Origin of the sequence: Methanobrevibacter sp. (genome assembly GCF_045112895.1) — an archaeon.
In the GTDB taxonomy this organism is placed as follows: Archaea; Methanobacteriota; Methanobacteria; order Methanobacteriales; family Methanobacteriaceae; genus Methanocatella.
Window position 1 is genome coordinate 1 of sequence record NZ_JBGUIH010000019.1, and the last position, 57,671, is coordinate 57,671.

The 57,671-nt window shown below is 34.8% G+C and carries 49 protein-coding genes (1 of these 49 running past the window's edge); 24 read left to right on the forward strand and 25 right to left on the reverse strand.

Annotated features, from left to right (window positions below; translation table 11 throughout):
- Positions 1–449 (forward strand): hypothetical protein (locus tag ACJMLD_RS03940; RefSeq protein ID WP_405268177.1); only part of this gene is annotated, 449 nt, incomplete at its 5' end.
- Between the two features lie 100 nt (positions 450–549).
- On the opposite strand, the gene ACJMLD_RS03945 is transcribed toward ACJMLD_RS03940, so the two are convergent.
- The 3 genes from ACJMLD_RS03945 to ACJMLD_RS03955 are packed head-to-tail and all read right to left on the reverse strand — an operon-like array spanning position 550 to position 3,057.
- Positions 550–1,206, reverse strand: coding sequence for a TfuA-related McrA-glycine thioamidation protein (locus tag ACJMLD_RS03945; RefSeq protein WP_405268179.1), 657 nt, complete (start codon positions 1,204–1,206; stop codon positions 550–552).
- Between the two features lie 5 nt (positions 1,207–1,211).
- Positions 1,212–2,414: a YcaO-related McrA-glycine thioamidation protein gene (locus tag ACJMLD_RS03950; protein WP_405268180.1), complete on the reverse strand. Its 1,203-nt coding sequence runs from the start codon at positions 2,412–2,414 to the stop codon at positions 1,212–1,214.
- Between the two features lies 1 nt (position 2,415).
- Positions 2,416–3,057, reverse strand: a complete 642-nt coding sequence (locus tag ACJMLD_RS03955; protein ID WP_405268182.1) for a site-2 protease family protein — start codon at positions 3,055–3,057, stop codon at positions 2,416–2,418.
- A gap of 49 nt (positions 3,058–3,106) precedes the next feature.
- On the opposite strand from ACJMLD_RS03955, the gene ACJMLD_RS03960 reads away from it, so the two are divergent.
- The 3 genes from ACJMLD_RS03960 to ACJMLD_RS03970 all read left to right on the forward strand — a co-directional run bounded on the left by ACJMLD_RS03960 (position 3,107) and on the right by ACJMLD_RS03970 (position 6,232).
- On the forward strand, positions 3,107–4,123 hold the full coding sequence (locus ACJMLD_RS03960; protein WP_405268184.1) for an aminopeptidase P family protein: 1,017 nt from the start codon (positions 3,107–3,109) through the stop codon (positions 4,121–4,123).
- A gap of 253 nt (positions 4,124–4,376) precedes the next feature.
- On the forward strand, positions 4,377–5,114 hold the full coding sequence (locus ACJMLD_RS03965; protein WP_405268186.1) for a hypothetical protein: 738 nt from the start codon (positions 4,377–4,379) through the stop codon (positions 5,112–5,114).
- A gap of 152 nt (positions 5,115–5,266) precedes the next feature.
- Positions 5,267–6,232 carry a DUF6270 domain-containing protein gene (locus ACJMLD_RS03970; RefSeq protein ID WP_405268188.1) on the forward strand — a complete coding sequence of 322 codons (966 nt, stop codon included), beginning with the start codon at positions 5,267–5,269 and terminating at the stop codon, positions 6,230–6,232.
- A gap of 57 nt (positions 6,233–6,289) precedes the next feature.
- Here the strand turns inward: ACJMLD_RS03970 and ACJMLD_RS03975 are convergent, their stop codons facing one another.
- The 8 genes from ACJMLD_RS03975 to ACJMLD_RS04010 all read right to left on the reverse strand — a co-directional run bounded on the left by ACJMLD_RS03975 (position 6,290) and on the right by ACJMLD_RS04010 (position 22,172).
- A complete protein-coding gene (locus ACJMLD_RS03975; protein WP_405268190.1) occupies positions 6,290–7,132 on the reverse strand; it encodes a DUF2207 family protein in 843 nt (280 codons plus the stop codon).
- The gene (locus ACJMLD_RS03980) at positions 7,125–7,304 is read right to left on the reverse strand and encodes a hypothetical protein (RefSeq protein WP_405268192.1); all 180 of its coding nucleotides are present in this window, start codon (positions 7,302–7,304) and stop codon (positions 7,125–7,127) included. The genes ACJMLD_RS03975 and ACJMLD_RS03980 overlap by 8 nt, the downstream gene beginning before the upstream one ends.
- A 203-nt stretch (positions 7,305–7,507) precedes the next feature.
- Positions 7,508–8,143, reverse strand: a complete 636-nt coding sequence (locus tag ACJMLD_RS03985) for a 4'-phosphopantetheinyl transferase family protein (RefSeq protein ID WP_405268194.1) — start codon at positions 8,141–8,143, stop codon at positions 7,508–7,510.
- A complete protein-coding gene (locus tag ACJMLD_RS03990; RefSeq protein WP_405268196.1) occupies positions 8,140–10,008 on the reverse strand; it encodes a PP2C family protein-serine/threonine phosphatase in 1,869 nt (622 codons plus the stop codon). The genes ACJMLD_RS03985 and ACJMLD_RS03990 overlap by 4 nt, the downstream gene beginning before the upstream one ends.
- Complete coding sequence (locus ACJMLD_RS03995; protein ID WP_405268198.1) at positions 10,005–10,385, reverse strand: ATP-binding protein; 381 nt, start codon at positions 10,383–10,385, stop codon at positions 10,005–10,007. Before ACJMLD_RS03995 ends, ACJMLD_RS03990 begins: the two co-directional genes overlap by 4 nt.
- Positions 10,382–10,681 carry an STAS domain-containing protein gene (locus ACJMLD_RS04000; RefSeq protein ID WP_405268200.1) on the reverse strand — a complete coding sequence of 100 codons (300 nt, stop codon included), beginning with the start codon at positions 10,679–10,681 and terminating at the stop codon, positions 10,382–10,384. The genes ACJMLD_RS03995 and ACJMLD_RS04000 overlap by 4 nt, the downstream gene beginning before the upstream one ends.
- A 221-nt stretch (positions 10,682–10,902) precedes the next feature.
- Positions 10,903–12,645, reverse strand: coding sequence for an MATE family efflux transporter (locus ACJMLD_RS04005; RefSeq protein WP_405268202.1), 1,743 nt, complete (start codon positions 12,643–12,645; stop codon positions 10,903–10,905).
- A gap of 8 nt (positions 12,646–12,653) precedes the next feature.
- A complete protein-coding gene (locus ACJMLD_RS04010) occupies positions 12,654–22,172 on the reverse strand; it encodes an amino acid adenylation domain-containing protein (protein WP_405268204.1) in 9,519 nt (3,172 codons plus the stop codon).
- Positions 22,173–22,653: 481 nt separating this feature from the next.
- Here ACJMLD_RS04010 and ACJMLD_RS04015 point away from each other — a divergent pair, with 481 nt between their 5' ends.
- Positions 22,654–23,508, forward strand: coding sequence for an alpha/beta hydrolase fold domain-containing protein (locus ACJMLD_RS04015; protein WP_405268205.1), 855 nt, complete (start codon positions 22,654–22,656; stop codon positions 23,506–23,508).
- Here ACJMLD_RS04015 and ACJMLD_RS04020 read toward each other — a convergent pair whose 3' ends face one another.
- Entirely contained in the window at positions 23,509–24,552 is a 1,044-nt protein-coding gene (locus ACJMLD_RS04020; RefSeq protein ID WP_405268207.1) for an acyltransferase, read from the reverse strand.
- A 24-nt stretch (positions 24,553–24,576) separates the two neighbouring features.
- On the reverse strand, positions 24,577–25,284 hold the full coding sequence (locus ACJMLD_RS04025; protein ID WP_405268209.1) for a TIGR00266 family protein: 708 nt from the start codon (positions 25,282–25,284) through the stop codon (positions 24,577–24,579).
- Positions 25,285–25,464: 180 nt separating this feature from the next.
- On the opposite strand from ACJMLD_RS04025, the gene ACJMLD_RS04030 reads away from it, so the two are divergent.
- The 3 genes from ACJMLD_RS04030 (at position 25,465) to ACJMLD_RS04040 (ending at position 30,810) form a co-directional block, all read left to right on the forward strand.
- Entirely contained in the window at positions 25,465–26,403 is a 939-nt protein-coding gene (locus ACJMLD_RS04030) for a bile acid:sodium symporter family protein (RefSeq protein ID WP_405268210.1), read from the forward strand.
- A gap of 88 nt (positions 26,404–26,491) precedes the next feature.
- Positions 26,492–27,586: an acyltransferase family protein gene (locus ACJMLD_RS04035; RefSeq protein ID WP_405268212.1), complete on the forward strand. Its 1,095-nt coding sequence runs from the start codon at positions 26,492–26,494 to the stop codon at positions 27,584–27,586.
- A gap of 14 nt (positions 27,587–27,600) precedes the next feature.
- Positions 27,601–30,810: a lectin like domain-containing protein gene (locus ACJMLD_RS04040; RefSeq protein ID WP_405268214.1), complete on the forward strand. Its 3,210-nt coding sequence runs from the start codon at positions 27,601–27,603 to the stop codon at positions 30,808–30,810.
- Positions 30,811–30,838: 28 nt separating this feature from the next.
- Here ACJMLD_RS04040 and ACJMLD_RS04045 read toward each other — a convergent pair whose 3' ends face one another.
- From ACJMLD_RS04045 to ACJMLD_RS04070, 6 genes are all read right to left on the reverse strand, one after another.
- A complete protein-coding gene (locus ACJMLD_RS04045) occupies positions 30,839–32,071 on the reverse strand; it encodes an MFS transporter (protein WP_405268216.1) in 1,233 nt (410 codons plus the stop codon).
- 107 nt (positions 32,072–32,178) lie between these two features.
- The gene (locus ACJMLD_RS04050; RefSeq protein WP_405268218.1) at positions 32,179–33,612 is read right to left on the reverse strand and encodes a TrkH family potassium uptake protein; all 1,434 of its coding nucleotides are present in this window, start codon (positions 33,610–33,612) and stop codon (positions 32,179–32,181) included.
- 166 nt (positions 33,613–33,778) lie between these two features.
- The gene (locus tag ACJMLD_RS04055) at positions 33,779–35,260 is read right to left on the reverse strand and encodes a pectate lyase-like adhesive domain-containing protein (RefSeq protein WP_405268220.1); all 1,482 of its coding nucleotides are present in this window, start codon (positions 35,258–35,260) and stop codon (positions 33,779–33,781) included.
- 55 nt (positions 35,261–35,315) lie between these two features.
- The gene (locus ACJMLD_RS04060; RefSeq protein ID WP_405268222.1) at positions 35,316–37,154 is read right to left on the reverse strand and encodes a YhgE/Pip family protein; all 1,839 of its coding nucleotides are present in this window, start codon (positions 37,152–37,154) and stop codon (positions 35,316–35,318) included.
- Positions 37,155–37,218: 64 nt separating this feature from the next.
- The gene (locus tag ACJMLD_RS04065; RefSeq protein ID WP_405268224.1) at positions 37,219–38,820 is read right to left on the reverse strand and encodes an ABC1 kinase family protein; all 1,602 of its coding nucleotides are present in this window, start codon (positions 38,818–38,820) and stop codon (positions 37,219–37,221) included.
- A 39-nt stretch (positions 38,821–38,859) separates the two neighbouring features.
- Positions 38,860–39,339, reverse strand: a complete 480-nt coding sequence (locus ACJMLD_RS04070) for a DUF308 domain-containing protein (RefSeq protein ID WP_405268226.1) — start codon at positions 39,337–39,339, stop codon at positions 38,860–38,862.
- Positions 39,340–39,715: 376 nt separating this feature from the next.
- Between ACJMLD_RS04070 and ACJMLD_RS04075 the strand changes: the two genes are divergently transcribed.
- Genes ACJMLD_RS04075 through ACJMLD_RS04090 form a run of 4 tightly spaced genes read left to right on the forward strand, consistent with a single transcriptional unit; the run spans position 39,716 to position 43,010 of the window.
- On the forward strand, positions 39,716–40,642 hold the full coding sequence (locus ACJMLD_RS04075) for a type II secretion system F family protein (RefSeq protein ID WP_405268228.1): 927 nt from the start codon (positions 39,716–39,718) through the stop codon (positions 40,640–40,642).
- Positions 40,642–40,824, forward strand: a complete 183-nt coding sequence (locus tag ACJMLD_RS04080) for a class III signal peptide-containing protein (protein ID WP_405268230.1) — start codon at positions 40,642–40,644, stop codon at positions 40,822–40,824. Before ACJMLD_RS04075 ends, ACJMLD_RS04080 begins: the two co-directional genes overlap by 1 nt.
- Positions 40,825–40,859: 35 nt before the next feature.
- On the forward strand, positions 40,860–41,573 hold the full coding sequence (locus tag ACJMLD_RS04085) for a DUF4013 domain-containing protein (protein ID WP_405268232.1): 714 nt from the start codon (positions 40,860–40,862) through the stop codon (positions 41,571–41,573).
- Positions 41,574–41,597: 24 nt separating this feature from the next.
- Entirely contained in the window at positions 41,598–43,010 is a 1,413-nt protein-coding gene (locus tag ACJMLD_RS04090; protein WP_405268234.1) for a lactaldehyde dehydrogenase, read from the forward strand.
- Here the strand turns inward: ACJMLD_RS04090 and ACJMLD_RS04095 are convergent.
- The 3 genes from ACJMLD_RS04095 to ACJMLD_RS04105 form a co-directional block, all read right to left on the reverse strand.
- On the reverse strand, positions 43,002–43,385 hold the full coding sequence (locus ACJMLD_RS04095) for a hypothetical protein (RefSeq protein ID WP_405268236.1): 384 nt from the start codon (positions 43,383–43,385) through the stop codon (positions 43,002–43,004). The genes ACJMLD_RS04090 and ACJMLD_RS04095 overlap by 9 nt on opposite strands.
- Positions 43,386–43,400: 15 nt before the next feature.
- A complete protein-coding gene (locus ACJMLD_RS04100; RefSeq protein WP_405268237.1) occupies positions 43,401–43,793 on the reverse strand; it encodes a hypothetical protein in 393 nt (130 codons plus the stop codon).
- A 199-nt stretch (positions 43,794–43,992) separates the two neighbouring features.
- Positions 43,993–44,715, reverse strand: coding sequence for a tRNA-binding protein (locus tag ACJMLD_RS04105; protein ID WP_405268239.1), 723 nt, complete (start codon positions 44,713–44,715; stop codon positions 43,993–43,995).
- A 173-nt stretch (positions 44,716–44,888) separates the two neighbouring features.
- On the opposite strand from ACJMLD_RS04105, the gene ACJMLD_RS04110 reads away from it, so the two are divergent.
- The 4 genes from ACJMLD_RS04110 to ACJMLD_RS04125 are packed head-to-tail and all read left to right on the forward strand — an operon-like array spanning position 44,889 to position 47,515.
- A complete protein-coding gene (locus tag ACJMLD_RS04110) occupies positions 44,889–45,281 on the forward strand; it encodes a PRC-barrel domain-containing protein (RefSeq protein ID WP_405268241.1) in 393 nt (130 codons plus the stop codon).
- A 58-nt stretch (positions 45,282–45,339) separates the two neighbouring features.
- The gene (locus tag ACJMLD_RS04115) at positions 45,340–46,104 is read left to right on the forward strand and encodes an aspartate dehydrogenase (RefSeq protein WP_405268243.1); all 765 of its coding nucleotides are present in this window, start codon (positions 45,340–45,342) and stop codon (positions 46,102–46,104) included.
- Complete coding sequence (locus tag ACJMLD_RS04120; RefSeq protein WP_405268245.1) at positions 46,104–46,826, forward strand: tRNA(His) guanylyltransferase Thg1 family protein; 723 nt, start codon at positions 46,104–46,106, stop codon at positions 46,824–46,826. Before ACJMLD_RS04115 ends, ACJMLD_RS04120 begins: the two co-directional genes overlap by 1 nt.
- Positions 46,823–47,515, forward strand: coding sequence for a Mov34/MPN/PAD-1 family protein (locus ACJMLD_RS04125; protein ID WP_405268247.1), 693 nt, complete (start codon positions 46,823–46,825; stop codon positions 47,513–47,515). The genes ACJMLD_RS04120 and ACJMLD_RS04125 overlap by 4 nt, the downstream gene beginning before the upstream one ends.
- Positions 47,516–47,576: 61 nt before the next feature.
- On the opposite strand, the gene serA is transcribed toward ACJMLD_RS04125, so the two are convergent.
- Positions 47,577–49,151 carry a phosphoglycerate dehydrogenase gene (gene serA, locus ACJMLD_RS04130; protein WP_405268249.1) on the reverse strand — a complete coding sequence of 525 codons (1,575 nt, stop codon included), beginning with the start codon at positions 49,149–49,151 and terminating at the stop codon, positions 47,577–47,579.
- Positions 49,152–49,353: 202 nt separating this feature from the next.
- Between serA and ACJMLD_RS04135 the strand changes: the two genes are divergently transcribed.
- Both ACJMLD_RS04135 and ACJMLD_RS04140 read left to right on the forward strand, forming a co-directional pair.
- Positions 49,354–49,692: a heavy metal-binding domain-containing protein gene (locus ACJMLD_RS04135; RefSeq protein WP_405268251.1), complete on the forward strand. Its 339-nt coding sequence runs from the start codon at positions 49,354–49,356 to the stop codon at positions 49,690–49,692.
- A gap of 7 nt (positions 49,693–49,699) precedes the next feature.
- Entirely contained in the window at positions 49,700–50,494 is a 795-nt protein-coding gene (locus ACJMLD_RS04140; protein ID WP_405268252.1) for a hypothetical protein, read from the forward strand.
- Here ACJMLD_RS04140 and ACJMLD_RS04145 read toward each other — a convergent pair.
- A complete protein-coding gene (locus ACJMLD_RS04145) occupies positions 50,491–50,877 on the reverse strand; it encodes a hypothetical protein (RefSeq protein WP_405268253.1) in 387 nt (128 codons plus the stop codon). The genes ACJMLD_RS04140 and ACJMLD_RS04145 overlap by 4 nt on opposite strands.
- 9 nt (positions 50,878–50,886) lie before the next feature.
- Positions 50,887–51,819, reverse strand: a complete 933-nt coding sequence (locus ACJMLD_RS04150; protein WP_405268255.1) for a transcriptional regulator — start codon at positions 51,817–51,819, stop codon at positions 50,887–50,889.
- A gap of 61 nt (positions 51,820–51,880) precedes the next feature.
- Here ACJMLD_RS04150 and ACJMLD_RS04155 point away from each other — a divergent pair, with 61 nt between their 5' ends.
- The 6 genes from ACJMLD_RS04155 to ACJMLD_RS04180 all read left to right on the forward strand — a co-directional run.
- Positions 51,881–53,146 carry a DUF1743 domain-containing protein gene (locus tag ACJMLD_RS04155; protein WP_405268257.1) on the forward strand — a complete coding sequence of 422 codons (1,266 nt, stop codon included), beginning with the start codon at positions 51,881–51,883 and terminating at the stop codon, positions 53,144–53,146.
- A 151-nt stretch (positions 53,147–53,297) separates the two neighbouring features.
- Positions 53,298–54,185 (forward strand): DUF3100 domain-containing protein, encoded by an 888-nt coding sequence (locus ACJMLD_RS04160; protein ID WP_405268285.1) that lies wholly within the window; start codon positions 53,298–53,300, stop codon positions 54,183–54,185.
- Complete coding sequence (locus ACJMLD_RS04165; protein WP_405268259.1) at positions 54,185–54,676, forward strand: hypothetical protein; 492 nt, start codon at positions 54,185–54,187, stop codon at positions 54,674–54,676. Before ACJMLD_RS04160 ends, ACJMLD_RS04165 begins: the two co-directional genes overlap by 1 nt.
- A gap of 78 nt (positions 54,677–54,754) precedes the next feature.
- On the forward strand, positions 54,755–56,161 hold the full coding sequence (locus tag ACJMLD_RS04170) for an MmgE/PrpD family protein (RefSeq protein ID WP_405268260.1): 1,407 nt from the start codon (positions 54,755–54,757) through the stop codon (positions 56,159–56,161).
- 5 nt (positions 56,162–56,166) lie between these two features.
- A complete protein-coding gene (locus ACJMLD_RS04175; protein WP_405268262.1) occupies positions 56,167–57,069 on the forward strand; it encodes a peptidase in 903 nt (300 codons plus the stop codon).
- A 4-nt stretch (positions 57,070–57,073) separates the two neighbouring features.
- Positions 57,074–57,671, forward strand: the 5' portion of a protein-coding gene (locus ACJMLD_RS04180) for a fumarate hydratase (RefSeq protein WP_405268264.1). Its footprint extends 275 nt past the window's final position; 598 of the gene's 873 nt are visible here — the first part of the coding sequence; its start codon is at positions 57,074–57,076; its stop codon lies beyond the right edge, outside the window.

Sequence of the window (57,671 nt, forward strand, 5' to 3'; positions counted from 1 at the left end):
GTCCAGTTTTGGTAATTAGACTAGTTGATAATAGTGCTTTAAGTGTTCGTGCAAGATTATATGATGATTTTGCAGAACACGAAATTGTTTTGAACTCAGTTCTTACTTATTGGTGGGCCAATAATATGCCTCCAGCCATTAAATTCTTAGAACTTTTTGATTCAGTCATAAAAAGGACTATTAATGAGATAATGCCTCATAAAACTTTAAATATTCATTATGAGGTCAAGTCAAATGAAATTTTAGAAAAAGCTTCAGAAATTGAAGTTAATTTAATTTCCCTCTCAGCCGATGGTGTTGGTTTTAAAATCGAGAACGGATCCTTTTCTTTAAGCGGTATTCGTAAAGTCGAGCCCGACTTTGAGAGCAAAGAATTTTTAACCACATATACTCACAGTATTGAAACTCCTGATATCATTTTAGAGAAATATAGGGAAATGAAAAAGTGAGTTTCAATATCTTAATCCTTTTTTTTAATTATAGCTTAAATTATTTTAAATTCCAGTCTGGTTAAGTAGATTTTATCAGAAAACAGAATAACCTCAACAATTATTGTTCTAGAATATTTTTAATATGCATGAGTAATTCTTTTGCATCTTCTTTTTTAATATCAGGTGATGTTCGAATAAAATCAATTAGCTTCCCTTTGGTTTCATCATCTAAACTGGATGCGGCTAATGTTTCGGCATAGTTCCTTTTTGGATAGAATGTTCTTTTAGCAATAGTTAATAACTCATCTTTTTCTTCTTCTGAAATGATTTTTTCAGATACTGCATTCGTAAAAACATATTTCATATTGATTAACGGTTCTGAAAGGGCTTCCAAGGTTTCGGAATCAAGCATTACTGCCACATCATCATCAGAGTCAACTTCACCGCTGGCATACTGCTCGTAGACATATCCTATTCCGGTCATTCCCAAAGTGTCAAGTTCGGACGCCCGAAGAGCACCCATACTTGAAGCTCCAAAAACCCGAATTCCTCTTTTCATTACATTAAGTATTTCCTTATGTCCAACAGCAGAGTTTTGATGAAACACCCCATCAATGATTCCAATTATATCTGGATGTTCTTTAATGGCTTGAATCAAATTTCCTCTTTGAATTGGTCTTTTATAGATTATCTCAGCATTTTCAGAGCTGTCTAAAATCTCTTTTGCCTCATCAAAAGGAATTGATAAACCTGCATAGACTATAACTTTAACCATAAAAATCAGACTTTCAAAAATCTATAACCTGCCCTTGATGGATCAAGTGCAAAAAGTTCCATTTCAGGGATAATCACGCGAACAACACTTACATCAAGTTCAGGTCTTGTTAAATCGACATACAATATTTTTTCAATGTCATTGGCCACTAATTCATCTTTGACAATTTCAATGTCTCTTGTTATTGAAGATGTGCTTTTGTTTTCAATATCGCTTAATTTGATTTTTTCATCCTCTTCTCTGAAATAATATTTGTTGATTCTTTTCATTCGCTCATAGCCTGCTTCTCTTGCGAAATCCGCTCTCACAGTATCTTCACGAGCACCATTAATCTGTGTTGCCCTACTTTGAGCTACTTCAGTAAGGGCCCTTAGGATTGCAACTTCAGGGTCTAAATGTGAGCCCATGCCGAGTGTCAAAAGGCCTGCATCCCTTGTAACGGTATCATCAGCGGAAGCAGCTATTGTTGGAATCTTAACGTCGGCTGTAAAATCCATCAATTTGATTTTGATGCCTTCGCTTTCGAATTTTTCAATGATTCCATTAACAAGTTCGCTTTCAATGCTATCCAAATCGATTTGGGCATAATTCTTATGTGTAAGCTCAAAAATGCTCCAGGCGTCCCTTTCAATAACTTCAAGCATTCCATGCAATATAGCTTCTTCCAATATATTTCCAGAAGCAAGGCCATTGGTATTGGATTTAAATAAACTTTGAACTTGATTGTCATGAATGTAGGGATGGAAAATTGCATTGGTAGGAACATAGAAGTCTTCACCGGAAACGATGTCTTTTGCAATGCTCCACTCAAGTTGCATCGTTTCAAGATTCTCTTTTCTGAAATCTTTCGGCAAATTTAAGGAAACGGGGTCTATATACTCTCCTTTTTTAGATATCTCATCTAAATTAGCAACTATCACTTCATCATCATCTTGTTTTTCAGCGGAATACCTCTCAAAACCCTCCATCATCGCAGATGCTTTTGCATGGTCTTTGGTAATTCCTTTGCCTCCATAAATACTGATTGCACCATCTTCTGCAGTTGGCCTAATTGCAGTATAAATTGGAAGTCCAATCCTATCTAAGTCAGTTATGTCTGCAATACGGGTTATTCCAGCTATTTTTAGCTTATCTTCATTAATTTCAATAGTTTTTCTAGGAGCTATTACCCTATGTGTTCCTTTAAAATATGTAATCTCTTCACTCATGTTATATTCCTAAAATTAATCTAACGATATTTTCAACGCCCATTGTCATAGATAATGCAGTCATAATGCCTGCAATAGCTATTGTAACAATCCAAATTCCGATATTCCAAGTTAACACTTTTGATCCATCTAAGTTTCCAATAGGGATTAAGTTAAACACAGCCAAAAAGCTGTTGATTGAAAAACCTAGGGAGCATACGATGAATATCAATGCGGAAGTTCCGGAGTATAATGCAGAGGGATAAATCATTGTCGCTACCGCTAGGAAAACTAATGCAAGAACTATATTGACGATAGGTCCTGCAATGGATATTTTCCCATTGATTTCTTCAGTCATGTAATTTGCATAGGTATAGACTGCACCAGGTGCTGCAAATACGAATCCGAAAAATGATGAAATGAGTGCAAATAACAGTCCTTGAGGCCACAACTTAAATTCCGCCCAGTAGCCATATTTCATTGACACGAATTTGTGTCCAAGTTCGTGTAAGATAAAACCGAGCCCCACACCAACCATAACGATTGGTAACATGGCAACGATTCCTGAAGGATTTCTTCCAGCATATAATATTGCAAAACAAAGTGAAATAACGAAAAATGCAATTATTAAATCTTTTACTTCACTACTTGTAAATTTAAACATGATTTTTAAATATCTAATTTTATATATAAAGTTTTTTCTAATATTAACTATGGACTCACATATCGACAATATTTTAAAAGATTTGGAAAAAGATGATTTTCAAGCTTATTTGCTTACCCAATTTACAAATGTAGAATATATTTCAGGTTATAGGCCTACCAGCTTTGCTTTTTGCATTATAAAAGAGAATCCAATTATCTATGCATCTGGAATGGATATGGAGCTGGCTACTCGCGATTCAACAATAGAAGTTAAGGAATATGAATCATACAAGGTCATGATTGACGAGCTAAAAAAAGAAGGAATCAAAAGTCTTGCAATAGAGCCGAGTCTGCCCTTCAGCACTTATGTAAGATTTAGGGATGATTTTGAAATAGACTCAAAAACCTACATCGACAAACAAAGAATGATTAAAATGCCATCTGAAATTGAAAAGATTGCTGAAGCCACTGAAATCGCTCAAAAGTCATTTTTACAATTGGATATCTTAAATAATTCGGGAACTGAAAAGGAAGTGGCGTTTGATTTGGTTCGTCTGATGATTGAAAATGGCGCTTCAAAGGAATCATTCGACACAATCGTTACAAGCGGTCCCGCTTCAAGCCTCCCTCATGCAATTCCACAGGACAAATCCTTGGACCAGCCAATTCTAATTGATTGGGGTGCAATTTTTGAGGGGTACTGTTCCGACAATACCCGTACAATGGTCTATACGGAGCGCCAACAGGAAATTTGGGATATAGTTGCCGAAGCGCATGACAAGGCGATAAAATCCATCAAACCCGGTTTAAAATGTTGCGAGATTGATAAGGTGGCCCGCGATATAATTGAGGATTATGGGTATGGCGATAAGTTCATTCACTCAACAGGCCATAGTTTAGGACTTGATATCCATGAAACTCCAGGGTTTTCACTCCGTGACGATACGATAATCGAAAAGGGCATGGTAATTACTGTCGAGCCGGGAATATACTTGGAAGGTGAATTCGGAGTTCGCTTGGAAGATACGGTTTCAATTTCTAAAAGTGCAGATGTTATTGGGAATCTGCCGTTGGATATTGTTTAATCTTGACACATATATAAAAAATATTCCATTTCTTTTTTTTCGCATAATTATTTATAGTATTTATAGTTAGAAATATTATTGTCAGAATATTTATTTGAACTTTTTTCAAATTTTAAATATAATATTCTATTTTCAGATAATATGATAAGTTATCTATTAGGCATATTTTGGTTTATAAATCAGGTATGTTTGGTATTGATTTGTTATGGTTCTGAAGTGGATTTTTAAGAAATTTGAGGTGTTTATTTTGATTATGAAGAATAAACTATTATGTGTTCTATTATTATTGGTGTTTGTAGTGTCAATTGGTGCCGTAGTTGCTGAAGATGCTGCAGATGTTTCTGAGGAATTGGCAATTGACAATGGGGATGAAGATATTGCGGTAACTGAAGATCCTGATGATGTTCTCGCAGTAGATGAAGAAGAACAACCTTTGCAAGTTGGTGAAGATGCAGAAACTGCCGGTGCCGCTGCTGATGCAGAAGATTTGACCGACATATCCATAAAAGTCGATGTTCTTGATAAAAATATTAAAGCGGGAGATGAATTTAGAGTTAAAGTTACAGTAACCAACGATGGAAATAATCCTGCTGAGAATGTTGTTGCAGGATTTGCATTCATAGACCTTTTAGAGGATCCGGACCCTAGTTTCCAATTAGTTGATGATAATGGTTATGCTGTATATCCGTATGATGGTGGATTTATAGTTGAATTTGGATTCCTTGATGTTGGTGAATCTCAAGACGTTATTTTAACATTCTTGGCAACAGAGAGCGGTGAAAAGATGATTGTTGCGGGTGTAGGTGCAGATAATAGCGATATTAATTATCCGGGCAGTTATTATAATACCACCATTACTGTTGGAGAAAGTTCAAATCCTTCCAATAATAAAGACAAGGTTAGTTCAGCTAAAACCGCATCCACTGGTAATCCGTTGGCCCTTTTAGGATTAGCATTATGTGGTTTAGTTCCTTACTATCGTAGAGATTAAAGTTTAATTGGGATTGCTTCAATCCCTTTTCTTTCTATTTTTTTTAAAAAAACAAAATCTGCATTTTTTTTGACATTATGCAAAAGTTTAATTTAATAATTCTTTAATAAATTTAATCATCAAATCATTTTTTAATATTCAATGTGGTTTTAATGAAAGCGGAATTTTCGACATTAGGGTCTTGTTCTTCAAGAAACATTTTCAACAGTAATCTGAATAAGAATTATAAAGATTATTTTAATATCAATCATTCTATTGAAAGGGTAAGCATGATTAGCTTAATGTCCAATTCCATTGAATACGATTCTAATTTAATCAATTCTGGCCATGAATATGATAATGTTTGCGTTACTGAAGACTTATCAAAGAGATATCTTCATTCCATTAAAAATGAAAATTTTGACTATATCCTTTTAGACACGTTTTTTGATGTTAACTTCAATGTTATTCAAGTCAATCAGGATTCATACATTACGGAGTCATACAGCTTAAAACACACGGATATGCATGATGAATTCATTGGATGTAAGCGCATCAGCATTTCCGACAACTCTGACGAGTATTTTATATTATGGAAAAAATACTGTGATTTGTTTTTCAGCTATTTGAATGAAAATTCTGAGGATACAAGAATTATCCTAAACTGTTCCAGATCAGTGTATAGGTATCGCGATAATAATTCAATCATCGAAGATTTAAAGTTAAAAAATGAGTCTTTATCATCTAATAGGTATCAAGATATTTTAGATAGTCATATCCTTGAAAATTATGACGTTGAAGTCTTGCCATTCAATTATAATACGTTATTGGATAGAAATCATATTTTTGGCATAGCCCCAACTCATTTTGAATCAGATTATTATAGGCAAAAGACTGTTCAACTGAAGGACATTATCCGAATGAACGAATTATTTGATTATGGTGATGAAGCATATTCTAATTTTAGAAGTTTAAAAAGAGAAAATGCAATACTTAAAATGAAACTATATGATTTGAATGAATTTGAAGTTCATGAATTGAGGGATGAAAATGCAAAGCTGAAAGAGGAAATTGATTCAATTTTAGGGTCAAATAGCTGGAAAATCACCAAGCCGTTAAGAAACTTAAAAAAATTATAAATAGGATTATTAATGAAGTTCTCAACTTAATATCCTATAAATTCAGCTTTTGTTTATTTATCCTCCGCCGGGAATGGTGTATTTGTCATTCACACCATAAAATATTCCAGTTCCTTTGCTTTTTTTGCTGACATTGGATAATGCGTTATCAAATATCAAATTTAGGAGTTTATACCCGTCTTTGTCAATGAAATTGCATACAGTTGAGTTATTATCTCTTAGGCCGGAAGCATCTTTTTCAATGTTAAAACAAGCGGCATAAATTATTTGAGTGGCATTCTCATCAGCAGATTCAGGAGGATACTTTCCAGTCAATTCTTCTGATTTCAGATAGTCCTGGAAACTTTTCCATTGTCTTTTAATGTCCTTTCCTTTATCGCTAAATTTGCCATTAGCCAAAATGTCTTTATAATCTTTAGAATCATAGTTGTTTTCATTTTCAACGGCTTCTTTAAATGAATAAAAATCCTTGTAAAAGTTATTGGCCACTGCAGTGTTTTTGCTTTGTTTGTACATGTCTTTTAAATTGAATTTTTTTGAGTTATTCATTCTTTTTAGCAGATTTATAGCTATTGATTCGGATGTTTTCAACTCGCCCTTATTTGCGATTCTAAGGGTAATGTTCTTCATGACTTCCAGGTCATCTTCATTTGGTTTGCCGTTAATATTATAGGAATTGCCATAGTTGATTTCACATTTAATCTGATTTTCATTAATAAGATTGAGAATTGTGAGTGATAGGCAAGGAATGTCAATTTCACGATTGTTCAATCGCTTATTTCTAAATAATGTTGCGACTATCGGATAGGAATCATCACTAGGTGGATTTTTAATATTTTTATTTTCAGCATTTTTCTTATTCAAACCTAACATCCTAATCTCTCCTTTTGTTTTATTCATTTTTTAAGGATTCTACATATGCCTCATGAATTTCTTCTGCTAATTCATCGTTTCCTTCAATTATTGGGCAGGTATAATCACAATCCTTGCAAACGCATTGGGACCAATTTTGTGGAATAATCCAATCAATATTCCTGGATCCGCATCTTGGACAAATTTTATGCATCTTCATTTTTTATTCTCCAATATTGTTTTCAATGTTTTTTTGATATCACACTTAGTAATTGTCTGTAGAAGATAATATATAAAGTTTTTTGAATGCAAGCACTCACTTTCATCTTAAAATAAGAAATTAAGGTTTAATTAATGTTTTTAATCAAAATTGTTTTCTAACTTTCATTTTTGGCATGTGTTAACATTAAACCAAACGGCATATTAGATGTATAGTTCATTGACATCGTATTCAATCAGCTCGGATATTTCATAGTGGCTTGCAATGCCAATCTTGTAGTTTTCAATATCAAATAAATTAAATATTAAATTTTCATCATCATCCTTAAGCCGGATTTTGTCTTCAAGCAGTATTTCAAAGCTGTCCAATTCCAAATTCATTCCAAGACCAGTGTATTTCATGTAACTTTCCTTCAAAACCCAATATCTGAAAAATTCGTCTGAAGGATTATCGGATTTCATGATGCTTTCATATTCTCTGTTGTAGAAATAATTTTTGGCTATGTTTAAATCGATTTCAGAGTCAATATATTCAACGTCAACTCCAACTTCCATATCAGATATTGCACATAAAACTATTTTGCCGGAATGGCTTAGATTAAAATGGATGTTGTCATGGTTTGAGATGTATGCCTTGCCATATTTTTCAGTTTTAAAAATAGGATTTGTGATATTCTTTTCATCAAGCAGTTTTTTCAAAAGAAGATAGGCTCCAGCACTCAATTTTTTATCCTTTTCAAATCTATAAAAGTCGATTTTTTCCTTGCGGATTTGAGAAACTAAACAGTAAGTTTTTTTTAAATCTAGTTTTTCAACATTACAATAAGCTACTTTAATCATGATTTGTCCTTTAGATAGAGTAGTGTCATGTCATCATATTGATCTGTGCCTTTAGTAAAATCTGAAATATCTTTTAACAGCGGGATAATTGGATCATTATCGCTTTCAAATCCATTAAAGAATTTCACCAATCTGTCTTCACCGTACATTTCATAATTGTCATTATTGGCATCGGTTATTCCATCAGTGTATAACACTAATTCATCTATTAATGTTATTTCTTCTTTTACATAGTCAAAGTCTTCCATAATTCCTATAACGATTCCAGTATCAATGTTTAAGTATTTGAATTTGCCATTGTCTTTCATTAATGGAGGGTTATGTCCAGCATTTGAAAATGTTATCGCTTTTGTTGTCTTATTATAGATTCCTAGCCATAATGTGATAAACATTGATTCAGGATTTTTTTTACTTATTTGGTTATTCAATGAGTATAAAACTTTAGACGGATCTGACTCATGTTTAAGCAATTGTTTGATTATGACTTGAGTAATCATTGCCATAATTGCAGCTGGAATGCCCTTGCCTGATGCGTCACCGATTACAATGGCCAGATTATCATCATCTATCATATAATAATCAAAGAAGTCTCCTCCAACTTCTTTTGCAGGGTGTGAATAACCGTTAACGATAAAATCATCATTATCTATGGGTTCGGTTGGAAGGGCGGACGCTTGAATTCTAGTTGCAATATCAAGTTCAGCATTAACACGCTCCTTTTCGCCTTCAATTTCACGAATGTTTTCAATATAATTGTTGTTATGTTTAATCAGGTCAGTATAGGAGCGAGCAAGGGTTCCGATTTCTGTTTTTTCATTAATGTATTTTGAATAAATGTCTATTAATCCTTCTGCTTCGATTTTTTCGTTTTCATTAATGAATCTTTCAATTTCAGAAAATGACGAAATAGGTTTGATTACTTTTCTTTCAACATATCTTAAACTGATAATGCCTGGAATAAAAAATACGATTAAAAGCACATCAGTTATGATGAGCAAGGGCATCAAGTGCATGTAAACATTATTATTGATATGGATTACAAAATTATAACTTAAAATAGAAATTAATGTTCCGAAAATGGCAATAGCTAATGTTATTGTGAGAAAATTCCGAATAATCTTTTCAGTTATCGTGTTCTCATCAGTTGGTTGGATTTCATATTCAAAGGGTTTTGTCAGATAGCCGAATAATAAGATTCCGACCAAGATTATTTCTCCGATTATAATATTTTTATCTACAGTTGTTATTATGGATAGGGATGTTATTATGGTACTGATGATTAATAAATAAAAAATTATCCGATATAATTTTCTGTTAACTGTCCTTTTTGCTGTTTTAGGGATTTCTATAAAATCAATTCTGTCTGAAAGCCAAATGCTTATTATTCCAAAAATAAATGCAATGTTAATGAAGTTTAAGAGATATGAAATGGAGTAGTAGGTAATTAGTTTCTTGTTAATAAATACTCCTATCAGATTTCCATGGATTACGGAATAAATGAGTCCGCATATGAATATGCTTGATAAAAATAGGCTGAGATGGTAAATATTGTCTAATTTAGGTTTTGTAATTTTTTTGGTTTTAAAACCAGAATACCAGAGTTTATATGCCAAACAGGAAACTCCAAAGCTAAAAATGGCTGAAGGAATTATTTCGATTGGGGTAAATTCATACAACAGATCCAACATTATATTCGCAAGCACTGCACCTAAAGCACCATATGGGCCAAATAATAAACCTAAAACAAATAACAGTCCAACATGAGGACTTTCCAGTCCCAAATCCCAGAAAAATGTTGAAAATAGAATATTAACCACAATCATTAATATGAAGGAGACCAATATTTTTTTTAGTTTAGCATTCATTGTTCCACTTTTTTGATTATCTTTAAGTGATTTTCGCCATTCTCATGTTGGTATTCAAGTTCATCAGCAATTTCTTTTGTTAAAAGGATCCCAAGCCCTCCGATTTGAGCTTCATCAATACTTTCAGGAGTTTTTAAATCTTCCTTTGAAAGGGGATTAAATTGAATTCCATTGTCAATAAATTCCAAAGTCAACGTTTCATTTTCATACTCAACATTAACTGTAATGAAATCTGTTTTCGAATAATCAACAATATTTACAAATATTTCTTCAACGATTAAGTTAACCTGAAGGTTTTCCTGAGGAAGCTTATCTAAGATAAACGCATTCAAGTTGTATAATTCACGTATTTCAGGTTTTAATGTGATTGAATTCATTCTATCTTTAGAATTTTATCAAAACCAGACATTCTAAATATTTCGCCAACTGCATCATTTACATTTCTGATAACAAATGGAACGTCATCTGCTTTTAGTTTCTTTTGAGTTGCAATCAAAACTCTAAGTCCTGCACTTGAAATATATTCTAAATCAGTAAAATCCACAATTAATGAATTGAAATTTCCGAATTCATCATTTATCTCATTTTCCAATTCTTGTGAAGTAATTGTATCAATCCTGCCTTCAACATTTATTGTCAGTTCTTTTTCATCATAATTTTTAGTAATGTTCATGATGTTCCCTTCCAGATATGCTGTTTTTTAATAAAATATTTATTATTTTGCAATAATCTAATATATGAAGGTTATAATAGAAAAGTATTATGATGATTTGATAAATTCTCTTAATTTAAACTGCTTATCCTACACTTCCTCAACACTCAAAGGATACTCTTTTATCATTACTGCATATTTTTTTTGCATAAAAACTGACAGACAAGTCGGTACATTTAGTACTATCTGCCTATGGTTATAACAGTGCTGTTTAGCCCTAAAACACGCGCATAATCTACTTTATCAGCAATTTTATTTAAAATTGCAATATTTGAAAATTCATCGCCCTCATCAATAACTGTTGGATTGAACTCTTTTCCTTCATCTTTTATAGATACGACAACATTATCCTCTGTAATATTAATTATAAAATCAATGCTCTTTAAATCATCATTGTTTTGAATAATATATCCTAACATGTCCTCTATAACCAAGGATAAAAGATTTATTGACCTCTTATCCAAAATGTCCTCAAATGTTTTTGACATATCTTTAACAAATGTTACTACATCGTTGATATTAGCATCCAAACTAAATTCGTATTGGTCTTTTAATGAATTGTCTTTTACTAGCAATAATCCATTATATTCTCCGTTGGTTTTTTTCTCAATGAATTTAACTGTTATCAATATGCAGATTATTGTGATTATTTCTGCTAAAACAAAAGATAACCAAATTGCAGTTGGTCCGAATAGGGTTATCAATGGATAAATGAGTCCGATAGGTAAAATTAAACCTTCAAGAGCGGATATTAATAATGAAAATGACTTTCTTTTAATTGACTGCATATAGAACATCATTAAAAATGTAATTGCATTTCCGACATAACTTAAAGCGTACAGTCTAACGGCAGTCAATACTAAATCCACATCAACGCCTTGTTTTACCGAATACATCAGGACTGCAAGTTGAGGATACGCAACAAAGATTGCTGACATGACAAAACTTGAAATTAAAACTATTTTAAATGATTGTTTCATCAAATGGATCACTGTATTGTAGTCCTCTTCATTATAATAAATTGAAACTATCGGAGACATTGATTGGGCTGTGCCTATCAGGAATATGAATAATATGAATAACAGGTTCCTGCAGATTCCAAATGCTGCAAATCCGGAACTTCCCATCAATGAACCGATGACATTGTTGAATACAAGTAAATTTATGGTTAAAAATAATTGTGAAGAGGAGGATGAAAATCCTAAAACTAATATGTCTTTCAGATGATTGAATAGTGTGGAAATTTTATATTTGGCTAAACCAACAATTTTCATGGTTCTATCATCCATAAAGAAATATCTCATCAAGTATAGGGTACCTACAATAAAACCTGTTGAAGTTGCCAGCCCTGCACCAAAAATGTCCAAATTAAAAACAGAAATATAAACAAAATCAAAAAACAAATTCACAACATTTGCCAATAATAATGCCTTAAATGCCATGTTTGGTTTGCCGTCAACACGAACAAAATATGATAGTCCCATGATGATGAATATAAATGGGATTCCTATAATATACGCTGTGAAATAATCTTTAACAAGAGGTATGATGCTTGCAGTGCCACACAATAAGTTTATTAGGAGGTCCTTGCTTAAAAAACAAATCAAAGCAAATAAAATCCCTAAAATGATAAGGGAAAAGAATGCAATTGTAAAATAAAGATTTCCCTTTTCTTCATCATGATTACTTTTTGCAGTAGAACTTATTAAGCTTCCTCCGAAACCAACCATCCAATATAACAGATTAATGAATGTCAAAACCGGAGCCACAACTTGAATTGCAGAAATATTTATCGCACCAATTAAAAAACTGACAATCAATGAGTCTACAACCATACTTATATTTGTGGACATTGACATTAGCAGTGTTGGAAGGAAAAATTCTTTAAACTTCCTATTTATTAAATCATAATTTCGCCCGTACATCTAATCATCTACTCTAAAAATCCCATTCCCTGAAGATAGTTGATAAAGTTGTGTAGGTACTCATAGGTTGTCAAAGGCCAGTATACGTCTAAATGATTTAGGATATTGATTGTAAATGTATTCGATACATTAACAATGCTCCTATTCTCGGCTTTACCCATGCCCACCTGTGTAACAAGTCCTGAAATACCCTCCTGTTTTGATTCGTCCTTTCTGGCGTCATCTAATAACCGGTTAAATTCATCCATCTCCACTTTGCTTATTTCATAGCCATGAGCTTTAATTGTTTCTAAAACATCTGCATAAGTAATGTAGTGGCTGTTATATGAATTGAACACGGTGTTTTCTTTCGGTGTTTTAGCTAAAGCGATAATGGATTTCGCCACAATATCTATTGGGCTGAATTCGGTTTGTGCAATAAGTAAATCAAATGGCATTGCTTGTAGGGTAACATATGCTTTTATACGGTTGATAAAACCGTTTGATTCGAAGTTGATTTGGAACTCCGCATCAGATTCTCTTGCCATCAGGTTACCTACACGAACTATTTTACCTTCTCCTCCGTCAACAACGTGCTCAAGTACAAGACGTTCCGCTATAAACTTACTGGAGAGGTATTTATTGTCTAATGCTTGACCAACATACAATGTCTGCTCATCGAATATTGTGTCCTTAGGTGGGAAATTATTGACGCTTTCACCAGCAGTACTGGTTGTTGAAACTTGAACGTAACATGCTCCAATGTTTTTAGCAAATTCCAATCCATTTTTTACACCGAAAATATTGACATCCTCAATTTGACTGCCTTCGGCGAAGTGTTTTACATTTGCCGCTGCGTTGATGATTGTGTCAATAGGATAATTTTCCATCTTTTTAAAGTCTTCAATATTTGTGATGTCTCCTTCAACAACAAAGATTTTTTTACCGAATAAGTCCCCATAATCTTCGTTAAAGTAGTAAAAGAGCAGAGATTTCAATCTCTCTTCTCCGCTAAGGCCTCTTCCAGCACGTTGTAAACAATAGATAATTCCATCTTCATTATCAATAAGTTCTTTCAGCATGTGTATTCCTAAAAATCCACTTGCTCCAGTAAGCAACACGTTACCTAAATCTCGCAGGTCCCCATTTAGGAAATTGTCCATGGTGTTTTGAGATAAAAGATCATCAATTCTTGAATAATCATATTGGCTTTCCTCACTTTCAACAATTTCTGAGCCGGAAATAAATTCTGCTAACTCTCTTGGAGTAGGATGATTGAATATGTCTGCATATTGGACTTCATAACCTTCATTTAAAGCCTGAATTGTGAGTTTTGTAACAAGCAGGGATGTTCCTCCAATGTCAAAGAAATTATCTGTAACTCCAACTTTATTCAAACCTAAAATCTCCTCAAATGCGGATGCAAAGAACGCTTCGACATTATTGGTTGGTTTTACATATTCATTGGATATTTCAGGAATAGGCAATTTTTTAACTTCAATTTTTCCATTCAATGTCCAAGGCAATTCTTTAAGCTGGACAAAAACAGATGGAACCATGTATTTTGTCAAAGATTGGGAAATGAAATCCTTCAGCTCATCCTTATCGATTTCTACATCGGAAGTGTAGTATGCACATAAGTGGTCATTTTCATTGATTTTCTTAATTGCACAGACTACCTCTTTTATTTCACCGAATTTCAAAATTGTTTGTTCAACTTCACCCAATTCGATTCTCAAACCGTTAAGCTTAATCTGATTGTCCAATCTTCCGTGAATTACAAACTCTCCTTCAGGGTCAATTGTACCGTAATCCCCGGATTTATAGTAATTAATTCCATTAATTTTAATGAATGATTCTTTGGTACGTTTTTCTTTGTTTAAATAACCTTTTCCTACACCCAATCCTCCGATATATATTTCACCCATCACTCCATCGGGAATCAAGTTACCGTCAATGTCACGTATGTCCATAATCACATTGTAATGGGGTTTACCGGTTGTAATATTTTCTGCACTTGTAAGCAATTTGTGGTTTGTATGAATTGTGGTTTCTGATGGGCCATATCCATTGTATATGTTAACGTCAGGGTTAATAGCTCTCATTCTGGTATATAATTGTGGTTTAAACGGTTCACCTGCAAGGGAAACGGATTTGAGATTTTTGAATGCCTCTTGCATCTCTTCTAAATCCAAATATTGGAACAGTCTGGAAGGGGTTCCCGCCATTGCATCAACTTTTGTACGTTTGATTAATCTTGCAAGGGCAAGCACGTCTTTCGCTTCAACATCGCTTGCAAATACATATGTCAAACCATGTGTCAATGGCACTAAAACATCACAGACTGAAATATCGAATGTCACTGTTTGAATTCCTAAAACACGTTTTCTATTTGTCACCACATCAGTAATGTAGTTGTTTTCAGGTTTCAACAGCAAATAGTTCGTAATGTTTCTGTGGGTAAGCATAACTCCTTTAGGATTGCCGGTTGATCCTGAGGTATAGATTAAAAATGCCAAATTGTCAGGGTCAAGTTCCACAACAGGGTTTGTCTCATTTTCTTCTTTCAATAGGTCAAATACATTCAATGTAGTGCTGTCACTAAAGTCAGAAATTATGTAATCTGCTTCGGAGTCCTTGTAAATGTAAGTAATACGCTCTTCCGGATATTCGGGGTCAACCGGAATGAATGCCGCTCCAGCTTTGATAATACCCCACATGGATGCGGTCAGGTTACTGTCACGTTTAAGTTTAAAGAGAACCTTGTCTCCAGGTTTGACTCCTTTTTTAATTAATGCATTGGCAATACGATTAGCCTTGCGGTTCAGTTCATCATATGTGAATTCACCGTCTTCAGCGATTAAAGCCAATTTATCTTTATTTTCCTCAACAGTCTTGTGGAACACTTCATTCAGGAATGGATTGAATGAATAGTCAAATTCTTCAAGTTCAGGTTCTTCTACAAGGCTAATGTCCTTAACTTTTGTTTCGGATATGTCGCAACTCATGAATTTTTCAAGGATTGTTTTAACCGCATCATTAAACAGGTCCATCATATGGCTTGAATAAAGGGAATCGTCGTATTGATTGATAAGTTTTAACTCGCCTTTCTCTTCCAGAACATTGAATGATATCTTAAACCTTAATGAGTCATAATCGATTCTTTCCCTCTCATAGGTTTTGCCATTCATGTTCAGGTCCTCGATGATTTCCCCTTGATAGACATATAGGAATTCGGGGGCCAAATCATATTTGTTTGCAAGTTTTGTGTATGGATAAAACTCGTAGTTTAAAGTGTTTAACCAGTTTTCATTAACATTATCGAGGAAATCCTTAACCGATTTGTCTGATTTGATGTGGCATGTGAATGGAAGTGTTTTCACAAGCATTCCGATAGTGTTTCTATATTTCGGATTGGTTCTACCGGTGGATATTGTTGAAATCAACAAGTCCCTTGTAAATGTAAACTTGGATATTGCCAAAATTGTGGCGGACAATAACAGGTTATTTTCTGTTATGCCCTCTTTTCTGCAGAAATTATGAATATCACTGGCATTTAATGATAATTCATTAGTGCACAAAACGCCTTCCTCATTTGATTCCAAATCAGGTGTGACAACAGTTGATTCATCAAATTCAGAGATTTCTCTATCAAAGAATGCCTCAGCTTGCTGGTATTTGTTTGACTGTTCCAGTTCCTTTTCAATCAGACTGTATTCAAAGGCATCAACAAGCTCTTCCGGAATCTCATCTGTTTTGCCATCGTAAAATAGTGTGATGTCCCTAAAGAATAGGTTGGCTGATGTCCCATCCAAAATTAAATGGTGGAAATCATTGAGTAAAACAACTTCTGTAGGTGTTTCAATTATGTTAAACCGGAATAGGAAGTCATCATATAATGAAAATGGGCGTATAAACTTATCAATGTCCTCTTGAGTTACTTCCACATCCTGTTTTGTAATTGTTATCAGGTCTGAAACGTCAAGTTCATCATTTCTCTTTTGCAATATCTGGCCGTCCTTTTGGACAAGTTCCATTTTGAGATATGAGTGCAGGTCAATGGCATCGATAATCGCCTTTCTTAATTTGGCCGAATCCACACTTTTGTCAAATCTGATGATTTTCGGCAAGTTGTAACCTATCTTATCAGGATTTTTAATGCAGTCGAAGTATACTCCCAATTGATTGTGTGTTAATGGATAATATTCTTTTTGTTCAACGCTTTCAGTTTCACATACTTCTTCAGCGGCATTTATAAGGTCAACGATTTCCAAGACATTTTTTGACTTCATCATGTCCATTATGCTTACATCAACTTTTAATTCCTCAGAAATCTTTGCAAGCAACTGGATAACTGTTAGGGATGTAAAACCAATGTTAAACAGATTGGTTGTAACACCGAAATCATCCTTAGAAATAATTTCCCTACACATGTCCAATACAAGTTGTTCCAAGTCATTGGAAGCTTCAACAACTTCTGTTATTTCATCTTCAATTGATGGGAGAGGCAATTTTTTCCTATCTAGTTTACCATTAGGATTTAACGGCAATTCATCCAATTGAATAAAGAATGTAGGAATCATGTAATCGGTTAATTCCTGTGAAATGTCTGCTTTTAATTTGTCAACGTCAATTTGTGAATCCGCAACATAATATGCGCATAGATATTCTGTGTCGTTGATGACTTGAACATTAACAAATATCAAGTCAATGTCGCTGTTTTTCAGTATGCAGTTTTCAATTTCGCCGGTTTCTATTCTTAAACCTCTAAGCTTGATTTGTGAGTCTGCTCTTCCAACAACAACCAATTCCCCATCATCACGTTTATAACCTAAATCTCCAGTATTATAATATGGGATGCCATTTCTAGTGTAGAATACATCTTCTGTCAATTCAGGTTTGTTCCAATATCCTGCAGAAACTCCGACACCCCCGATTGCAATATTTCCCACAAGGTTGCTTGGCAGTGGGTTATTGTCAATGTCTACAATGGAATCGATGGTGTTGTGGATAGGTTTTCCTTCAGATACTATGTTGTCCTTCATTAGTTTCGCATGTGACGCAATGGTTACTTCTGTTGGACCATAGGAGTTGTAAATGTCAGCATTTGTATATTTGATTAATGTTGGGTATAACGATTCGATGAATTTTTCACCACCTATAGTGATGACCTTGATGTCATTTAGAACCCTTCTGAAATCATTAATTGTCATGTATTGTTGCAGTCTGGATGGTGTTGCGGACATTCCGTCAATTTCATATTCCTTAATTAAATTTGCTAATTTAATTGGATTCATGGATGTTTCTTCATCTGCAAGCACCATTGGAACCCCATTCATGACAGATGCAAATGCTTCACGTAAAAATGCAATAAATGATGCTGTTGTTATGGATAACATTCTGGAAACGTCATTGGCTATTGCATTTATTGGGGAATTTTCAGGTGTGGCCTTGATATAATTTGTAATGCTGTCCTGTTTTATCATTACTCCTTTTGGAAGACCTGTTGAACCTGATGTGTAAATTAAGAATGCAATGTCATCATTTTTCAAATCCAATTTTGGATTTTGTGAATTTGAGCCTTTAAGCAAATTATCGATGCCAACTTCGCCTGTGGTCGGGTCATCGGATATAATCATCTTGCACCCACTATCCTCCTGGATATGTGTAATTCTCTCTTGAGGATACTTTGGATCTACAGGGATAAATGAAACACCCGCTTTTAGAGAACCGATAAGGGCTATCATTAATTTGGAAGTCCTATTTAACTTTAATATGATTTTATCATTAATTTTAAATCCTCTGTCAATCAATGAATTTGCAAATACGTTTGCTTTTTTGTTAAGTTCATCAAAAGTTAAATTGTTGTCGTTTGCATAAACTGCAATCTCTTCAGCCTTTTTAGATGCAATATATTCAAATTTGTCTTTTAATAATGGTTCTCTGAGGTCTAATGTTAACTCATTTTCTTTTTCAGTTATTTCATTCTCTTCAATGGTGGTTAAAAGTGAAATGTCTGAAGTGTTTTGAGTTAGTGAATTCATGAATTTGCTTAAAACCAAATCGATGCTTTCCACCAATGTTTCCATCAATTCATATGAATATAATTGGTCATTATAGCGAATGATAAGATTGATGTTTTCCAAATCCTCTTCCACATATATGCAAATGTTGAATTTAGGATAATCCAATTCTAATGGCTCCACCTTAACTTTATTTCCATTTTTCAATATTTTCTCGTCAAACAAGCCCACTTGGTATGCATAATAGATTTCCGGAACAAAATTATATTCCTCGAATATTTTGGTAAATGGATATGATTCATTGTCAATTGTATTGACAAAGGTGTCATTCACTGAATTAATGTAATCCAAAACGCTTTGATGGGTGTCAATGGTCATTGCAATTGGAAGGGATCTCACAATCATTGCCAATGTCTTGAAATACTTTGGATTAATCCTTCCATTGGAAATTGTGGTTAAAAGCATATCTTTAGTGTATGAGAATTTTGATAATGTTAAAAGGGATGATGCTAAAAACAGACTATTTGGAGTTATTCCATTCCTTTTGGAGAATTCAAAAATATTTTCCTTGTTAATCTGAACTGAGACCTCTTTAAGAGAACCCAATTCCTTCTTACCGCCGATATCCGGATCGATTGAAGTCACTTCCCCAATATCTGCTAACCTGTCTTCAAAGAACTCTTTGGCTCTGAGGTATTTTTCACTTCCTTCAAGTTCTTTTTCATCTAGAATGAAATCAAATCCGGAACTGACTTCATCCGCATCATTAATGTCATCATATTCATCCAACAGTTCATTAATAAACAGATTAACAGAAGTTCCATCAAACAGTATATGATGAACATCCATAAGCAAAATTGTCTTGTCCTCTGTTGAGTATATTTCAAAACGATACAATGGCCCTTTAAACAGGTCAAATGGGCGTGCAAAACTGTTTTTAATCTCGTCTGTTGCTAAACTGTCATACACATCAACAGCGACGGCCTCATCATCCTTTCTTTTAAGATAGGTCTTGCCGTTTTCTTCAAATAAAACGCTTTTAAGATAAGTATATTTATTCACTAAATTGACAATTGAGCTTCTAAGTTTTTCCACATCAATATTCGCTCCCAAATCAACAGCTGATGTGGTGTTGTAAATTAATTTATCAGGATATTTAATGGATTCAAAGTAAACTCCCAATTGATTTTGGCTTAAAGGATACAGGTCCTGCTTTTCATGGACCACATCTATAAATTCACTTGGAGCATCAATTAATGTTGCTAGGCTTCTGATGTCCTTTGCATCACTAAGTTCCTTAATACTGAGTTGAACTCCCCAATTGGATGCTATTTCATAAGCAATCTTTATTGATGAAAGTGAATTCAAACCTAATTTAATCAAATCAGTAGTGACGCCGAATTTATCAGTTTTCAACACTGGGGATATGATTTCAAATAATTTGATTTCAATATCGGTTTTTGGCTCAACTATTTCTTCAATGGCAAATTCGGGTGTTGGAAGTGCCTTAACGTCCACTTTTCCATTTAGGTTAAGTGGGAACTCATCCATTTTCATATAGAATGAAGGAACCATGTACTGTGTCACTTTACTCTTGATAAAATCATTCAAGCCATCTTCATCAATTTCACCGTCACAGATGTAATAACATACAAGATTATCGTTTCTAAGTTCAACAACAACATTGCTGATTGATGAGGAGTAGCTTAAAACAACATTTTCAATCTCACCAGGTTCAATTCTCAAACCTCTAAGCTTGATTTGCCTATCGATTCTTCCCTTAACCACAAGTTCGCCATCAAAGGTGAAATATCCTTGGTCTCTACTATGGACCATTCTTTCATTTTCCCAACAATCAGAAAATGGATTTTCAACAAAGCTTTCATTGGTCTGTGATTCATTGTTGTGATATCCTTGTGCCAATTTTAAGCCAGATACAACAATTTCGCCCGGAACTCCAATTGGAAGAGGCATATTATTTTTATCTACAATATAAACCCATGTATTTCCTGCAGGATAACCTACTGGAATCTCATCCAATTGTGATGCTTTTTTGACATCCTGATAGGCTATTACTAATGCTTCACTGGAACCATAACAATTAATTAAATCGGTTTTCCGACTTAAGATTGTTTGTGTTGCTTCTTTTAATCTTTCACCAGCTATAATCATATTCTTTGTTTTAATTTCAGTTCTCTCCAGTATGGTTGCCCCAAGAACGGTAGGTAAAATTAAAGCATCAAGAGGGGTTGCCTGTAAAAATTCGATTAATTCCGGAACATTATCTCTTAAATGTTCATTTAATATAATGCAATTAGCTCCCTTAACAAAAGCGGAATATAATACAACTGAAAATGCAAATGTGAAGTTAACGTAACATGCAATGTCCGATCCGGATCTTAAATATTTTGAAGAGTATATTGCCTCAAGTAAAAAAGTGTAATGAGGTACTTTAACACCTTTTGGAGTACCTGTTGAACCTGAAGTGAAATAAATTGCCGCTAAATCTTTAGCCACCACGTTGTTTGGTGATTTTTCATCATTGTCCAAATCAAAATCCTCGATGTATAAAATATTTTTGTCTTTAAATTGTGAAGCGAAATCGACACTTTTGGAGGAAATGATATAATTCATGCCGCTTTCTTCAATGATATAATCAATTCTATCTTTTGGGTAAGTTAAATCAAGCGGAACAAAAACAGAAGCATTTCTTGTAATTCCCATACATGAGACAAGATACATTGGAATTCTTGGAAGCAAAACACCAACACATTCTCCTTTTTCAACGCCTAAACTATGCAATATTGCGGATAACGCGTTAATATATCTGTCAAATTCGCCATAGGTTATTTCAGTTATTGTATCGGAGATGGCTATTTGATCTGGTGTTTTTAAAGCACTATTATGAATATAATCCATTATTGTTTCATTCTCATCGAAATCTAACCTATCGGTTTTTGAAAAACTTTTTAACATTTCCATTTCATTATCAGAAACAATATTTAAATCTTTTAATGGAATATCTGGATTCTCCTCAACACGATTAATTAAGTCATGGATATTGTTAATTAAAGATTCCATCTGGACTTGTGAAAAAATACTGTCATTATAAATGAATTCCACTGAATTTTCATCAAATAAGCAGTTTAAAATAGACTTTTCATGAGGAACAAAGTCCGTATTATTTCCTTTATTAAAAATAGAGTATGCATGCAATAGGTCATTGTCAAAAATATAATTTTCATCAGACATGCGGTTCATTAATTCATCAACTTCTGATAATAATGTTTTGACTGTGCTGTTCTCGTTATAATCGATTTTTAAAGGAATTTCCTTATCATTCCGGTAAATTTTAAAGATGATTCCTCCAGACTGATTAACTCTGGACAGATAAATCCCCATCACTGAAGCAAAAATAGATTCGTCAATTTTCTTTTCAAGGTCCAATGTTTTTTGATCAAATGTTGATTCAATAACATTTGGTATGTTGGTTAGACAATTGTTGTGTTCTGTTAAGTTTTTCAAAATAATCACCAAAAGATTTATAATAATATTATTTTTGTTTAATTACATATTAATTTTAGTGACATTTTAAGGGGCTCTTTCAAAAACTTCGTTGATTTTTAAAATAAAGTTTCGATTTTCATTCCAAATTAGATTTTTGCGATATATTAGATTTAAAATGCCTCAAAATTGTTTTAAAAGTTTGTTTTCTTGAATTTGGAATTTTTTTGGAAAGCATTTTCAATTTTATTGCGCGTTTTTTCAATTTTCTTATCTTATGTGGTGAATGAAGTTAGGTTTTATATATTTATTTTGTTAAACAGGTATTGTGAGTAATATTTTTACTTATCATTTGGTGTTGGTTTATTAAATATCATAGAAAGTGATTAATAAAAGATTATGTATGGGAGAAGACATAAAGTTGATTGTTCAGATATTTTGGGATTAGAAATTACTGTAGTTTAAATAAAAAATTTATTAAAAAAATAGTTTTAGGTGGATTATGTCAAATAAAAAATCATTCATCGCAAAAATAGAGGAAGCCATTTTAAGGTTTACAAAATTGGATTTCATGGATTCTCAAGAAAAAGTTGATGAATTGTTAAAAAACCCATATGGCAATAAGCCTCCAAAAGGCATTTTCAAAAGCATTGACATTGACGGCACTCAAGTTTTCACTTTTGGAGATGAAAATGCCCAAAATACTATTCTATACATACATGGTGGAGCTTACGTTCTTGAGATAGGTTACCAACATCTATTATATTGCTTTTTGCTGTCACGAAAATTGAATGCCTATGTGCTTGCACCAGTTTACCCGCTCGCCCCTTCAAGCAAAGCAAAGCAAACTTATGAAGTGATTACTGATTTGTATAAGAATCTAATTTTGAAAGATAATCTGACATTGATGGGCGACTCTGCAGGTGGAGGATTTGTCCATTCATTTTGCCAATATCTAAGGACAGTTGATTTGCCCCAGCCTGATAGAATCATAACATTTTCGCCTTGGGTGGATGTTTCAATGAGCAATCCTCCATATGACAGTGAAAATGATCCGATTTTAGGTGAAATCGGCCTTAGGGAAATAGGAAAATCCTGGGCTGGAGACTTGGATACCCAAGACTGGAGGGTAAGCCCACTTTTTGACGACAATGTTGGTTTGCCAGATACGCTAATCTTTGCAGGGGAAAATGAAATCTTTTATCAGGACATTGAAAAATATGTTGAAAATCTAAAAAGTGATGGCGTTAATGTAAAATTAGTCACCGGCAGTGGATTGTTTCATATATATCCACTATTCCCAATTCCAGAGGCAATCGGCGCATTTAAAGAAATAAAAAAGGAGATAATTGGCTAATTATCTCATGTAAAGTATAAATTTTCCAAATTTTGGGATTCTATAGATTATTACAGTAGCCAAATAGCTGAAGAATATCAACAGAATCCAAAGAATTATGGCTTTTACAGGTTCTGAATAAGGTAGCTGAACAACTAAAGGCAGCAACGGTAATCTGAATAGGTTATGCACTAAAAATACTGCAAATGAATATTTTGCTAAAAATGTCACTAGTGGGTATGCTCTAACCTTTCCTCTTCTGGAACAAAGCTCAAACAATGCAAAGGATCCTGTTAAAATGAAAGGGAATTCATACCATAAGTTAAAGCCGAATCCTTTGATGAATGCATAATACTGGAACACTACACATATTGCAAATGAAACGATTGCAACTATCCTCAAGTTGTTGGACGAATACTTTTTAAACAATCCTTTTTTAGTCAGATATCCTATGATAATATAGATTCCATATACTCCACCACTGAATCCAAGGCAATATTGGATATTGACATTCTCAATGCCGTGCATTGCCAATACTGTTGTAACGAACGGTAGCAGGAAAGCCAAAAGCGAAAATACTATTGTTGCCTGCCAGATGGTTTCCGGATGGAATTTTTCAAGAGCAGCAGTAACAAACGGCAATGAAAGATACATTCCGATAATCATTGGCATATACCACATGTGGCTGAAGAACAGGTTTCCGGCTTCTGCAAAGTTGACCTGGCCGCTTTCTACAGTAATGAACTGCAGACAAATCGCATAAATTAATGCCCAGATCACAGTAACGATGATTAATCCCTTACAGTTTTTGTTCCAGAACTTCCGCACACGCTCATCGTCATAGGACCTGTCAAGCAGCAGATAACCCGTAATCATCAAAAAGAACGGAACCCCTATACGGCCAATAAATACTGATATGAAATTGAATATCCTTGAATAGATTGTTAAATTCACTATTGCATCAGATGAAATGATGTAGATTCCATCCGCCGCATGAATGTATAATACTGTCAGGATTGCAAGCGCCCGAACAAGGTCAATCCATTCAACTCTTGTTTTTCCCATAGTTTTCTCCTTTTTTTTAATTATTTAATCGAATAGATCGCCCCAATCGGAACCGCTGGAAGAAGTTGGCAAGAAAGGGATTAATGCGGCTGCCAACTTGCTGATTGGCATGGTCTGTATCCATACTTTTCCGGGACCTGTTAGTTTTGCAAAGAATAGTCCTTCTCCGAACAATATGTTTTTCGCACCTTTCACTCTTTCTATGTCAAAATCAATGCTTTCATCCATTGCAGCGATGTGTCCTGGATCTACGAGCAGTTTTTCTCCAGGCTGCAGGCCCTTTTCAATTACTTCTCCGTCAATCTCTAAAAATACCATTCCGTTTCCGGAGAATTTTTGAAGAACAAAACCTTCTCCACCGAATAGGCCAGCTCCAAGTTTCTTTTTAAAGAATATGTCAACGTCAACGCTGTCTTCTGCAGCTAAAAACGCATTTTTCTGACCGATGATTGTGTTGGATCCATTTAATCTTATAGGCATGATTTTTCCAGGTGTGCATGCTGAAAATCCGATTTGCTCGTTGTCGGATTGTGCAGTAAAGAAATTTAAGAATAAGCTATCGCCGGATAGTGCTCTTCCAAGTCCTTTCAATAGGCCTCCACCGGTACTTGTTTCCATTTTCATGTCTGAAGTCATGAAAGCCATTGCTCCGGTTTCGTTTTTCATGGTTTCTCCCTTTTGCAATGTACATATTACAATAGGAAATGTACCTCCTTGTATTTCATATTCCATTCAATATCACCAATAAATAGTTTTTATGTTCTTTTATCTGATTTTTAAGTTATTTATATTTAATTTATGTTTCAATAACATTATTTAATCATTCGAATAGAGAAAATAACTTTAAAAGCACATAATTATTTTTTTAATAAAATGCATATTTTTTTAATAGATTATGCCAAATATTAAAACATGAAACGGATTTTCAAATTCATTGAAAAATATTTTTTTATAATCATACTGCTTGCGGTTGTTGTTTCTTTAATTTATCCAAATGCATTTAATTGGGTTTTAAGTGAATATAATGGCATTAATATATTAAATTTGCTTTTAAGCATCATTCTTTTCACAATGGGAACCACTTTGAAAGCTGAAGACTTTGTCAATGTATTTAAAAATCCAAAAGAAATAGCTGTTGGAATCTCAGCCCAATACATCATAATGCCCCTTATAGCGTTGGCTCTTGCAAATATCTTTTCTCTAAACGCGGCTTTAACAGTTGGGCTTATTCTAGTCGGTACTGTACCTGGAGGAACTGCTTCCGATGTAATCACTTTCCTTGCAAGGGGGGATGTGGCATTGTCAGTTTCCTTGACTGCGGTATCCACTATAATCTCTCCAGTTTTAACTCCGCTGATTACATTATTTTTAATCGGAAACCAGATTAATTTCAATCCGGTGGACATGTTTGTTTCAATCATTGAAATCGTAATCATACCTATCGCTTTGGGTTTGATATTGAATTACAAATTCCCTGATTTCTGTGAAAAATTAAAAGATTATCTGCCGGCCATATCTTCAATTGTGATTTGTTTGATTGTTGCAGGAGTGATTGGTGTCAATAAGCAAGCCATATTAACTTCTTCAGGAATAATAATGCTAGTTATTATTCTACAATATTTCATAGCAATGCTGATTGGATTTGGTGTAGGTTATTTGGTTGGAATGAACAGAAAGCAAATTATTACTGTGGCCATTGAGCTAGCATTCCAGAATTCCGGGTTGTCCACTGGCCTTGCAAAGACTCATTTCCCGAGCCTAACCCAGGCAACAGTTCCCGGAGCTCTTTATTCCGTTTGGCAGAACTTTGCAGGTTCGATTCTTGCATATGTATTTAGAAGATATGCCTAACGGGATTTATGCAAATACAATATTTAACATTCTTACTTTTTTTTAAATTCCTACATAATTAAATATCCTTTTTTATATACAACTTATCATGAATATCTCAAATTTATTTTCAGATGAAAAAGTTAATGTTGGCAGGCAAGTCGAGTTGGACATTGCTAAAGGGCTATCTATAATATTCATGATCTTTCTTCATACTTTTTACATAGCCAGTGCTTTCAATGCGGATTTCAATCCCGCTTACAATTTTCTTATTATGAATGTGCTTGGAAGACCTTACGCCGCAGTCATATTTATGTTCTGTATGGGCGTTGGAGTGGTATATTCCAGGCATAGCCAGTGGGACGTAATGGTGAAAAGAGGTGTAAAGCTATACCTTTTAGGTGTTTTGGTAAATGTATTTGAGTTTTTCATACCTCATTTCGTTTGCGGAACCCTTTTGGGCAAATGGGATATTTTCCCAATAGCTGATGGATTATTGCTCTTCTGTATTGACATCTTGGCATTCGCAGGGTTGGCATTCATTTCAATGGGAATCCTAAAAAAGTTAAATCTTTCAAATAAGAAGATGATTGTCGTTGCAGTTACAATGTCCATAATCGGAACTTTGCTGGTGGGTATTGATTTTGGCAGCCCTGTTTTAAACCTGTTCTTTGCTCACTTCATAGGATGCAAAGGAGGATTTACTGCTTTCCCATTATTCAACTGGTTGATATTCCCAGTTGCCGGATATGTCTGGGGACAGTACTTTATAAAGGCTAAGGATAAATGTGAATTCTTTAAGTTCTGGCCAATTCTATTGATAGTTGCTCTAATTTACTTTTTCATATCTTCAAATCTATGGGGAGGAGTCTTCTCAGAGGATGTTCACTTGTATTACTTCTTAAACATTTTGGATGCAATATTCTGCATAGTCAATGCTCATGCAGTAATCGGCCTTTGCTATTGGATGGCCAAATTCCTGCTGGATTCAATTATCAAGGCATTTTCAATTTTAAGCAGCAACATTACTAACATTTATATTGCACAATGGTTCTTTGTACCTCTGACAATAATATTAATCTCCTACTTCTTCAAAGATTTGGTACTAAATGATTTGGTGACTTCCATAATTGCAATATGCATGATAGTCTTAGCTACAGCAGTTGCACTTGGATATAAAAAAATAAGAACTTCAAAAACTTAATCGGAGGATAACAAATGAAATTTAAATCAAAATATTTTGTATTTGTCATTGTCATCTGTATCCTATTCAGCATATCAACAATTTCGGCAAGCGACAATCAGTCTGATGTTGCTTTAAGTCAGAATCTGATTTCAGATGAGCAAATTGATATCTCCAATGATGGATTAAATGAAAAGCTGGCGGCAGCAACCACCAAATCCTATGATGGATTCTATGAGGATATAAAGGATTATAATGGTACATTTGACATGAAATATGATTATAAATATAGTGAAAGTGATAATAAGCCCCAATTGGTGTTCAATCAGAGTAATGTGGTAATCAATGGTAATAATCATATAATTGACGGTTCTAACGAGGCACATGGATTTATTTTTAAAAATGATAATGCAAATATTACAATAAACGATTTGACTTTTGTCAATTGTAATCAGGCGATAAAAACCCATTCCGGCAAAATCACCTTAAACAACGTTAATTTCACCAAGAATTTCGTGAAAGACACGGCTTTTGGTGAGGAAGAAGGAGTTGTTACCGTTGACGGTGACGGAGACCTAATTTTAAATAATTGTAATTTCAATTCAAATATCAATTCGACCCTTATATCAACAACTTACTTTGATGTGGCAATTTATAACTCTCATTTTTATAATACTCAAAGCGTGATGGCCCCTCTCAATATTAATAGGAGGGGGTTGGTCATTGAAAATTCCACTTTTGAAAACTTAAGCTCTCCATATGGTGGGGCAATCAATTTCAAGGGAGATACATTGTCCGTTAAAAATTCAGTATTCAAGAATTTGCATGTGGGTTATAGTGGAGGTGCAATTCTTGCAAAGTTTTTCCCGATTTTCATTGATTTGTCTGTAAATATGGATTATCGTCCATCAGGAGACATGCTAATCGAGAATTGCGAGTTTTTGAACGTTTCTTCGATTCATAATGGAGGTGTAATTTACATTGATTTGGATTCAGGTTCTGATGGCATTGCGAAAACTTTGAATATTTCTAATTGTAACTTCACTGATTCATCTTCAGGTTTTGGAGGAGTTATTGCAGATCAGGGTGGATTTTTGAACATTATCAACACCAATTTTGTAAATTCCGCAGCCGATAGTCTTGGCGGTGCAATCTATACTTCATGGGCCAATTTAACTCTTACAAATTGTAATGTTATAAACAATAGTGCTGAGTCAAATGCAGGGGCAATCTATTTTGATAAGGGCAGATTGGTCATTGACAAATCTAATTTCACAAATAATAAGGTCAATGCAATTTCTTCCGGAAAGGAAGCTATTATCTATGCAAATGATGTTGATGCCACAATTAAAAAGTCAACCTTCAACAATGGTGGAGTAGCGGTTTATGCAAACTTTGCAAGCAGCTCCAATATCCAGGATGTTGATTCTACAGGTCTGTTTTTGATGAATAATGTTGATTATATAGTTTCAGTTGAAAACAAAGGAATAAAACTTAACTTGACTAAAAATTCCATAGTTGTGGATAAGTTGCCTTCCAGGTTTGACATACGCGATTGGGGATGGGCAAGTCCACTGAAATTTCAGGGAGACAGTCTGGCCTGCTGGGCATTTGCCACTGCGGGAGCATTGGAATGCACACTTCTAAAAGCGACCGGAAATGTATATAATATCTCAGAGGACAATGTTTACAATCTCCAATTGAAATATTATAGTGAAGGGGATACTAGAATTGATAATATTGGCTTTGCTTATAGTGGTTTGGGCCATTCATTAAGCTGGTATGGGATTGTAATGGCTCAAGATGATCCATTTGATGAAAGAGGCATGTTTTCCAGTGTCGTTCAAACCGAAAATAGGATTCATCTTCAGGATGCCATGATTATCCTTGCTGGAAGAAATGATACGGAGGACTTGCTTAAACGTGCAATAATCAATTATGGTGCTGCTTCTGTACAATATTCAATCATGCCTATTGATTATAATGAGGCCGATTACACTGATGAAGACCTTCAGCCAAATCATTTTGTTACTCTAATCGGATGGGATGACAATTATCCTGCTGAAAACTTTAGAGGAACTTTAGGTGTTATGGATGGCATTCCTAAAAGGGATGGTGCTTGGCTGATAAAAGATTCTGAAAGCGGTAATTTAAGCGAAACTGAAGGTGTCTACATGGGTGAGGGAGGTTATATCTGGATATCCTATGATAATCCTTCATTTTTAGCCAAGGATTTATCTGCAATCATACCTCAGGCAGCTGCAGTAGCTTACATCTTTGAAAATGACATTGATTATCATGTAAACTATCAGACTGATTTGACTGGCCTAACAGGTTTTGATGGGAAGTATACCTGCTATTCAAATGAATTCACCTCTAAGTATACTGAGTTGATTGGTGCTGTCGGCACTTACTTCAACGAATCCGGAATTGACTATTCCTTTGATGTTTATGTAAATAATAAATTAGTTCATTCTCAGAAAGGTGTTAGCGAGTTCGCCGGCTTCAGAACAATTGTCTTGAATAAGTACATTCCAATCAATAAAGGAGATAAATTTAAAGTAGTATTTAAGAGCAATGCTCTTCCTTATCAAGCGTATTCAAGGCAGCATTATGTTTCTGGAATGTCTATGGTAAGTGCGGATGGCAAATCATGGAAAGACATAACCACTCAAAACAGAACAGTCTGTCTTAAAGTCTATACTGTTAAGGATGATACAAAAGTCATCAACAACAAAAACATTGTTGTTGACTATAACGGCGGCAAATACTTCTCCGTTAAAGTTGTGACCGCTAATGGCAGAGCCGTTGGTGCAGGTAAAATAGTCAAATTCAAGATAAACAAAAAGACATACTCAGTCAAAACAGACAAAAACGGAATAGCTAAACTCAAGATAAATCTGATTCCGAAAAAATACACAATAAAAACCACATGCAACGGCAAAACCTATACGAACAAGGTTACAGTAAAGCAGGTGCTCACAACAAGCAAGGTAACAGTCAAAAAGACAGTTAAAAAATTTGTCTTGAAAGCGAAACTCAAAATCAACGGAAAACTTGTAAAAGGCAAAACCATTAAATTCAAATTTAAAGGAAAAACCTACAAAGCTAAAACCAACAAGAAAGGAATAGCACAGGTAACCATAAATAAAAAGGTGATCAAAAAGCTCAAAAAAGGCAAAACTTACAAAGTAAAAGTGATTTACCTTAAAGACACAATAAAATCCAGCGTTAAAGTTAAATAGATGATTTTTCATCTATTTAAATCTTTTTTTAATCCAATTCATTGATGCTTGTTCCTTTGGTTTCAGGGAACATCCAAATCCAGATACCAACCAATATTGCAAAGATTGCGGCAATGGCTATGCCATAGCTCAAATCAAAGTATGATGCAACAAGAGTTATGATTACCGGTGTTACGAATTGCACTCCACGTGCAAGGTTGAAAACTGTTCCAACAGCAGTATTTCTGATTTTTGTTGGGAATAGTTCCGAGAACAGTGCGCCGAATCCGCCAAAGAATCCTGTACCGAATCCTGTCAGGAACATGAATACGAATATCAAGTCATGGATTGCATTTATCTGATTCCAACAGAGGGTTATCATGGAAATGCTTATGCCCATAATGAAACTGTATATTGTGAATGCAGGCCGTCTTCCAAGCTTCTCGGCAACAAAACCGAAACTTGTATATCCGACAAAATCTCCGCACTGAATTATTATAATTCCTATTGTGGTGCCGATTAGCGCCAGACCTCTTTCCTGCTCAAGATAGGTTGGCAGCCATGAATATGTAAACCAATATGCTGACATACCGAATATGCATAATATTAAGGATATGAGGAATATTTTCCTGTGTTCTTCTGAAACCAGTTCCTTGAACTCCTGAAGGATGTTCTTGTTCACATATTGATCCTTATTTTGAAGCCAGACATCAGATTCCTTAAGGTATCTTCTTATGAAAATAACCATGAGGGCAGGAACAATTGAAATTAAAAATGTCATTCTCCAGCCAATGATTGGAGTCACCACTCCCCCTACAATTGAAGCTAAAATCACTCCAATCGGCGCTCCAGATTGCATGAAAGCTCCAAATTTAGCTCTCAAATCATCTGGAAATGTTTCATTGATATAAATCTGGCCGGTTGCCCATTCTCCACCGACGCCCAAGCCGGTGATGAACCTGAATATTACCAATGAATAGAAAGACCATGAAAAAGCGCACAATAATGTGCCTATCGAATAGACAATAATTGTCCATTGCAATACTCTTTTACGACCATATTTGTCTCCCAATGCTCCAAACACAATTCCTCCAAAACCGGTGGCAAACAATGATATTCCCAAGCATAAGGAAAGCATTTCTGCTGAAAAATGTAGGCTGCTTTGAAGTTGGGATATTAAAAAGGTAAATAAAACCAGATCATAGAAGTCAAAAACCCAACCAGCCCAGCTTAAGGCAAAAATCCTATAGTGGTCCTTATTAAGTTTAGTCTGTTCATTCATTAACATAATTCTAACAACCTATATTAATCAATATTTAATTTTAAGTATTGCAATATATAATATTTTTTTTTAAACTAAAAAAGAAACATCAAGTATGAAAATATAGGTTATTTTTTAAATATTTCAAGAAACGCCCTTAATGTAATCAATACAGGATAGATTTCCAGTCTTCCAGTCCACATATTGAATATGCCGATGGCTTTCAACGGCAATTCTATTGTTTGGGATAGCTGCCCGATTTCTAAACCGATATTACCTTGCATGGACATGGTAAAGAATAATGAATCAAATGGGTCATGACCATATAAACATAGCAGTGACCAAGTAAACAGAATACAGAGGAAATAAAGGGTTATATAGTTTCCGCTTTGCGCTGCAACTTTTTCTGGAAGGAGTTTACCATTCATTTTCATTTGGACAATTCTTTTTTCGGGAGACATTATTTCACGTAAATTTTTATATATTCCTTTTGAAAATGTGATGATACGCATTAATTTGATTGCACCTACAGTAGAACCGTTAGAACCACCAATAAGCATTAACACCATTATGATAAGGATTACAAATGATGGCCATCCGCCCATTATGGTCGAACTTTGAATACTTGCCCCAGTTGTTGTAATGGCAGAAACTACAGTAAATAGAATGTCCATTGGAATAATCTTGGATGTAAAATAAATTAATAGGGTTGAAATTGCTATTAAAGAAATCATCACTTTAAATTGTAAGTCATGAATTAATGATTTTCCGCGGGTTTTAATAATATTATAATGAACTATAAAGCTTGTTGCACCCAATATCATTATAAGAATTGTAATGAAATAAATTAATTCGCTGTTATAATACCCTATATTCGCATTTTTCACACTCATGCCTCCGGTGGAAATAGTGCAGAAGGTATTGCAAACGGAATCAAAAATAGGCATTCCAGCAATGACATATAATGTGATTCCTAAAGCAGTATAAATCAAATATATCTCCAATGTTTTTTCAAGGGTTGTTTTAAGACTGGGTTTGATACGCTCGTCACGAGCTTCAGATTGATATAATTTTGATGATGTACTTCCTGGTTTTAGTAGAAGGGACATAATCATAACAATAATTCCCAAACCACCGACCCATTGTTGAAATGCTCTAAAAAAGAGTATGCTATGTGGCAGTACTTCTACATCACTATATATTGTAATTCCACTTCCGGTTAAAGCAGACATGCTTTCAAAAGCAGCATCTATAATGTTTATGCCAGTTACTAAATGAAGTATCAAACCGCAAATGATGCACGCCCATAGCCATGATAGTGATGATATTATCATTCCGTGTTTTAGGCGCACTTTTTTAGTAGAGTATTTTTCTAGGGCTTTTCTAAAAATCAAACCAATAGCAATAGATATCAGCGCGGGTATAAGAAAGTCCACTGCATTGAATTCCAGATATGCCAAATCGATGAGAATCGGAACTAAACACATCACTCCGATTCCAATCATCAACATCCCAGAATTTCTAGCGATGATTAATAAATCAATTTTGTTGATATACCTCATAATCTACCACTAATGCCTATTACAATAAATTCATATAACTATTGGATAAATAAATTTATAAATATTTATGTTATGATAGTTTAGATAAATTAAGATAATAATTTAATTGAACTACCTCATTTCTCAAGTTGAGATAGTTCAAAACAAAAAATAATGTACAAATCATCTATTTTTTCACTTTTGCTGTTCTTTTAACAGTCAATTTTCCATAGATTACCTTATAGGTAATCTTTTTACCGACTTTGAGTTTTTTGAGTATTGACTTTTTAATAGTTAGTTTAGCAATACCTTTCTTATTGGTTTTAACTTTATAGGTTTTACCATTGAATTTGAAGGTGATCTTTTTAGATTTGATTGGTGTAGATCCTTTCTTAAGAGTTGCGGTCAAAACCAACTTTTTGGCTGATTTTTTAACAGTCACTTTTTTTAAGGTCAATTTCAAATAGTTGAACACACATTTTGAAGTTGTTCCGCCATATATGTCTCTTCCTTTAGATGCCTTATTGTCTGTAAACTTGCATTTCACAGCTTTAGCGCAATGTGTTTTGTCAGAATCAGAATATCTAAACCCATAAATCGCACCACCTTTGCTTGCAGTATTTTTTGTAAAAGTTGAGGATTTGATTGAATTAGAGTAATATTTGATTTCTGAAACCCATTTGCCATTCTCATAATGGCCGCTTTGCTCGTGGCATCTGAAGTACACCGCACCGCCATACATAGGTGCTTTGTTATTGGTGAATTTGGAATTGCTTATAAACAGATTTTTGTTTCCAAATACAGCTCCGCCATGTTCGCCGGCCTTATTGGAATTAAATGTACAGGAATTAATGTTTATATGGGTAAATGCATAAACAGCTCCACCTCCACGGCCTTTTGCTACATTATTATTGAAAACACAATTTTTAAGATAATCGGTACCGTATTTTAAGGTTACATCAACAGTCAATTCAAATACGAATTCCATATTTCCGTCAGGAGTTGCATTTTTATAATAATTAGTAAAATAATCGACTGACTTATCAATGGATAATGTGAAAACGGCACCTGCATCGCCATCTGCTGTATTCTTTTTAAATGTACACTTATTTGCAATTAAATGTCCAACAGAATTAATCGCCCCTCCACAGCAATCGGCATGGTTGTTTGCAAAAGAACAATTATTCACTGTCAAATTCGCATAATTGAAAATGGCTCCACCATATAATTTGGTGTTTCCATTAGTGAACTTAATATTTTTTAAAGTGACTTTATTATTCGAAACGGCTCCAAATTTTACAATTAAAATCCTTGATTTGGACAATCCATCTAGAGTATGGCCATTACCGTCAATTGTCAAATCTTTTTTGATTTCGATGCCTCTGGTGGAAAATCCTTCATCATAGGCATAATCCTTGTCCAAGATGATAGTGTCTCCCTTTGAAGCATTATTGATCTTATTCTGCAATGCTGTAAAAGTTCCATCATCAGCATCTCCGACAACATCATTGCTTGCAGACTCAATCAGAGCATCATCCATGTCTGTTGCAACAGCTGTGTTCTCCTCAATAGATATTGCCGTGTCATTAGCGTCACTAGCCATAACGCTTGAAATGCTGAATAGCATGCAGCTAAGCAATAAGATAAACAATATGCCTTTTCTTTTCATTTTATTTATCTCCTTAATCTTATTAAATAAATAATTAGAAGTTAATAGATAACTTCTAAAACAATCCACTTTCTTCTAAACGTTCTTCGAAGTATTTTGATGCTTTGTCTGCTTTCTCTTTAATAAGAACTGCAACTATGACGGTTATGATTCCGATTGCAAGTAGAATAATCAGTGCTGGCCAATAGTTTGACCAAACAACGCCAAGCTGCGCTTCCCGTATTAATTTAATTGCATAAGTCATTGGCATATATGGATATAATGTTTGGAAAAATTTATCCATAATCTGAATTGGATAAATTCCACCAGTTGCGGATATCTGAAGAACTAAAAGAATCACGAGAAGTCCTTTTCCAACTGTTCCAATTGCCGAAATTACTGAGTATACTAGAATCATGAACACTACCGATACCAGTATTGCTGAAAATATAAACAATGGATAATTCTCAACATGGACTCCTAATATGTAAGCTCCGATCAATGTTACGCAAGCTTGCAATATGCTCATTATCACATAGATCAATAATTTACCGGCATACATCTCAAATGGGGAATATTTGGTTCCGGCACTTGATTTAGGTTCCATCATCACGCAGGTGATTAAAGCACCAACCCACATGGACAATACCAGATAGAATGGAGCTACATTGGATCCGTAATCCGGCACTGAAAATACTTCATGCCTCTCTAATTTGATTGGTGATAGGAAATAGTCACCGAGAATTGTTTCATTTATTCCTGTAATGGCTCCGAGCTCATCCGCAGATGCTCCAAGTGAGCTTGCTGCAGTAAACAATGCCATTGCTGCTGAATTTCCAAGTAATTCCGCACCCGCTGCAAGGCTTAATGAACCTTCAGCCAGTTGCACAGAACCGTCAGCCAAAGCACCGGCTCCTCCTGCAACTTGACTTGAACCATTGGCAAGTGCTGATGAACCTTCTGCAAGACTTAGTGAACCTTCAGCCAATTGGGCTGAACCTTTAGCAACTTCACCACTGCCGTTTGCAAGTTTCACATTACCTTCCGCATATTCTTTTACAGGACCTTCAGGTATTAATGATGGGTCTACGGCAGCCTGTAGTTCTTCAGAACCTTTTTCGACATCACTGGCTCCTTGTTTAACAGCATCAGAACCTTGTTTGACTTGAGCTGCACCTTCATTAACACTGGACGCCCCTTGCTGTACCTGACTTGCACCTTCCTTTACTTGACTTGCGCCGTCCTGGACCTGGCCAACACCGGATGATACCTGTGCTGCACCGGATGATACCTGTGCTGCACCTGATTGGAGTTGGACTCCTCCACTGGATAATTGCTGGGCTCCTGAAGCAAGGCCTTCCTGCAATTCTCCAAGTTTTCCATATGCTGCAAGGTTAATTATTTGAATGATTTTCGCATTGAGTGTTGTATAAACGGTATTTGCACCGGTGTCAGTTAATTTAGTGGCTACGGGATTGGATTTAACGTTTACAACATATTCAAGTTTTGCCTGTTGCGGATCATCGGTTGTAATCGAAATAATATTCTCACTCAGGTTTTTGGGTATTATGATGCCCGCATAATAATCTCCATTATATACGCCATCCCGCAGTTCATCTTCCGTTACAAATGTCCAGTCAAACTTATCATTCTTTTTCAAATCCTTAACAAGTTCATCTCCAACATTTATGTTCTTGCCCTCGAAAGTTGAGCCATTATCAAGATTGGCAATTGCAAATTCTACATTTCCCGTATTTCCATAAGGGTCCCAACATGCCTGTATATTTAAAAGAGCATAAAGAGATGGGAGAATGATTATTGCAATTAATACAATTGTTACAATAGGATTTGAAAATGCTGATTTAAAGTCGTTTTTCATTATCTCAGCAATATTGCCTATATCTCTTCCACTCATATTTGTCCCTCAGTATAGTTTAAAAGAATAATCATGAAGAAATTAATTCCTCCCAATTTTAGTCTTATTTCATTACAAACTTCTTAATTCCAATAATACTTAAAATTATAGCTATTATATAACCGATTAAAGAAATCAACGGCATGCCAAATACCATAGGTCCAAATGAAACAACAGAAGAGCCGATTATAAGCGCTGATACCAATGCGATTATTGAAACCTTGTCGGTAATGTCAACTTCCAGCCTGAATTGCAGTTCTTCGTTTTCAATCTTATGGATGGCTCTGGTAAGAAGTTTGGGCAATGCCTGAAGCATATGTTCATATAGAATCAAATTGCTTTTTTTGCCTTTCAGATACTGTTTAGGATTAACTCTTTCTTTAGCAATTTGTTTGGCAATAGGTTTAATTGATGCGAAAATATCGATTTCAGGATCCAAATTGCTTGCAATAGCTTCAACCATGGATATTCCTCTTGCCATTGTAACAAATTCGTTTGGAAGAATAACGCCATATTCCTGCATAAGGCTAAGCAGCTCCTCTAAAATTCCATTGAAACGGTTTAGTTCAACACCGAAGTACCTTCCGAATAAATCGTTCAAGTCTCTTTTTAGGGTTCTTGTGTCAATGTCATAATCCAATATGTCCATATACATTAATTGGTTTATTAATCCGTCAACGTCTTGGTCTACTAGTAAAATAAATAATTCTGAAAGATTCTTTTTGAATTCATTATCGAAGAATCCCATCATACCCAAATCAAGATAGCATAAAACATTATCTTCTAAAATCATTATGTTTCCTGGGTGAGGATCCCCATGGAAGAATCCATCAATGAACAGCTGTTGAAGATATGAATCAAGAACATTTTTTGCTAAAAGCTTTTTGTCAAACTCGTCGCTGTCACTTTCATAAACGTCATTTAATTTTGTACCTGCGATGAATTCCATGGTCAAGACTTTTGATGTACAATACTCTGCATAAGTGGCGGGAATATGGATTTCAGGATTATCTTCAAAATTCAATTCCATGCGTTGCATGTTCATGAATTCATTGTTGTAGTCAATTTCCTTGTGGATGGAACGGTCGAATTCTTCCATGATTCCAGGTAGGTTTATTTTTCTGATATCGGAGTTCCATTTATCGGCACGGTTGGCAATGTACTTCATTATCCTTATATCAAGGTCAATCTTATCAGTAATGCCTTCTTTTTGCACTTTGACTGCAACACGTTCGCCAGTGTTTAATTTTGCTTCATGAACTTGGCCGATGGATGCAGTTGCTAAATGTTCATGGGAGAAATCTTCAAACAAATCATCAATATTGCCGTTGAGTTCCCTTTCGACTATTGCTTTAACTTGGTCATAGGTTATTGCAGGATTGTCATCTTGCAGGTTGGCGAGCTCATTAGCTATTCTTTCTCCGACAATATCCGGCCTTGTACTTAATAGCTGACCTAATTTGATGAAGGTGGTTCCCAATTCCTGAAGCATCAATCTTAATTTTACAGGAAGTTCATCATCTAATAGGATATTGCTTTCCTCGTCGTCCTCCTCTTCCTTTCCTCTTATTTTGCTTTTAACTGTTTGGCCTAAAATCTTATCGAAGCCATATTTTTTTATGACTTCCCTGATTTCGCCTAAACGCTCTTTTGTCTGTTTATCCATATCCATCACATCTTTTTAAAATTTTCATTTTTTCCATAATCAGGTGCAGAAAGCTATTCCCTCCATAATTAGACATATTCCAACAAGAATTGCAGCATATAGCGGTTGTGTAATTGAATAAACAGCAAGGAAAATAGCTATTATGCCCATAATCAAAATTAATGTGGAAGTAAGTTTACTCATTGTTTCGGATCCGGCAATGAGGCCTGATATGCCGACAAATATCATTACAAATGCAATTAAATAAAATTGGTATGCAACAATGAAGGACAATGCATCTATCTTATAAATAAATACTATTCCAAGCAGTATTGCACAAATTCCCAATAGAATTTTAATCACTGAAACGTTAGCCATCATGCTCCATATTGAAAATCCATCGATAATGGCGGCAAAACCAAATGATATTAAGCATATGCCTGCAATCAGAGATACCGCTGCAGCACTATACAACGGATAGACTATGAAAAGCAAACCCAGTATCATAAATAAAATTCCTATTATTTTCTTATAATCCATTTACCACCATCTGTTTATTAGTATTCAATAAGATATTATATATATTTTAGTATAATTATATTGAAAAACTGAATATTTTTCATAATTTTACATATAATAAATTTTACATTTGTGAAATATGCGTTACAATATTATTTAGAAATATTTTTAGACAATTTCATATCGGAAAAGCATTTATCTAAATCGAAGGCATTTTTACTAATGGCAATATTTTTTTTACAAACTATCAAAATGAAAATGAGATATAAGAAAAATAGAAAAAATTAGGATGAATTTTAATCAAAAAATTCAGACCCCTAAATTATTTATTTTACCTTTTAAAATTGATTTGGAACATAACTGATAGTTTATATGTTTTAAAATCCAATGTTAATTTATGAAATTTAAAATAATTGATGATTTAGCGATATTATTAGACAATATTATTCCTGAAAAGTATTTATCTAAATTGCAGGAATTTTTACTAAGTGGGGCCATTTTTACAGAGGCAAGCAATGTTTTAGTTATACTTATAATTTTCATTTTACTAAGTGAAATTGTTTTAGCAGTAACATTAACAGTTTTCAACTTGTCGTTTTCTGTATTGATTTTCCCATTCTTCATAATTCCGGCACTTTTCACATATGTCGTTGTCCAGCAGGAAAAACGAGCACAGGAAATTGAAAAGACTGCACCTGATTTTTTAAGGCAGCTTTCAAGCATGCTTCAGGTCGGACTCAGCTTTGAAAACGCAATGGAGGACATGTCCCAGTACGGCGAAGGCCCACTTTATGATGAAATGCGCAGAACCATAATTGAAATCCGCATGGGGCGCAATTTCGATGAGGCATGGCGTGCAATGAGCAAAAGGTTGAAATCAAGGGAATTGGAAAGGGTTTTTGCCATTATTTTGGATGGCCGTAAAAGCGGATCAAGCATATCAAATGTCATCAACGATGTTTCGGATGACTTAAGGGATTTACTGGCACTCAAAAGGGAGAGAAAATCAGTCGTTATGATGTCGGTCATGTTCCTGCTGATTTCAGCCATTGTTGCAACCCCTTTTGCGGTGGGTATGGTCGGCGTTTATTCCAGCTTTATGCAAAGCTATGGGATGGAATCAGAAATTATTCTAACCGCTCCTCTTGCCGGTGAAATTTATCTGATAATCCATTCGGCTCTAGTCGGATTTATCATTAGCATAATCATGTATGGCGAAATCAAGAAGGGAATTAAGTTCTCCATGCCTTTGGTGGCGGCATCCTTTGGGATATTCTATCTGATTTCAACTTTTGGCGGCAACATGCTTATGGGGGGATTTTAGTGGATGACAGCGGACAGACATCAGCGGAGTTCATGCTGATTTTTGGAGGAATATTTGTTGTCGTCTTGTTGGTTATCTACATGTATAACAATTACATAAACGATTTAAGTGGTGAAATAGCATCAAAAGAGGTTAATGAATTCAATTATCAGCTTAAAACTTTAAAAAATTATTTCAAATGAAATATATAAATAATTTGGAATGCAACATATTAATAATGATTGAACACACTAAGACTTTTTATGAGAATGTCCTAGACTCATTAAGATTCGCAGTATCGGATAAGGTATCGATTATAGTAATCGGAGTTACATTAACACTTATCTCCACTATGCAGTATTATGAGTTTAAATTTAGCGGAATCGGCATTATTCTTAACGTTATCCTAATTATACTAATGCTTTTTGAAGCAGGATATTCATCAAAAATCATTGAGGAAACAATTAAAGGGTCAATAGAACCTCCAATTATTGAAAACATTCCGGAAATTATTAAATTAGGCGTTAAAGATTTTTTAGTGATATTTGGATATTCCATGGTTCTTGCCGTTATAAACACGGCATTTTACGCAATATATGGGAATTATCCTTCATTGGATGTCGTATTGCTTGTGATAAACATTATTCTGTCTGCAGCAGTGTTGGTAGTGATGGAAAGCGCCTTAATTTATAGGGCTTATAAATCTGGAAGCGTTCGTGAAGGATATGATTTAAGGGGAATTTTCAGATTATATTCAAGGCTAGGTCTAAAAAGCTGTATTTTTTTATTTTTAGCTAGCATTATTGCTCAGGTTGTTCTTGTGTCCTGTATTTTTGATTTAACTTCATTGGAGATTGTTCATATTATTAAGTTTATTCTAAAATTCACATTGGCTCCAATAAGTTTAATATTCTCTTTGAGACTATTTGCACTTCAGGGAAGAATCGAATAAAACTGATATTGATTAGGTGATAAAATGGATATGTTAATTGGCGGAAAACATGTTTCAAGTGATGATTTGGAAGAAGTAAAAAATCCATACAATGGTGAGGTAATTGACACAATTCCGATTGCTCACCTGCAAACTGCAGAGCTGGCAATTGCTGAAGCGAATAAGGCTAAAGACAGCTTATGCGAAATGTCAGCCTTTAAAGTTTCAAATAAGTTGTTTGATGTAGTTGAAAAATTAAAGGACAACCGTGAAGATTTTGCTAGACTATTAACTTTGGAAGTTGGAAAACCAATCAACGAATCTCTTGTTGAATTGGACAGGTCTATCGAAACATTAAAGCTTGCAGCCGAAGAGGCAAAAAGGATTTATGGTGAAAGCGTTCCTCTGGATGCCGGGTTGAATGGAAAAGGATTTTTTGCATTTACACAAAGGGTGCCATTAGGTGTTGTAGCCGCAATCACTCCTTTCAACTATCCGCTTAATCTAACAATCCATAAGATTGCACCTGCAATAGCATGCAAGAACACCGTAATTGTAAAGCCACCAACTGAAGCGCCATTGACAGTAATGAAATTCTGCGAGTTACTAAATGATGAGTTTCCGGATGGGGTAGTAAACACTGTAACCGGATATGGCTCAGAGGTTGGAGATTACTTGGTGACCTCACCGGATGTGAATAAGATATCATTTACCGGAAGCATAACAACCGGTTTGATGATTTCCCAAAAGGCGGGAATGAAAAAAGTCACTTTGGAGCTTGGTGGAAACGATCCTATGGTCGTATTGAAAGATGCCAATATTGATAAGGCAGTAAAAGGCGTTATCAATGGAGCATTCTTAAATGCGGGCCAGGTTTGCATGGGAGTTAAAAGAATCATAATTGAAGATGAAATTGCCGATGAATTTGCAGAAAAACTAGTCATGGAAACCGAAAAGCTGGTCATGGGAAATCCTTTAAGCAGTGACACTACATTGGGAACTTTGATTTCTGAAAAGGCCGCAAGGCATGTTGAAGAGACTGTAAACAATGCAGTTAAGGAGGGAGCTAAAATATTAACCGGCGGTGTTCGTGATGGAGCATTTTATGAAGCTACCGTAATTGACAATGTTACACAGGATATGGATTTGGTTGTAAGGGAAACATTCGGACCTGTAGCTCCGATTATTCGAGTAGGATCCATTGAGGAAGCAATTTCAGTTGCAAATGATACTGAATACGGTCTTCAGGCAGGAGTGTTTACAGAAAGCTATTCTTCAGCAATGAAATGCGCTCAGGAAATCGAGGCCGGAACCGTATTCATCAATAAGCAATCAACATTCAGAACTGACAACATGCCGTTTGGAGGGTTTAAAAGCAGTGGTGTTGGAAAAGAAGGAATAAAATATGCTGTTGAAGAGATGACCAAAACAAAATTGATAGGTTTGAATTTAAGATAGCTTTAATTCTCTTTCAGATGAAATTCCTTCCATCAGACATAATTTCATAAGCAAATCAAGTTCTTTCTGCAGGGGAAGTATTTTCATGTCTATATCAAGGATTTTGTCTGTAAATCCATTATTAAAGGTTTCCTCATCAACATAAATGTTCACTAACAAAGAATCGTTTCCTTCTCCACTTAAATCATAATATACTTCCAATTCGAATAGTCCTTGTGGAAATGTTTCATTTAAATGAATTTTTGTTTTATCCAACAATTCAAATAAATTTTCATTATTTTTTATGAAGCCTTTCACTTCTGAGGGATTTTTGATTTTGTAAGAATCATATAAATTTTTAAAGTTTTCTTCAAATTCGGTTTCGGTTAATCTCATATGTGTTCACCTTAATTAATTTTCATTGTATTTTTTGTTTAAGTAATCTAATGATTCAAGTCCTTTTTGACAATATTCTTGAATTTTGGATAATGATTTTTTGAAATAATCATAATCCTTGTTTTTCCAGTCATAGTCTGCAAAGCCCCTACGGTTCATTGATTTGAGCAATAATTGTCCGATATATTTCTCAGTAGGGTCTTTTGATGAAAGAAGTGCATTGCAAACTTTTCCATGAATTCCTTTTTTTGTTTTGAGATGTTTCTTTTTTCTAACTTCAACCAAATACTTTCTTGATTCACCAAAAAGAGCATAATAATCTCTATTAATTGCAGATCGGATATGGGATTCATCATTTTTTTCTGCTAATTCTTCTCCAACATCGTAAAATTCTTTAAAATTATACATTGATTTCACCATGTAAAATTGTTTTTATTAAGTAAAATTGCTTTAATAATTGAATATTTACTTCAAAACAATCAAATTTTACTTTATTTTTAAATCAAATAATTTTATGCTTGAAATGATATAAATAACTTTTGTTATGAACCTAAATAAAATTTACAAGGCAAAATAAATAATAAAAAAAGAAAATAAGTAGTTAAACTTATTTTAAATAGTTTTCAACAAGATTGCGTGTTTCGTTAAGAGACTCTATCGGGATTCCTTTAGGCATTTGGCCAAGTTCGCCATCGACATCCTTGAGAATGCCGTCGCCCATTCCTAAAAACATTCCTTCACTTACAATGTCGCTGAATGCCTGTGGTGGGAGCAAGGAGACGCCTACTTTGTTATCATCTTTAACGTTCAAATCATTGGTAACAACGGTAATTGCGCGCTTTCCCAAATTGACATTGCAGATTAGGAGCTTGTCATTTTTAGGATGTTTTGTCACGCTCATCACTTCCCCAACTTTAATGTCAATTCCCATAATTGGGTCATTAATCGGACCTAATGCAAGGCGGTCTTTCAATCCGATGATGGTATCGAGGAAAAATCTCACTTTTGCAATGTTCTCTTGGGTTTTTTCCCTATCCTCCTTTGGAGCATTATTCAAAAATTTCTTGTTCCAGTCATTGCCACCCAAACATTCAATGATTTTTAAAGCCTTTTCATTTAGGGCAGCTACATCCGGAGAGTTTACCAATTCATCTCCTTCAAGGTAAGAATAGGTCAATGATTGAAAATCACTGTTCATCTGTTTTCCAATATCAATCGCTTGCTTTTTATTCCAGCTTCCTCTAAATCCTGCTGTTGGAATAAGATTGAGGTAGTTTTCCCTAGCTTTGCTCGCTACTAAAATTCTATAATCTTTTGTTGTATCCCACATTTCAAGTCTCCTTAATTAATCTAAATTATATTTTTTTGTTTATAATTTATTAAATTTTTTCTATTTTATGAAAATAAGCTAATTTTTAACTTTAAAAAACATAAACTATTTATATTAACAATAAAATAAACTTATACATATTTATTTAACTATTATTTAATGTTGTGGTAAAAATGGTAGAAGTTTCAAAATTACGCAGTTTAGATATTTATACCAACACCGGTCATTATGTTGGTCGTGTAGAGGATGTTGTTCTTAATATTAGATTAGGTACTATTTCAAAATTACAAGTAAGAGCTATTGAACATGAAAAGAAACCTGTTGGAATGATGAATACAATTTTAGGAAGTATCCGTGGGGAAATGCCTGAAGAAACCGGAATGAAATCTTTCCAAAGTGATTTATTAACAGTCGATTTTGATAAAGTACAAGCTATTGGAGACATCATGTTAATTAATCCAAGGGATATGAGAAAAGTAAATCCTGAACCACAAATCCCTGAATCTGTTGCTCCACCTAATCCTGAAACTAAACCACAAGGCGAAACACAAATCCAATTTGAATAGAAAGATTACAATTAATCTTTCACCAATTCTTTTTTTATAACTTTTTTTATGTGATACTATGAGAGTAGGCATTATAGGTTGCGGAGCTATTGCCAACATTATAACTACAAGCATAGTTCCGGAAGATAACGGTATTGAGATTGAGTACTTTTTTGATAAGGATATCGAAAGGGCTGAAAATTTGGCAAGTTTGGCCGGCGGTGTAGCTGCACTCGATTTTGACAACATGGTAGATAATGTTGATTTGGTCTTGGAATGTGCTTCACCGGATTCAGTTAAGGAATATGCTCCAAAAGTCCTGACTAAAGGTGTTGACATAATCATCATGAGTATTGGGGCTTTGATGGATGATGAATTTTATTCAGAAATTGAAAATCTGGCTAAAGAGAATTGTGCTAGAGTTCACTTGCCTTCCGGTGCAATAGTAGGCCTCGATGGAATTAAAGCAGTCGCCAAATTTGGTCTTAAGGAAGTAAGTCTAGTCACTCGCAAGTCTCCAACATCTCTCGGAAAAAAAATCGATACTGAAGAGGTGCTGTTTGAAGGAAAAGCATCTGAAGCCGTAAAGGAATTCCCATTAAATATCAATGTTGCGGCAACAATCAGCATTGCATGTCACAAGGACATTGATGTAAAGATAATTGTCGATCCTAAAGTTGACAGAAATGTTCATGAAATAACTGCAAAAGGAGACTTCGGTGAGTTCAAAACAACAACCATGAACTTGCCTTGTGAAGCCAATCCAAAAACCAGCATGTTAGCGGCACTTTCTGCGATTAGATTGCTTAAAAGTTTTAATGAAACTATTAGCGTGGGAATGTAATGAAGGATTATGAAGTTTATTCATCTTTAAAAGTTCCTAAAAATTCCAAAATCATTGTCCGTTTGGATGGCAGAAGCTTTCATTCATTAGCCCGTGACTTAAATTTGGAAAAGCCATATGATGAAAACTTTTACAGGGTGATTTCAAAAGTGTGTGAAGACCTGTTCGAGGAATTTTCACCGCTTTTTGCCTATACCTTTTCAGATGAAATAAGCTTGCTTTTAGATAATGTTCCTTTTGACGGCAGAATTGAAAAGATCAATTCTGTAATCGCCAGTTTTACTTCTAGCTCTTTTGTAATGCATTACAATACTCACTTCAAAAAGCCGCCGGCTTTTGATTCAAGAATTATTCCAGTTTCTGATGGGGATATTCTTAAATATTTTAAATGGAGGCAGGATGAATCTTGGAGAAACTGCGTTAATTCGCATGGCATCTCATACCTCAAATCCAAGTATTCGAATTCTCAAGCTAATGACATAATAAAAGGCATGAATCAAAGTGAAGTTCATGAATTATTGTTCCAAAACGGAATTAACTTAAATGATGTTGAAACTTATAAAAAAAGGGGAATTGGAATATACAGGAAAAATAAGAAAGTGGTGGGATTTAATAAAAAAGAAAATAAAAATCAAACATCCTACAGAAGTTATGTCTACACGGACTGGGAACTTCCGAAATTTAGCTATGAATTCTTTGAAGAAATTGGTGTGATCAAATGAGTTTTATTTCAAAAATATTTGGAAATAATGATGAGGAATTCGCAGAAGTTAGAATTGATAGGGGCGTTCTAGAGTCCGTAATATACTATTCAAAAAAAGCTTATCCCAATGAGTTTTTAGCATTTTTTGATGGCCAAATCAAAAATAAGGTTCTCTACATTACTAGCTTAATATTTGTCCCGGGCGAAACTTGCGAAACCGGAGCTGTTGTTCACACGGAAATGGTTCCAATCAACACCAAATATTGGGGATCAGTTCACTCACACCCAGGTCCAAGTGCAATGCCCTCAGATGCTGATTTGGTTACATTTTCAAAAAACGGCTATTTCCATATGATTTTATGTCTCCCATACTCTTTAGAAACATTTAGAGCCTATGATAGGTATGGCGAGCCTGCCGATTATAGTATTGGGGATTATGGCTATTTGGCAGATAATGACCCTAGCGGATTTTTCGATGAAGATGATGTCTTAACAGACAGCGATGAGTTTAAACCGGGATTTCTTGATGAGGAAGATGATGAATTTTTCCAGAATCTCGATAAAGAAAGGGCTGACTACTACGGGGAATATGAGAAAAGACATCAGGTTAATGTAATTTCCAATACTCAGCTACCGAATCAAGTAATTAAGATTGAGCTTAATCCCGATGGCACTGTAAAAAAAGTTTTCCGTGAGTTTAAGGAATAATCTATTTTTGATGGTTTAAAAAAAGAAAAAAAGAAAAAAACAATTATGGTGAAATTGTTTTTTATAATTCCAATCCATTAGCTTCATAAACATTGTCTAAAGCTTGGATTTCTTTAATTACATCTTTTGGAATTTCTTTGTCTAAAGTTAGAACCATGATGGCTCTTCCGCCTTTTTCATCTCTTCCAACTTGCATAATTCCAATGTTTACATTATGTTCGCCTAATTTTGTACCGATTTTTCCAATGCTTCCCGGAACATCCTCATATTTTGCAATAAACATGTGTCCTTCAGGAATAACATCGACCCAGTAATCATTTACTTTTAAGATTCTTGCTTCGTGCAATTGAGTTCCTTCAGCTGAGAAAACGTCGTCTTCACTTTTTGCAATAACCTTGATTAATGATTCATATCCTTTAGCATTGCTTTTCCTGCCTTCGGTAATGCTGATTCCTCTGTCTTTTGCAACCAATGCTGCATTGACTGCATTGACAGGAGAGCTTAAGAATGGATTTACGGCACCTTGGATAACGGTTCTTGTAAGGATTTCAAGGTTGTCAATTTCAGCGAGTTCACCGCTGTAGATGATTTCAATTTCTTTGATTTTACCGTTAACTCCTTGGGATATGAAACAACCTAATTTTTCACATAATTCCATGTATGGAGCCAATTCTGAGTAAGTAGCTCTGTCAATACGAGGCATATTCAATACATTTTTAGGGGTGTTTCCTTTTGCCAAATCAATAATCTCATCAGCTACGATAATTGCAGCATCTCTTTGAGCTTCTTTTGTTGAAGCCGCAATGTGAGGAGTTAACACGATATTGTCAAGTTCGAATAATTTTGAGTTTTCTGCAGGTGGCTCTTCTTCATATACATCAAGAGCGGCACCGCCAATTTTATTATTTGCTAAAGCATCGTATAATGCTTCTTCATCAATGACTCCACCACGAGCACAATTGACAATGTATGCAGTGTCTTTCATTATTTCAAATTGCTCGGTGGAAATTGAATGTTTGGTTTCTGGTGTAAGCGGTACGTGGATTGTGATAAAGTCTGCATTCTTGAGCACGGTTTCTAAATCGGTTAAAGCAACACCCATCTGTTTTGCAACTTCTTCCGGTAAGTATGGGTCATATGCCATTGCATCCATACCAAATGCTTTACATCTGTTTACTACTTGAGAACCGATTCTTCCCATTCCTATTACACCAAGGGTTTTATTTCTAAGTTCCACACCCATGAATCTTTTCTTTTCCCATTTGCCTTCTTTTACAGATTTGTCTGCAATGGAAATCTTACGGGCCATAGTCAAGATCAATCCCATTGTATGTTCAGCCACGGTAACTGAAGTGGATTCAGGTGAGTTGACAACCATAATACCCTTTTCAGTTGCGGCATCAAGGTCAATGTTGTCTACTCCGACACCAGCTCTTGCTATGATCTGTAAATTGTCTGCTTTTTCAATAATGTCTGCAGTCACTTTTGTACGACTTCTTACTATAATTCCATTATATTCATGGATGGTATTTGCTAACTCTTCGGGAGTAATGCTGGTGTTAACGACTACATCGGCCACTTCCTTTAGGTTTTCAATACCCTTTTCATTAATAGCATCAGCAATAAGTACTTTCATTTTTTCACCATAATTTGTTAATTTGAAATGAATATTTAATAATAAATATTACTTAAGTTTATGTGTTTTATATTATTTAAAAGAATATTATTTTAATAAAAATTTAACAGAGAATAGTGATTTTTCAAAATAAATATTATTCCGGAAGCACCATAAAAAATTATAAATAAGCAAAGAATTCAATAATAAATAGGTGATAATCATGGTAAAGATGGAAGAATTTCCAATGTCAAGTGCAAATTATATTTCAGGATACAAAATTGTTGAAAATAAAGGATTCGTATACGGATTGACAGTACGTGCAAGAGGCATCGGTGGAGATATCGGTGCAGGCATTAAAGGACTGTTGGGCGGAGAAATCAAGCAATATGTATCAATGATGGAGGATTCAAGGGAAGAATCAATCCAAAGATGCATTGAACATGCAAAGGAAATGGGTGCAAATGCCATAATTTCCGTGAGAATGGACTCAGACAGTATTTCTCAAAACATGCAAGAAGTTTTAACCTATGGAACTGCAGTCGTAATTGAAAAAGAGTAGTGATAATATGTTTTTTGAGGATTTGGAATATAAAGGTAAATCAATACCTCAAACGATATTGGGATATGGTCCATTCATGGCGGAACTTTATTTTGGCCACAGATCAAGACTTTATCATGATGATTTATATATTAATCCTCAAAACATTGCTGAAGTAATAGTGGAATCATATAATCAGGGAGTCCGGGCAATAAATTTAGTCAATGACCCTAATCTGCTTAAAGCTTATGATATTGCTTGTGATGAAGGATGTGAGATGAAAGTGATTGCCACAATCGGCAAATCAGATGTCGATTACTTAAATCCCAATTATGAAGTTGCAAAAGAGGTTGATTGGGATGAAGATATTGAGTTATTTTCTTCTTATGACTGTCCGGTAATGCTGGTTGATGAATTCATAACCGATGCTTATGACTGGAAGCTAACTTCAAAAATATTGGCTGAAATTAATAATTCGGGTTCCCTTTCCGGATTGGTTACAGCATTCCCATCAAGAACTGCCGATTTAATCCCTGAAAATCTTGATATGGATTTATTTGATTTTTTCATGATTCCTTTTAATTCTCTTTCTTATATGATGGATATAAGTGCATTTAATGAAGCGCAAAGAGAAGATTTTAAACAGAAATTATTAAAATTGAATAAAAAGGTTATCGCTACCAGAGCACTGGCGGCCGGGGTTTTACAACCAAAAGAGGCATTCACTTTTTTTAAAAAAATAGATTATATAGATTTGATTGCTATTGGTGTTGCTAAAGTAAGTGAAGCTAGCGAGGATTTTTCACTTTTAAGAGAATATTAAAGCTTAACGACTTCATATTTCTCAAATGGAATGTGGCCATCGGCTTCAAGAGATAAATTCAAATCGATTAATCCATTAATCAAATCTGTTATGTTTTTATTGGATGGCTTTTTGCCTGTGATTTGCAGGTATTGTCTAGGAGAGATTTCGCAATATTCGCATTCAAAATTACAGCATCTGTCTTTTTCTTCACAGCCGTATCCCTCTTGAGCTTCATCAGTTCCGATTACAATATCCTCTAAAATTCTTGATACTCTCTCATCTGATGCAAACATGGCTATTTTTTGGGTTCTGCCACAAATTCCAATTGCCCTTTGTCCTTTGAAGTTACAAACCCATTTGATGGGATAGTTTTCCATACCTGTAATTTGTAAATTTTCCATATTACCACTCTAGTTTTCCTTTCTCTCTTTAATCATCTTTATTAATTCTTTTGAATTTTCAAATTCTTTCAGCTCCCAGGATTTGATTACCGGGATTGTGCCGATTGATTCTTTGATCTTATCGTTATTAATTATAAAAACAGGTTCGGATGTTGTAACCATGGACAAGTCTTTAAGAGGTATTGCCATTCTTTTCAATGTTTTTTCAGTTCTATTCTTTTCAACATTCGCTATTAATGGTGAATCTTTATCCGAACTTTTCATTTTAGCAACAGCATCAAACGGACTCTTATTTGTTGATAAAACACCATAACCTAATTTTAGCAAGTCATTAACATCATCAGTATATTCAATGTTTTCATTTTGAGGTTGTTTTAGCAAATCAATATCGAGGGTAACTTTCGTATTCAATATCTCTTCTAAAATCATTGCGGTTTCAGCATTTGCACGGACGATTCCATTTTCATATTTGTACATTGTAGCGCGAGACACATGGGCTAGGCTAGCCAAATCTTTCAGGGACATTGAATATTCGTCACGGTACTGTTTTATGACATTGCCGTCAATTTTAACAAAGTATCCTCCACGGTCTGCTAAAATTTCGGGATACTCCTTGTATAGAATCATGTTCTTGAATGTATCTAAACTGATTGTTGGAATTTCATAGCGCTCATATATCACTCCCTCTTCAAGAAGCCCGTTTCTTGATTTTTCGCCGATAATGATAGGGGAAGCTAGGAAAATATTAGCCAGTTGCTTCATTTCATGAGCGTTGTGTTCATTAATGCTATCAATATTTAAGAAAGTTTTTAGAAGTAGTATTAACAAGTCTTTCCTTGCCACTAAATCAAATGAACCCTGGTCATAAATATCCGAGGTTTTATAACCTTGAGATTTTAATAGATTTTCAATTTGTTGCAACAAGTTTCCTCGAGTTAACATAAGATTACCTCTTTGTTTAAAATATATATTGTCATAACTCTAATATATTTTTGTTTAACAGGTGATTAATATTTTACATATTGGAATAGATGACACGGATTCTCCCGATGGAATGTGCACAACATATCTGGCAAGTCAAATTGTTAATAAGTTTGAAGATAATGGAATTGAACTCTTAGATTATCCCAGATTAATTCGTTTGAATCCATTTGCACGATTCAAAACACGCGGAAATGGAGGAGTTAGTTTAAGAATTCCTAATGACGATAAAGTTAGTCTGGCTAAGCAGATTGTATTGTCGGAAGTTGAAAAGTTGTCAATGTTTGATTGTGAAAATACAAATCCCGGCGTAATATTTTATGATGGGGAAATTACAAAGGAAATGCAGGATTACGCATTCAGAGCTATTTATGAATTCTTAACAATCGAGGAAGCTGAAGAATTTGGAAAATCTGTCGGCTGTGAAATTCATAAGTTCAAAAAAGGCAGGGGAATTATCGGGTCTATCGCTGCCATTAGCCTGCCCTTAGACGATTTCACTTTTGAGTTGCTTGCATATAGGGATTCTAAAAACTATGGAACCAAACGTCAAATCGATTATGAATCGGTTTATAGAATGGATAAAGAAACTTTCCCCGACACTTTTGAAAATATTGATTATTCGGAGGGCTATATCGCAATTGAACCTAAAACACCATGTCCCGTGTTATATGGAATCAGATCCAACACTGTTGAGTCTCTAAAAAAAGCAAAAGAAATTGTTCAAGTTGAGGAACCTATTGTTGATTGGTGCATTTTTAAGACAAACCAACATACCGATATGCATATTCAGAAAGCGGAAAATATTGCATCCATGAATCAATTTGGATGCTATTATGTTGTTGGCGAAGTTAAGAACAGGCCTACAATTATTGATGGGGGGCACATGTTCTTTTTCATTAAAGACGAATCGGGTGAGATTGAATGTGGGGCCTATGAACCGACAAAGAACTTCAGAAAGGTCGTTTCACATTTGCGTCCCGGAGACATTATCAAGGTTTATGGGGGTATTGGTGAGCAGAATACATTCAATATCGAGAAGTTTCAAGTAATTGAATTAAATGATATAGAATATAAGAATCCCATTTGTGAATGTGGAAAAAGAATGACTTCTGCAGGCAAAAACAAAGGATTCAAATGTAAAAAATGTGGAAGAAAAATCGAGTCTGATGATAAGGTTCCTGTTAAAATTAGTCGCGATTTGAAAAATGGCATATTTTATGAAACTCCAGTTTCAGCAAGAAGGCATCTTTCAAAACCTCTTTGTCGCATGATTTTCACCAAATAACTTCTTATTTTATGAAGAGTATTACCATTTTTTATTCTCATTTAGTGAATTTTTTTAAATTAAATGCTATCAATTTAAATATGATGTTTAAGGAAATTAATAGTATATACTGAAATTTCAGTAAATTTTTTAAAACTACGCGGGGTTTGTTATTATTCCAACGAAGGGCAATGATGGACAGGTAGAGCATATCTACAGGGAAAAAACGGATAAGCGTATTCTAAAGAAAAACCCTTGGAGGGATTATCGTTTACACGTTACTGTACTTTTTTTAGTAATCATTGCCGAATTGATTGGGACTAAAAAAATTCCGATTGCAAAAGATGTTGCAATTACAATAATGCCCCTAATATATACAATCATTCTGGGCCTTGCTTTTTATTTAGCCAAACCAATTAAATGGATTCAAAGAAAACAGGCACGTATTGCGGAAGGAGCAATGATGCTTTTCATAGGAGTTTTAATTGCGAAATTGGCTGTTTCCAGTGGCCAATCAATAAGTTTGATTTTTGATATGGGTCCCGCATTGATATTGCAGGAGTTGGGGCACTTGGCAACAATTTTAGTTCTTCCTATTGCACTTCTTTTAGGATTCAAAAGGGAAGCTATCGGTATGACAAACTCTATTGGAAGGGAACCTAACGTAGCTGTTGTTGTTGATAAATTTGGTTTTAATTCTCCCGAATCAAGGGGAGTATTCGCAATATTCATTATCGGTACTGTAATAGGTACAATATTTATTAGCTTTTTAGTCACTTTCTCATTATCATTCATACCGCTCCACCCTTATGCATATGCTATGGCAAGCGGTGTTGGTAGTGCCAGTATGAATGCTGCTGCAATCGGCCCGACTTTAGCGGCATTTCCGGGCATGGAAACTCAAATTGAAGCGTTTGCAGGATTCAGTAATTTGCTTTCATTCTGTGTGGGAATCTATATTGTGATATTTGTCGCTCTTCCATTGACAGAAAGGATATATGATTGGTTGGAACCTAAAATTGGAAAGGAACCTTTAGTACAGAAAAAGGAGGATGAATAATGACTGATTTGATTGATGGATCTGAAAACGTTTCTGTTCATGGTATCTTTAATTGGATTCTTCTATTAATCATATTTTCAATTATTACTGTCGTCGGAAATTATTTGGGATACAAGCATCCAATGTACGATTCATTAGTTGGTATGGCAATTTTATCAGTCGTTACTCTTATTGGAGTATGGATGGAAAGGGAACTCCCATTCAACATTTCTTCAATTCTTTATATAAGCGTTATAGGCATCATAATAGCTTTCCCAGGAATGCCGACATCTGATTTTGTGCTGAAATATGTTTCACAAGTTGAGCTTTTATCTATCGTTACAGTATTTTTGGCATATGTGGGTATTGGTATGGGTAAAAGCTGGGATGAATTCAAGGCTCTTGGTTGGAGAGCGGTTATCATAACTATCCTGGTCATTGCATCAACTTATTATGGTGCGGCTATTGTTGCCCATATTGTGCTTGTTTTAACTGGTGTTCCTGCAGTTTAAGTTGAAAGATTCCATTAATCTAATCCATAACTTAACAATTTTAATACTACTTTCCACATATATTATTGTAGGTGTTTTATGTTTTTGCAAAATATTTCTAAATTTATTTCAAACTATCGCTATGAACAGGCAACTGTAGAATCACTCACCACGGTTAAAGCTGCTTTTTTAGACTTTTTTGGAGTAACCTATCGTGGAATGGACGAAAAGGCTTCAGAAATTGCTTTAAACACTGTTGAAGAAATATTTTCAGGAAACTTCAATTCTAATTTAAAGGCATCCGTTATTGGGACTGGCATAAAGACAGATATTCTAAGCGCCGCTTTCGTAAATAGTGTTGCGGCACATGTTTTGGAATTGGATGATGGTCATAGAGGCGCTCAAATACATTTGGGAGCCATTATCTTTCCCACAGCACTAGCAATCTCAGAAGCATATAATCTCACCGGAAAGGAATTTCTAGAGGGGGTTGTTGTCGGATATGAGGTTGGAATCCTATTGGGTCAAATAGTTAATCCGGAACATAGGAACAAGGGTTTCCACACAACAGGAACCATAGGCACATTCATTGCAGGTGTTGTAGCATCTAAACTATTAAAACTTGATGAAGGTCAAATTCTGAATGCATTAGGTTTATGCGGAACCCAGGCGGCAGGTCTTTTGGAATCAGACCATGGGGGATCCATGGGCAAAGTGTTGCATGCAGGCAAGGCATCATATAATGGAATTTTATCAGCATTTCTGGCAAGAAACGGTTTCACTGGAAGTGCAACTATTTTTGAAGGTGATGAAGGGTTCTTAAAAGCAATGGTCCTTGATAATGATGTGGAACTGGAGAATTTTTCTCTGGAAACTGTATTGAAAGACATCGGCAAAGTCAGAGTTCGCGATATTTACTTTAAAAAGTATCCGTTCTGCAGACATCTCCATTCATCAATAGACACTGCATTAAAATTGAAGGCCAGTATTGGGGATGAATACGACCATATTCAAAATATAGCCGTTAAAACATACTCTGTTGCAGCCGAACACAATAATTTTAATCCTAAAAACATAGAGGAGTTGAAGCAAAGCCTTCCTTATGCTGTTGCGATTTCTTTAGTTGTTGGCGAAGTTAGTGTTGATGACATAAACCAACTAATCGAATTCGGCCTTTTGGACAATTATTCCACTGTCGATAAGGTAAACAGCATTAAAAATCTGGCAAGAGGAATGATTTTAATATCTGATGATGATTTGAACAAGCTGTATCCATCTAAACGGCCGTCAAATGTCATTATCAAATTAGACGATACTTTCAGAAATGGAATTTTTCAGAATATCACATTGCTTCCTAAAGGAGATTTTGAAAATCCATTGCAACTTAGAGATTTAATCGACAAATTCAAGGGTTTAAATCCCAATTATAATGTTAAGAATTTGACTGTCATAGATTCAATTGAAGATTATACAATGAATTATGTTGTCCGTAAATTAAATGAGTAGATACCATGGAGAATACAAAGAAATTCCTTAAAGAGATTGGCATAAATGAAGTTGGTGAGGATTACGAATCAACCAAACGTTTTGATGATGGGGGACAATACCGCTTCGAAGTTCCGGGCATCCAATCCCCTAAAACCATGAGCGCCCTTTTAAAGGAATCCGTAAAGCAGAATGTTTTCATACATCGCATTACCCAAACAAAGGGAATCATGCTGTTAACTGATGATGAAATCAAAAAGATGGTGGATTTGGCTAAAAACTATAGATGTGAGCTGTTTTTAGCTGTGGGTCCAAGAGCAACATATGATACCTCCGCTACAGTTCAAACTAAAGAGGGAAGTAGGATTGGATATAGGCTAAGAGGTTATGATAATTTAGTTTATGCAATTGAGGATGTTAAGAGGGCCTGCCGGTTGGGAGTTCGTGGAATCCTATTATATGATGAGGGTCTGCTTTGGGCTTTAAATAAAATGAGGGCAGAAGGTGAAATACCAGAAAATGTTCATTTCAAATTATCCGCCCATGCGGGTCACTCAAATCCGGCTTCAGCAAAGCTATTGGAATCTCAGGGACTTGATTCCTTAAATCCCGTAAGGGACTTGCAGATTCCAATGATCGCGGCAATTAGGGATGCATGTGACATGACTATAGATCTTCATACTGAAAATCCAAAATCCACTGGAGGTTTCATAAGGCATTATGAAGTTCCAAAATTTATTAGGGTTGCAGCACCTGTCTATTTAAAAACTGGAGGCTCTGTTGCAGCCAATCATAACTGGGACACCACAGAAAAAGAAGCAATAGCTCGCATAAAACAGGTATTGCTTGTTAAAAGGATGATTGATGAGTATTATCCGGATGCAATTGTTTCTCCAAATGAATCTGATGATTTGTCTATACCTGAGTGATTTTATGGATATTTTAGAGGATATTTCAAAAACCATTATTAAAGCGTCAACCACTCTTTCATGCGATAAATTAAATGCGTTAAGAAGAGCTATCGAAACTGAAGACAATGCTAATGCAAAATGGGCATTGGAACAAATTCTGGAAAACTATCAGGTCGCTCAAAAGACAGAATTTCCTCTATGTGATGATACAGGAATTCCCCATGTCATTATTGAAATCGGTGAAGATAGGGAAATTTCAGGCGAACTTCTAAATCAGATTCATCATGGAATTGCCTTGGGTTTGAATAATCTTCCGGCAAGGCCAATGGCCGTGAAAGGCAATGAAATTGAAAGAATTGAACAAAGTAAAGGTCTATATGAAAGGCCAGGGATGCTTCGCCCGGCATCTATCTTAATTGACAGCGCAAATGACGAGTCCACATACAGAAGGGACATTAGTTCGGATACATTAAATCTACATTTTCTACTTGAAGGGGGAGGACCTGAAATAAGGGCAAAGACATATAGGGTTTATCATAAAAGATCTTTTGAAAATGTAGTGGATGCGGCTTGCGGATGGCTTGAGGAGTCATTGAAAATGTTAGGATGCACTCCTTCAA

Bases quoted from the DNA above. Each gene is read 5' to 3' on its own strand.
- ACJMLD_RS03945 (WP_405268179.1), bottom strand. From the start codon at position 1,206: ATGGTTAAAGTTATAGTCTATGCAGGTTTATCAATTCCTTTTGATGAG.
- ACJMLD_RS03950 (WP_405268180.1), bottom strand. From the start codon at position 2,414: ATGAGTGAAGAGATTACATATTTTAAAGGAACACATAGGGTAATAGCT.
- ACJMLD_RS03955 (WP_405268182.1), bottom strand. From the start codon at position 3,057: ATGTTTAAATTTACAAGTAGTGAAGTAAAAGATTTAATAATTGCATTT.
- ACJMLD_RS03960 (WP_405268184.1), top strand. From the start codon at position 3,107: ATGGACTCACATATCGACAATATTTTAAAAGATTTGGAAAAAGATGAT.
- ACJMLD_RS03965 (WP_405268186.1), top strand. From the start codon at position 4,377: ATGAAGAATAAACTATTATGTGTTCTATTATTATTGGTGTTTGTAGTG.
- ACJMLD_RS03970 (WP_405268188.1), top strand. From the start codon at position 5,267: ATGAAAGCGGAATTTTCGACATTAGGGTCTTGTTCTTCAAGAAACATT.
- ACJMLD_RS03975 (WP_405268190.1), bottom strand. From the start codon at position 7,132: ATGAATAAAACAAAAGGAGAGATTAGGATGTTAGGTTTGAATAAGAAA.
- ACJMLD_RS03980 (WP_405268192.1), bottom strand. From the start codon at position 7,304: ATGAAGATGCATAAAATTTGTCCAAGATGCGGATCCAGGAATATTGAT.
- ACJMLD_RS03985 (WP_405268194.1), bottom strand. From the start codon at position 8,143: ATGATTAAAGTAGCTTATTGTAATGTTGAAAAACTAGATTTAAAAAAA.
- ACJMLD_RS03990 (WP_405268196.1), bottom strand. From the start codon at position 10,008: ATGAATGCTAAACTAAAAAAAATATTGGTCTCCTTCATATTAATGATT.
- ACJMLD_RS03995 (WP_405268198.1), bottom strand. From the start codon at position 10,385: ATGAATTCAATCACATTAAAACCTGAAATACGTGAATTATACAACTTG.
- ACJMLD_RS04000 (WP_405268200.1), bottom strand. From the start codon at position 10,681: ATGAACATTACTAAAAATTATGATGAAAAAGAACTGACAATAAATGTT.
- ACJMLD_RS04005 (WP_405268202.1), bottom strand. From the start codon at position 12,645: ATGTACGGGCGAAATTATGATTTAATAAATAGGAAGTTTAAAGAATTT.
- ACJMLD_RS04015 (WP_405268205.1), top strand. From the start codon at position 22,654: ATGTCAAATAAAAAATCATTCATCGCAAAAATAGAGGAAGCCATTTTA.
- ACJMLD_RS04020 (WP_405268207.1), bottom strand. From the start codon at position 24,552: ATGGGAAAAACAAGAGTTGAATGGATTGACCTTGTTCGGGCGCTTGCA.
- ACJMLD_RS04025 (WP_405268209.1), bottom strand. From the start codon at position 25,284: ATGGAATATGAAATACAAGGAGGTACATTTCCTATTGTAATATGTACA.
- ACJMLD_RS04030 (WP_405268210.1), top strand. From the start codon at position 25,465: ATGAAACGGATTTTCAAATTCATTGAAAAATATTTTTTTATAATCATA.
- ACJMLD_RS04035 (WP_405268212.1), top strand. From the start codon at position 26,492: ATGAATATCTCAAATTTATTTTCAGATGAAAAAGTTAATGTTGGCAGG.
- ACJMLD_RS04040 (WP_405268214.1), top strand. From the start codon at position 27,601: ATGAAATTTAAATCAAAATATTTTGTATTTGTCATTGTCATCTGTATC.
- ACJMLD_RS04045 (WP_405268216.1), bottom strand. From the start codon at position 32,071: ATGAATGAACAGACTAAACTTAATAAGGACCACTATAGGATTTTTGCC.
- ACJMLD_RS04050 (WP_405268218.1), bottom strand. From the start codon at position 33,612: ATGAGGTATATCAACAAAATTGATTTATTAATCATCGCTAGAAATTCT.
- ACJMLD_RS04055 (WP_405268220.1), bottom strand. From the start codon at position 35,260: ATGAAAAGAAAAGGCATATTGTTTATCTTATTGCTTAGCTGCATGCTA.
- ACJMLD_RS04060 (WP_405268222.1), bottom strand. From the start codon at position 37,154: ATGAGTGGAAGAGATATAGGCAATATTGCTGAGATAATGAAAAACGAC.
- ACJMLD_RS04065 (WP_405268224.1), bottom strand. From the start codon at position 38,820: ATGGATAAACAGACAAAAGAGCGTTTAGGCGAAATCAGGGAAGTCATA.
- ACJMLD_RS04070 (WP_405268226.1), bottom strand. From the start codon at position 39,339: ATGGATTATAAGAAAATAATAGGAATTTTATTTATGATACTGGGTTTG.
- ACJMLD_RS04075 (WP_405268228.1), top strand. From the start codon at position 39,716: ATGAAATTTAAAATAATTGATGATTTAGCGATATTATTAGACAATATT.
- ACJMLD_RS04085 (WP_405268232.1), top strand. From the start codon at position 40,860: ATGATTGAACACACTAAGACTTTTTATGAGAATGTCCTAGACTCATTA.
- ACJMLD_RS04090 (WP_405268234.1), top strand. From the start codon at position 41,598: ATGGATATGTTAATTGGCGGAAAACATGTTTCAAGTGATGATTTGGAA.
- ACJMLD_RS04095 (WP_405268236.1), bottom strand. From the start codon at position 43,385: ATGAGATTAACCGAAACCGAATTTGAAGAAAACTTTAAAAATTTATAT.
- ACJMLD_RS04100 (WP_405268237.1), bottom strand. From the start codon at position 43,793: ATGTATAATTTTAAAGAATTTTACGATGTTGGAGAAGAATTAGCAGAA.
- ACJMLD_RS04105 (WP_405268239.1), bottom strand. From the start codon at position 44,715: ATGTGGGATACAACAAAAGATTATAGAATTTTAGTAGCGAGCAAAGCT.
- ACJMLD_RS04110 (WP_405268241.1), top strand. From the start codon at position 44,889: ATGGTAGAAGTTTCAAAATTACGCAGTTTAGATATTTATACCAACACC.
- ACJMLD_RS04115 (WP_405268243.1), top strand. From the start codon at position 45,340: ATGAGAGTAGGCATTATAGGTTGCGGAGCTATTGCCAACATTATAACT.
- ACJMLD_RS04120 (WP_405268245.1), top strand. From the start codon at position 46,104: ATGAAGGATTATGAAGTTTATTCATCTTTAAAAGTTCCTAAAAATTCC.
- ACJMLD_RS04125 (WP_405268247.1), top strand. From the start codon at position 46,823: ATGAGTTTTATTTCAAAAATATTTGGAAATAATGATGAGGAATTCGCA.
- serA (WP_405268249.1), bottom strand. From the start codon at position 49,151: ATGAAAGTACTTATTGCTGATGCTATTAATGAAAAGGGTATTGAAAAC.
- ACJMLD_RS04135 (WP_405268251.1), top strand. From the start codon at position 49,354: ATGGTAAAGATGGAAGAATTTCCAATGTCAAGTGCAAATTATATTTCA.
- ACJMLD_RS04140 (WP_405268252.1), top strand. From the start codon at position 49,700: ATGTTTTTTGAGGATTTGGAATATAAAGGTAAATCAATACCTCAAACG.
- ACJMLD_RS04145 (WP_405268253.1), bottom strand. From the start codon at position 50,877: ATGGAAAATTTACAAATTACAGGTATGGAAAACTATCCCATCAAATGG.
- ACJMLD_RS04150 (WP_405268255.1), bottom strand. From the start codon at position 51,819: ATGTTAACTCGAGGAAACTTGTTGCAACAAATTGAAAATCTATTAAAA.
- ACJMLD_RS04165 (WP_405268259.1), top strand. From the start codon at position 54,185: ATGACTGATTTGATTGATGGATCTGAAAACGTTTCTGTTCATGGTATC.
- ACJMLD_RS04170 (WP_405268260.1), top strand. From the start codon at position 54,755: ATGTTTTTGCAAAATATTTCTAAATTTATTTCAAACTATCGCTATGAA.
- ACJMLD_RS04175 (WP_405268262.1), top strand. From the start codon at position 56,167: ATGGAGAATACAAAGAAATTCCTTAAAGAGATTGGCATAAATGAAGTT.